Source organism: Geobacillus sp., assembly GCF_017515625.1.
Taxonomy (GTDB): domain Bacteria; phylum Bacillota; class Bacilli; order Bacillales; family Anoxybacillaceae; genus Geobacillus; species Geobacillus stearothermophilus.
The window spans coordinates 1-41,218 of the sequence record NZ_JAFWFM010000016.1; the positions used below are offsets into that span (position 1 = coordinate 1).

At 54.6% G+C, this 41,218-nt stretch carries 40 protein-coding genes, 1 other RNA gene, 1 pseudogene and 2 other annotated features; of the genes and pseudogenes, 3 read left to right on the forward strand and 39 right to left on the reverse strand.

Annotated features, from left to right (window positions below; genetic code table 11):
- Positions 1-226: 226 nt before the first annotated feature.
- From IKE44_RS01030 to IKE44_RS13705, 17 genes and pseudogenes are all read right to left on the reverse strand, one after another.
- On the reverse strand, positions 227-526 hold the full coding sequence (locus tag IKE44_RS01030) for a DUF1292 domain-containing protein (RefSeq protein WP_033014756.1): 300 nt from the start codon (positions 524-526) through the stop codon (positions 227-229).
- Positions 527-541: 15 nt separating this feature from the next.
- Positions 542-958: a Holliday junction resolvase RuvX gene (ruvX, locus tag IKE44_RS01035; RefSeq protein WP_033014757.1), complete on the reverse strand. Its 417-nt coding sequence runs from the start codon at positions 956-958 to the stop codon at positions 542-544.
- A 3-nt stretch (positions 959-961) separates the two neighbouring features.
- Positions 962-1,228, reverse strand: coding sequence for an IreB family regulatory phosphoprotein (locus IKE44_RS01040; protein ID WP_015375467.1), 267 nt, complete (start codon positions 1,226-1,228; stop codon positions 962-964).
- A 97-nt stretch (positions 1,229-1,325) separates the two neighbouring features.
- Positions 1,326-3,932, reverse strand: a complete 2,607-nt coding sequence (alaS, locus tag IKE44_RS01045; protein WP_287464756.1) for an alanine--tRNA ligase — start codon at positions 3,930-3,932, stop codon at positions 1,326-1,328.
- Positions 3,933-3,978: 46 nt separating this feature from the next.
- Positions 3,979-4,202: a binding site (T-box leader), on the reverse strand.
- A gap of 47 nt (positions 4,203-4,249) precedes the next feature.
- The gene (locus tag IKE44_RS01050) at positions 4,250-5,311 is read right to left on the reverse strand and encodes an AI-2E family transporter (RefSeq protein WP_033014760.1); all 1,062 of its coding nucleotides are present in this window, start codon (positions 5,309-5,311) and stop codon (positions 4,250-4,252) included.
- A gap of 118 nt (positions 5,312-5,429) precedes the next feature.
- A complete protein-coding gene (locus tag IKE44_RS01055; RefSeq protein WP_013144658.1) occupies positions 5,430-5,564 on the reverse strand; it encodes a YrzQ family protein in 135 nt (44 codons plus the stop codon).
- An 11-nt stretch (positions 5,565-5,575) separates the two neighbouring features.
- Positions 5,576-5,767 carry a hypothetical protein gene (locus IKE44_RS01060; protein WP_008881018.1) on the reverse strand — a complete coding sequence of 64 codons (192 nt, stop codon included), beginning with the start codon at positions 5,765-5,767 and terminating at the stop codon, positions 5,576-5,578.
- A 15-nt stretch (positions 5,768-5,782) separates the two neighbouring features.
- Positions 5,783-6,256, reverse strand: a complete 474-nt coding sequence (locus IKE44_RS01065) for a PRC-barrel domain-containing protein (RefSeq protein ID WP_049625196.1) — start codon at positions 6,254-6,256, stop codon at positions 5,783-5,785.
- 25 nt (positions 6,257-6,281) lie between these two features.
- Positions 6,282-8,642, reverse strand: a complete 2,361-nt coding sequence (gene recD2 / locus IKE44_RS01070; RefSeq protein ID WP_287464759.1) for an SF1B family DNA helicase RecD2 — start codon at positions 8,640-8,642, stop codon at positions 6,282-6,284.
- A gap of 19 nt (positions 8,643-8,661) precedes the next feature.
- Positions 8,662-9,324 (reverse strand): tetratricopeptide repeat protein, encoded by a 663-nt coding sequence (locus tag IKE44_RS01075; RefSeq protein WP_080986193.1) that lies wholly within the window; start codon positions 9,322-9,324, stop codon positions 8,662-8,664.
- 90 nt (positions 9,325-9,414) lie between these two features.
- Positions 9,415-10,530: a tRNA 2-thiouridine(34) synthase MnmA gene (mnmA, locus tag IKE44_RS01080; RefSeq protein WP_033014767.1), complete on the reverse strand. Its 1,116-nt coding sequence runs from the start codon at positions 10,528-10,530 to the stop codon at positions 9,415-9,417.
- A 99-nt stretch (positions 10,531-10,629) separates the two neighbouring features.
- Entirely contained in the window at positions 10,630-11,772 is a 1,143-nt protein-coding gene (locus IKE44_RS01085; RefSeq protein WP_049626599.1) for a cysteine desulfurase family protein, read from the reverse strand.
- 27 nt (positions 11,773-11,799) lie between these two features.
- Positions 11,800-12,216 carry a cysteine metabolism transcriptional regulator CymR gene (gene cymR, locus IKE44_RS01090; protein WP_287464761.1) on the reverse strand — a complete coding sequence of 139 codons (417 nt, stop codon included), beginning with the start codon at positions 12,214-12,216 and terminating at the stop codon, positions 11,800-11,802.
- Positions 12,217-12,235: 19 nt separating this feature from the next.
- Positions 12,236-12,460, reverse strand: a complete 225-nt coding sequence (locus IKE44_RS01095) for a hypothetical protein (protein WP_055357953.1) — start codon at positions 12,458-12,460, stop codon at positions 12,236-12,238.
- 40 nt (positions 12,461-12,500) lie between these two features.
- Positions 12,501-13,796: a replication-associated recombination protein A gene (locus tag IKE44_RS01100; RefSeq protein WP_033014774.1), complete on the reverse strand. Its 1,296-nt coding sequence runs from the start codon at positions 13,794-13,796 to the stop codon at positions 12,501-12,503.
- Between the two features lie 107 nt (positions 13,797-13,903).
- On the reverse strand, positions 13,904-14,764 hold the full coding sequence (locus IKE44_RS01105; protein ID WP_049625199.1) for a TetR/AcrR family transcriptional regulator: 861 nt from the start codon (positions 14,762-14,764) through the stop codon (positions 13,904-13,906).
- A 1-nt stretch (position 14,765) separates the two neighbouring features.
- Positions 14,766-15,112 (reverse strand): annotated as a pseudogene (locus IKE44_RS13705) (efflux RND transporter permease subunit); the annotation flags it as partial.
- Positions 15,113-15,376: 264 nt separating this feature from the next.
- Here IKE44_RS13705 and IKE44_RS01115 point away from each other — a divergent pair.
- The gene (locus IKE44_RS01115; RefSeq protein WP_049625200.1) at positions 15,377-16,027 is read left to right on the forward strand and encodes an RsfA family transcriptional regulator; all 651 of its coding nucleotides are present in this window, start codon (positions 15,377-15,379) and stop codon (positions 16,025-16,027) included.
- Between the two features lie 48 nt (positions 16,028-16,075).
- Here IKE44_RS01115 and IKE44_RS01120 read toward each other — a convergent pair whose 3' ends face one another.
- The 14 genes from IKE44_RS01120 to IKE44_RS01185 form a co-directional block, all read right to left on the reverse strand.
- The gene (locus IKE44_RS01120) at positions 16,076-16,837 is read right to left on the reverse strand and encodes a tRNA threonylcarbamoyladenosine dehydratase (protein WP_049625201.1); all 762 of its coding nucleotides are present in this window, start codon (positions 16,835-16,837) and stop codon (positions 16,076-16,078) included.
- Positions 16,838-16,988: 151 nt separating this feature from the next.
- Positions 16,989-17,175: non-coding RNA, 6S RNA (gene ssrS / locus IKE44_RS01125), on the reverse strand.
- A 76-nt stretch (positions 17,176-17,251) separates the two neighbouring features.
- Complete coding sequence (gene aspS / locus IKE44_RS01130) at positions 17,252-19,024, reverse strand: aspartate--tRNA ligase (RefSeq protein ID WP_287464763.1); 1,773 nt, start codon at positions 19,022-19,024, stop codon at positions 17,252-17,254.
- 4 nt (positions 19,025-19,028) lie between these two features.
- Positions 19,029-20,309, reverse strand: coding sequence for a histidine--tRNA ligase (gene hisS / locus IKE44_RS01135; RefSeq protein ID WP_033014784.1), 1,281 nt, complete (start codon positions 20,307-20,309; stop codon positions 19,029-19,031).
- Between the two features lie 45 nt (positions 20,310-20,354).
- Positions 20,355-20,586 (reverse strand) — a binding site (T-box leader).
- A gap of 201 nt (positions 20,587-20,787) precedes the next feature.
- A complete protein-coding gene (gene ahpF, locus IKE44_RS01140) occupies positions 20,788-22,317 on the reverse strand; it encodes an alkyl hydroperoxide reductase subunit F (RefSeq protein WP_232854504.1) in 1,530 nt (509 codons plus the stop codon).
- Positions 22,318-22,330: 13 nt separating this feature from the next.
- Positions 22,331-22,894, reverse strand: a complete 564-nt coding sequence (gene ahpC / locus IKE44_RS01145; RefSeq protein ID WP_013144645.1) for an alkyl hydroperoxide reductase subunit C — start codon at positions 22,892-22,894, stop codon at positions 22,331-22,333.
- A gap of 230 nt (positions 22,895-23,124) precedes the next feature.
- Positions 23,125-23,298 carry a hypothetical protein gene (locus IKE44_RS01150; protein ID WP_015375481.1) on the reverse strand — a complete coding sequence of 58 codons (174 nt, stop codon included), beginning with the start codon at positions 23,296-23,298 and terminating at the stop codon, positions 23,125-23,127.
- Between the two features lie 80 nt (positions 23,299-23,378).
- Entirely contained in the window at positions 23,379-23,837 is a 459-nt protein-coding gene (dtd, locus tag IKE44_RS01155) for a D-aminoacyl-tRNA deacylase (protein ID WP_013144643.1), read from the reverse strand.
- 23 nt (positions 23,838-23,860) lie between these two features.
- Positions 23,861-26,059 (reverse strand): RelA/SpoT family protein, encoded by a 2,199-nt coding sequence (locus IKE44_RS01160; protein WP_049626409.1) that lies wholly within the window; start codon positions 26,057-26,059, stop codon positions 23,861-23,863.
- A gap of 148 nt (positions 26,060-26,207) precedes the next feature.
- Positions 26,208-26,720, reverse strand: a complete 513-nt coding sequence (locus IKE44_RS01165; protein WP_033014788.1) for an adenine phosphoribosyltransferase — start codon at positions 26,718-26,720, stop codon at positions 26,208-26,210.
- Positions 26,711-29,077, reverse strand: coding sequence for a single-stranded-DNA-specific exonuclease RecJ (gene recJ, locus IKE44_RS01170; protein ID WP_287464772.1), 2,367 nt, complete (start codon positions 29,075-29,077; stop codon positions 26,711-26,713). Before recJ ends, IKE44_RS01165 begins: the two co-directional genes overlap by 10 nt.
- Positions 29,078-29,134: 57 nt before the next feature.
- Complete coding sequence (locus IKE44_RS01175; protein WP_080985658.1) at positions 29,135-30,043, reverse strand: cation diffusion facilitator family transporter; 909 nt, start codon at positions 30,041-30,043, stop codon at positions 29,135-29,137.
- A 137-nt stretch (positions 30,044-30,180) separates the two neighbouring features.
- Positions 30,181-32,433: a protein translocase subunit SecDF gene (secDF, locus tag IKE44_RS01180; protein WP_049624740.1), complete on the reverse strand. Its 2,253-nt coding sequence runs from the start codon at positions 32,431-32,433 to the stop codon at positions 30,181-30,183.
- 112 nt (positions 32,434-32,545) lie between these two features.
- Positions 32,546-32,833 (reverse strand): post-transcriptional regulator, encoded by a 288-nt coding sequence (locus IKE44_RS01185; protein ID WP_033014790.1) that lies wholly within the window; start codon positions 32,831-32,833, stop codon positions 32,546-32,548.
- Positions 32,834-32,944: 111 nt separating this feature from the next.
- Here IKE44_RS01185 and spoVB point away from each other — a divergent pair, with 111 nt between their 5' ends.
- Positions 32,945-34,507 (forward strand): stage V sporulation protein B, encoded by a 1,563-nt coding sequence (spoVB, locus tag IKE44_RS01190; RefSeq protein WP_049624741.1) that lies wholly within the window; start codon positions 32,945-32,947, stop codon positions 34,505-34,507.
- Positions 34,508-34,573: 66 nt separating this feature from the next.
- Positions 34,574-34,957 carry a TIGR04086 family membrane protein gene (locus IKE44_RS01195; RefSeq protein WP_033006360.1) on the forward strand — a complete coding sequence of 128 codons (384 nt, stop codon included), beginning with the start codon at positions 34,574-34,576 and terminating at the stop codon, positions 34,955-34,957.
- Positions 34,958-35,120: 163 nt separating this feature from the next.
- Here IKE44_RS01195 and yajC read toward each other — a convergent pair whose 3' ends face one another.
- The 8 genes from yajC to IKE44_RS01235 form a co-directional block, all read right to left on the reverse strand.
- On the reverse strand, positions 35,121-35,393 hold the full coding sequence (gene yajC / locus IKE44_RS01200; RefSeq protein WP_033014793.1) for a preprotein translocase subunit YajC: 273 nt from the start codon (positions 35,391-35,393) through the stop codon (positions 35,121-35,123).
- Positions 35,394-35,416: 23 nt separating this feature from the next.
- Positions 35,417-36,556, reverse strand: a complete 1,140-nt coding sequence (gene tgt, locus IKE44_RS01205; RefSeq protein WP_287464774.1) for a tRNA guanosine(34) transglycosylase Tgt — start codon at positions 36,554-36,556, stop codon at positions 35,417-35,419.
- A gap of 20 nt (positions 36,557-36,576) precedes the next feature.
- The gene (gene queA, locus IKE44_RS01210) at positions 36,577-37,605 is read right to left on the reverse strand and encodes a tRNA preQ1(34) S-adenosylmethionine ribosyltransferase-isomerase QueA (RefSeq protein WP_033014798.1); all 1,029 of its coding nucleotides are present in this window, start codon (positions 37,603-37,605) and stop codon (positions 36,577-36,579) included.
- 15 nt (positions 37,606-37,620) lie between these two features.
- Entirely contained in the window at positions 37,621-37,827 is a 207-nt protein-coding gene (locus IKE44_RS01215) for a DUF2905 domain-containing protein (protein ID WP_013524224.1), read from the reverse strand.
- Entirely contained in the window at positions 37,824-38,825 is a 1,002-nt protein-coding gene (gene ruvB / locus IKE44_RS01220) for a Holliday junction branch migration DNA helicase RuvB (protein WP_033014842.1), read from the reverse strand. The genes IKE44_RS01215 and ruvB overlap by 4 nt, the downstream gene beginning before the upstream one ends.
- Positions 38,826-38,858: 33 nt before the next feature.
- Positions 38,859-39,443: a Holliday junction branch migration protein RuvA gene (gene ruvA, locus IKE44_RS01225; RefSeq protein WP_232854505.1), complete on the reverse strand. Its 585-nt coding sequence runs from the start codon at positions 39,441-39,443 to the stop codon at positions 38,859-38,861.
- 103 nt (positions 39,444-39,546) lie between these two features.
- Entirely contained in the window at positions 39,547-40,023 is a 477-nt protein-coding gene (locus tag IKE44_RS01230; RefSeq protein ID WP_049626408.1) for an intercompartmental signaling factor BofC, read from the reverse strand.
- A gap of 227 nt (positions 40,024-40,250) precedes the next feature.
- Positions 40,251-40,991: a YebC/PmpR family DNA-binding transcriptional regulator gene (locus IKE44_RS01235; RefSeq protein WP_014196414.1), complete on the reverse strand. Its 741-nt coding sequence runs from the start codon at positions 40,989-40,991 to the stop codon at positions 40,251-40,253.
- Between the last annotated feature and the right edge of the window lie 227 nt (positions 40,992-41,218).

Genomic DNA, 41,218 nt, shown 5'->3' on the forward strand with positions numbered 1-41,218 from the left:
GATCAATTTTATAGTTTTGTGTACAATTCATCTGAAGTCCTCCTTGGTATGGTGAGTGATGTGGTTGACACCCCTGCATCATACCAAGAGGGCTTTTTTTGATCAAGTCCCCGGAAAAGCTCCTAACGGGAATGCTCCTTTCATCGGCCATATTATACTACAACTTTCGGCATTTTTCGCCTTTGGACGCTAAAAAACGGCCGCCCGCAGGCAGCCGTTTTGTCCGTTACGCCTCGTCTTCTCCTTCTTGCTCGGCGCAAAACGTATTCCACACTTCTTCAATCATATCCCATTCTTCTTCCGTTTCGATCGGGAGCAGCTCGCCCTCTTCGTTTTCATTGCCTGGGACAAAGGCTGAGACGTGCACCTCTGTCTCGCCGTCCTCATCTTCGGCTTCGGCGCCGACCGGATAGTAAAACACGTACGATTTGCCAAAATCGTCCGATTCAAACGTAAACAAAATTTCGCACAGCTGCTCGTTGCCTTGTTCGTCGACAACGGTAATATGACGGTCTCCGTGTTCCATGTTTTCTCCTCCAATTTATCGTTTACTGTCCAAATATGACTGCAAAATGACGGCCGCCGCCATTTTGTCGATCACTTTCCGCCGCTTTTTCCGGCTGACGTCGGCAGCGATCAACATCCGTTCGGCGGCCATCGTCGACAGCCGTTCATCCCAAAGCACAACGGGCAAAGAAAACTCCTCGCGCAGTTTGGCGGCGAACCGCTCACTTGCCTCAGCGCGCGGTCCGAGCGTGCCGTTCATGTTTTTCGGCCATCCGACGACGATCGCATCGACGCCGTACTCATCGATAAGGGCGCGCAGCCGCTCTAAACCATAATCGCCGCGCTCCGTATCAATGGCGATCGTCTCGAGTCCTTGCGCCGTCCAGCCAAGCTCATCGCTCACCGCGACGCCGAGCGTTTTCGTTCCGAGATCAAGCCCCAATATCCGCATCGGTCAATCCTTTCGTTGCCCCTGTAAATAGAATTTCACCAATTCCTCGATTAATTCGTCGCGTTCAATTTTGCGGATGAGCGCGCGCGCATCTTTATGGCGCGGGATGTAAGCCGGGTCGCCGGACAGCAGGTAGCCGACAATTTGGTTGATCGGGTTGTAGCCTTTTTCTTGCAAGGCGTCATACACCGTCAACAACACTTCGCGGACATTCGTTTCCGCCGGCTCTTCGGAAAAATGAAACTGCATCGTTTGGTCAAACGAGCTCACCGTTTCCACCTCGCTCCTTATTCAGGCACCCCGTCCTTTTACATCCATTGTACACGATCCGCGCCAATTAGGAAACGGATTTCACCCATGTTTCGACTTAACCGAGCGCTTCGCCGACCTTGCTTGGGTCCTTGCCGCCAGCTTGCGCCAAATCCGGGCGCCCGCCGCCGCCCCCACCGCAACGCGACGCTACTTCTTTCACCAGCTTGCCGGCATGGAATCCTTTTTTCACCAAATCGTCCGTTACTGCGGCAATCAGTTGCACTTTTCCGCCCTGGGCGGACGCCAACACGATGACCGCCGTGCCGAGCTTTTGTTTCAAATCATCAGCCATGGCCCGCAGTTGATTCATGTCATTGGCCTGCACTTTTGCCGCCAACACCGGCACGCCGTTTACATCTTTCACTTGACGGGTGAGGTGCTCAGCTTCCATATGGGCGAGGCGGGCAGCAAGCGATTCATTTTCGCGTTCGAGCTCTTTCAGCTCGGCAAACAGTCCGTCAAGACGCGCATTCAATTCTTTCGGGCTTGTTTTCAGTTTTTGCGCCGCCTCTTGCAAAATAGCCAGCTGTTCACTCATAAAGCGGTATGCCGCTTCTCCGGTCACCGCTTCAATCCGACGCGTGCCGGCGCCGATGCCGGACTCGGAGACGATTTTAAACAACCCGATGGCTGATGTGTTGGGCACATGGCAGCCTCCGCACAGCTCGAGGCTGTAGTCGCCGACTTTGACGACGCGGACGATGTCGCCGTATTTTTCGCCAAACAGCGCCATCGCGCCCATCGCTTTCGCTTCCTCGAGCGGTTTATAAAAAATGTCAACCGGGAGGCTTTTCCAAATTTGTTCGTTGACGATGGCTTCGATGCGCTCGAGCTCCTCTGGCTTCACTTGCCCAAAATGGGTGAAGTCAAAACGAAGCCGGTCCGGGGTGACAAGCGACCCCGCTTGGTTGACATGGCGGCCGAGCACGTCTTTTAGCGCTTGATGGAGCAAATGGGTTGCCGTATGGTTTTTGATAATGCGGGCCCGTTTCGCTTCATCAACGCGCGCCGTATACACCGCACCTTTTTTCACCGTACCACTCTCGACGATGATCGCATGAAGATGTTGGCCGTTCGGCGCTTTTTGCACATCTTTGACGACCGCTGTTCCTGTTTCGCTTTCAAACACGCCTTGGTCAGCGATTTGTCCGCCGCTTTCGGCGTAAAATGGCGTCACATCGACGATGATTTGCGCCTCTTCACCGGCGCGGACTTCCTCGACAAGCTGTCCGTCTTTGACGATGGCGAGAACGGTGGAAGAAGCGACGAGCTCATCGTAACCGACGAAGCGGCTTTCGTCTTTAATGTCGCCAAGGACGCCGCCTTGCACCTGCATCGAATCCACGTCTTGGCGGGCGGCGCGTGCCCGTTCGCGCTGCCATTCCATTTCTCGTTCAAACCCGTCATGGTCGACTTTCATTCCCGCTTCTGCCGCGTATTCCTCCGTCAGCTCGATCGGGAAGCCGTACGTATCGTACAGACGGAACACGTCCTCGCCGGGGATGACGTCGCTTCCTTCGGATTTGGCCTTCTCGATCACGTTGCTTAAAATGGCGAGCCCTTCGTGAAGCGTCTCATGGAACCGCTCCTCCTCACTGCGGATGACGCGGGCGATAAAATCGGCTTTTTCTTTCACTTCCGGATAATAGTCATGCATAATTTCGCCGACAACCGGGACGAGCTCGTACATAAACGGACGCTCAATGCCGATGTGTTTCGCGTAGCGCACGGCGCGGCGGAGCAGGCGGCGCAGCACATAACCGCGGCCCTCGTTGGACGGCAGCGCCCCATCGCCGATCGCAAACGTCACCGCGCGAATATGGTCGGCGATCACTTTAAACGCGACGTCTTTCTCCGGATCTTCGCCATACCGTTCGCCGGAAATTTGCTCGGTGGCGCGGATGATCGGCATAAACAAGTCGGTTTCAAAGTTTGTCGGCACATCTTGCAAAATCGAGCACATCCGCTCCAAGCCCATGCCGGTGTCGATGTTTTTCTTCGGCAGCGGCGTGTACGTGCCGTCCGGGTTATGGTTGAACTGCGAAAAGACAAGGTTCCATACTTCCAAGTAGCGCTCGTTTTCCCCGCCTGGGTACAGCTCCGGGTCGTTCGGGTCGTTGCCGAACGCTTCACCGCGGTCATAAAAAATTTCCGTATTCGGGCCGCTCGGGCCTTCGCCGATGTCCCAGAAGTTGCCTTCAAGGCGAATGATCCGCTCTTTTGGCAAGCCGATTTCGTTGCGCCAAATGTTGTACGCTTCCTCGTCTTCCGGATGGATCGTGACGGACAACCGTTCCGGATCAAAACCGAGCCATTTGTCGCTCGTTAAAAACTCCCATGCCCAATGGATCGCTTCACGCTTGAAATAATCGCCGATCGAAAAGTTGCCGAGCATTTCAAAAAACGTATGGTGGCGCGCCGTTTTCCCGACATTTTCGATATCGTTCGTGCGAATCGATTTTTGCGCATTGCAAATGCGCGGATTTTCGGGAATGATGCGGCCGTCAAAATACTTTTTCAACGTCGCGACGCCGCTGTTGATCCACAGCAGCGACGGGTCGTCAACCGGAATGAGCGATGCGCTCGGCTCCACCATATGGCCTTTTTCCTGGAAAAACTCTAAAAACATGCGCCGCACTTCGGCAGATGTCAGTTTCTTCATGATGATCCTCTCCTTTGTTTTTTCTATAAAAAAACTCCCATCCCTTGGCAGGGACGAGAGTTGCGCTCGCGGTACCACCCTGTTTATGGGCAGAAAATGCCCATCACCTCTTCGGCCGTAACGCAGCCTTGCGTCAGGTTTTGCCTGCGCTCCGGATTAGCCTTCTGTTGCCCTTCATCTGGAATTTCTTTCAGCCGCGGAAATTCCTCTCTGTGCGCCGGTTGCGCGTTAAGATGGACTGCAACATACTCGATCCATCATCGCGTTATGTATTCGCTTTGTTCATTGAAAGATTATAGACAAGCAGCAAGCGTTTGTCAATGCGGGGCGTAATGTTCTTTCCAGTGCGATACAGCCACTTTCAGCACTGCTGCAGTCGGGACGGCGAGGATGAGGCCGAGCACGCCGGCCAGCTCGCCGCCGGCAAACAGCGCGAACATAATGACAAGCGGATGCATATGCACGCTTTTGCCGACAATGAACGGTGATAAAACGTTCCCTTCAAGAAACTGCAAGGCAAAAATGATGATCAGCACGATGATCACCATTTTGAGCGAGATGGTCGCCGCCAAAATCACAGCCGGAATCGCGCCGAGCAACGGGCCGAAGTACGGAATGATGTTCGTCAGCCCGATGATAAATCCAAGCAAAAGCGGATAGTCCATGCCGGCGAGCCAAAGGCCGAGCGACGCCGCAAGACCGATCGCTGCACAGACGAACAGCTGGCCGCGAATGTAGCCGCCAAGCGATTCATCGACATCCTTCAAAAACGTCATCCCCGGCCCACGCCACCGCTTCGGTGTCATGTACCAAATCGCTTTTTTCAACACATCGATGTCTTTTAACATATAGAAGACGATAAACGGAATGATCAACAGCGTCGCCGCCGAACCGATGAACGATTTGGCGGCGTTGATCGCCATCGCGACGGCGGCCGCCGCTGCCTGCTCGATCTCGCCAAACATCGCCTCGATGCGTGTGTGCACCTCAAGCGGCCAATTCGACGTCTCGTCGTGGATGTGGCGCACCCATTGGCGGTATGTATTCATCAAAGACGGCAGCTGTTCATCCAGTTCACGCAACTGGGCGATGAATAGCGGCACGCCGCGGTACAAGCCGTAACCGACCAAACCGAAAAACAACAAATAAATCAACAAAATGGCAAGGGCGCGCGGCATTCCCTTGCGATGGATGGATTCCACAAGCGGGTAGAGCAAATACGTAATAAACGACGCCAGCAAAAACGGCGTCAACACCGTTGCGATAAAATCAATGACCGGCCGCCAAACGTCTTTCATCCGAACGATCAAATAGATGATTGCCGTCATGAGCAGCCATTTTCCGATGCGAAAGAACGACAGCCATTGTTGCTCGCCCATCGCCACACCTCCTACCGTTTAGTGTAGGAGATGCGGCGGGAAATATGCCTTCACCGCTTTTAGCACTATTTGACAGCCACAAGGCGACGCCCCCGCGCAAAGGCGAGGGCGAGCGCCGTCAGCGGATCGCTTGCATCAAGCGGCGGCGCATCCTCCGCATCGTGCGACCGTTCATCCAATCGTTTCGTTGGGCGAGCTGATAAGCGGCGACGCCTAATCCGACTGCTAACAGCGACGTCATCATCCGGTTCATGCGTGTCCCCCCTAAAATTGGATCGTGCGTTCGTGGTCGTCAAACAAGTCGTCAAGAGAACTCAACGTTCCGTCTTCTTCCACTTGATGGGCGTGGATCATCCCTTTCGAGACGGACAGCTCAATGAAGCAATCCCAGCAATAATACTGGTTGACACCAATTTTCCCCAGATTTTTTCGCTTGCAATTGGGGCAAATGAGCATCGACAGCCACTCTCCTTACATCATAGTTTCCACGGTGATCACGCCTTCCCTGGCGGTGAACGGAACTGCCTTCATCCGTTTCTTTCCTTCGGTCAAATCGGAAAAAAATCCCTCGCTGATCTCGTATCCGTCAATTTTGCCCAATTGCCCGTCAAAATATACGTCATCCAACAGTCCGATCGTTGTTCCGTCCGCGGCGACAACCATGCTGCCGGCGAGGCCGCGTTCGCCGTAAAGAGAGTGGCCGCTGTCAGAAGAAGGAAACAACTGGAAGCTATCGGCATCACAGATGATGACTCGGTCGTTTTCGAACGACTGCACGGCGGAAAGCGGCAAGTAGCGGCGGCGGCCAAACAAACCGTCCCGTTCCGCTACCAACCCTTTGACCGTGCCGTGGCTGGTAAACCAAATGTCCGCGATCGTCCCGACCGCTTTCCCTGTCGTTTGCTCATAAATGGGAAGCCCTTTGACGTCGGAAAACGTCCGCATCGTTCTCCCACCTTTCCAGCCACCTTTAGCTTGGCTCATCGCCCATAAAGTCATACGGCGTAACGTTTTCCATCCCCATGTTCGCCTCTTCAAACGGCAGTTCGACCTCGACAAACGGCGCCGCCGCCCCCGCCAGCTTCTCAGCGAGCGCCGTCTGGCGCGCTCCGTCGCTTTGTTTTGCGACGCCGAATCGAAACGCTTCCTCTTCCCCGCATAAAACGAGAAACTGCTTGCTTCTTGTCACCGCAGTATACAACAAATTCCGTTTCAACATCCGGTAATAGCTTTTGACGACGGGCAAAATGACGATTGGAAACTCGCTTCCTTGCGCCTTATGAACCGAACAGCAGTACGCATGGGTGATTTGTCCTAAATCTTGCCGTGTGTACGTCACTTCAATGCCATCAAACGAGACGACGAGCAAGTCTTGCTTTTCGATATTTTCTTTGGCGTAAAAAATGGCAACGATTTCGCCGATGTCGCCGTTAAACACATTGTCTTCCGGTTGATTGACGAGCTGCAGCACCTTATCGCCGACGCGGTAGACGATCTCACCGACCGACAGCTCCCGCTTCCCCTCAGCCGGCGGGTTGAACAGCTCTTGAAGCGCTTTGTTCAATTGGTCAATGCCCGCTGGACCACGGTACATCGGGGCGAGCACTTGAATATCTTTGACGGAAAACCCTTTTTTGCGCGCGTTGTCCGCGATTTGCCGCACGACATCGACGACCTGGCCCGCACGGCAGCGGATGAATGAACGGTCTGCCTTCGGAGCGGTCAAATCGTCCGGCACGACGCCGCGCTTCATCTCATGAGCGAGCTCGATGATCGATGATCCTTCCGCCTGGCGATACACCTCGGTCAACCGAGCGAACGGAATGACGCCTGAAGAGAGCAAGTCTTTCAGCACTTGCCCTGGCCCGACGGATGGCAATTGATCCTCATCGCCGACAAAAATGACTTGCATGCCGTTTGGCACGGCTTTTAACAGCTGGTTGGCGAGCCACGTGTCGACCATCGACATCTCATCGATGACAAGCAGCTTGCCGGAAATCGGTTCGTTCTCGTCGCGGCTGAACCCTTCCGCCCCATTCCAGCCAAGCAAGCGGTGGATCGTCGCCGCCGGCAGCCCGGTCGCCTCGCTCATCCGCTTCGCCGCTCGGCCGGTCGGTGCGGCCAGCAGCACCGGAAACGGCTCGCCTTGTTTGTAGTCAGCCGGGTCAAGAGACAGGCCGTTTAGGGCGGCAAACAGCTCGACGATGCCTTTGATGACCGTCGTTTTCCCCGTTCCCGGACCGCCGGTCAAAATAAACAGCGGCGAAGAAAGCGCTTGTTGGATCGCTTCCCTTTGCTGGGGGGCATATTGCATGCCAAGCTGTTCCTCAAGCGCCCCAAGCGCCAGCAAAAACTCCGACTCGGCAAACGCCGACGGCGGCGTCTGCCCGAGCAGCCGCTTAATGTTGGAGACGATCCCTTTCTCGGCGAAGTAAAGGGAAGGGAGATAATAACGCCCTTGCTCGGCGATCAGCTTCCCTTCTTCGCTTAACATCAGAAGCGTTTGGCTGATCGCTCGTCCATCCACCGCACCGCTTTGCCTTCCGTCAAGCAGCTCCCCGATGCGCTCCATCAGCTCTTTTTCGCGCAAATAAACGTGCCCTTCCTGCAAGCACGCCTGTTCAAGAACAAACAACGAGGCGGCGCGCAGCCGGGCCGGATGGCTACCGGAAATGCCGAGCTGGCGCCCGATTTCATCAGCGCGGCCAAAGCCGATCCCTTCGATATCCTCAACGAGCTGGTACGGGTTCTCGTGGATGATGTCAACCGCTTCTTCGCCATACGCTTGGTAAATTTTCATGGCCAGCTGCGGGCCAAAACCGAGCTGGGCGAGGGCGATCATCGTTTGCTCAAGCCCTTCGTGGGCGCGAAGCGCATCGTACAGCTGCTTCGCCTTTTTTTTCGTCAGCTTCGGCACACGCTCTAGCGCCCTGGGGTCGCGCAAAATCGCGGCGATCGCGTTTTCGCCGAGCGTCTCGACAATCGCCGCAGCCGTTTTTTTGCCGATTCCTTTAAACAAACCGCTCGATAAATAATGAATGACTCCTTCTTTCGTGTTCGGAAGCTGTTTGCGGAACTGACTAGCCGCATATTGGCGGCCAAAACGCGGATGTTGGCGGAATTGTCCGTAAAAGATGTAGACGTCCCCTTCGTTTAAACGCGGAAAATAGCCGGTGACGACGACTTCCTCCTCAACGGGCGCTTCGTTCGTTTCCTCAACGCGCACGCGGACGACCGTGTACAATGTTTCCTCATTATGAAAAATGACCGCCAAGCACACTCCTTTAATGAACGTGCGTCCGTCAAGGGCGAGGATTTGTTGCTCTTGCAACAGCCATCCCCCTGCCTTTTTACGGCGCAAGCCGCTTTTCCATCAGTTTCTTTCCGTATCCGGCAAGCACGTGATCGGGCTTGGCTTCCAAGGCAGCGGCAAACATATTGCGGGCGGCATCGAGCTCATCTTTGTACGCATAAATGACGCCTAAATTGTAGTACGCATCAGCGTGGCGCGGATCGAGTTCCAACGTTTTTTCGAAATAACGCTTCGCCTCATCGACGTAATCGAGTGTGGCGAGGCAAAGGCCAAGCTGAAACAGCGCTTCGGCATCCGTCTCGTTCAGATCAGTCGCGCGCTGCAAATACGGCAGCGCCAGCCGCGGCATCTCGAGCCGCCATAAGGACATGCCGAGCATAAAATGCGTATCGGCATCGTCAAGACCAAGCCCTAGCGCGCGCTCAAACATATCTTTCGCTTTCGCGAACTGCTCACGCTTATAATGCACTGTACCCATGCCGTAATACGCGGCCGCCGCCTTCTTGTCAATTTTCAACGCCTGCCGGAAACAGTCAAGCGCCTTCTCTTCTTCACCGGCAGCAACGAGAACCGTGCCAATGTTAATGTACCCGGCTGGATCGTCCGGATGCTGTTCGACCGCAGCGGAAAAACAGCGGATGGCTTCCTCATACTTCCCCTCGCGCATATACCTCAAGCCTTGTTCGTTGAAATTGGCCACCGCCCATCCCCTCCCTGATTCAACGTGATTTTCAAGCAATGGCCTCCAGCCTAATAGCCTGGTTGAAGATCGTGCGCACCGGCACATCCGTCAACCAACATACCAAAGCTTTTCGCCGTTGCGGAACACTTCATCGATGATGCCGCCGCCAAGACACTCCTCGCCGTTGTAGAACACAACCGCCTGCCCCGGCGTCACCGCCCGCGCCGGCTCATCGAACACGACTTCGGCTTTGCCGTCTGGAAGCGGTCGAACTTCGACGCCGACATCCGGCTGGCGATAGCGGAATTTCGCCGTACAGCGGAACGGCGCTTCCGGTTTGCGGTCAGACACCCAGTTGACATCGATCGCTTTTAATGATGTGGAGTACAAATAATCGTTTTCAAACCCTTGGGCAACATACAACACGTTTTCGCGCACATCCTTGCCGACGACAAACCACGGCTCGCCGCCGCCGCCGATGCCAAGGCCGTGGCGCTGGCCGATCGTGTAATACATGACGCCGTCATGCCGCCCTTTCACTTCGCCATCGAGCGTTTTCATCACTCCCGGCTGAGCCGGCAAATAATGGCTCAAAAATTCTTTGAAATCGCGTTCGCCGATAAAGCAAATGCCCGTGCTGTCTTTTTTTCCAGCGGTGGCGAGTCCAGCCTCTTTGGCGATCCGGCGCACGTCCGCTTTCTGCAAATGGCCGATCGGAAACATCACTTTCGACAGCTGAGCTTGGCCGAGCTGGTTTAAAAAGTACGTTTGGTCTTTGTTCGGGTCGGCTCCACGCAGCATTTTATATTCGCCATCGCGAAACTCGACGCGGGCGTAATGGCCAGTTGCGATGTAATCGGCGCCGATCGACATGGCGTGCTCTAAAAACGCCTTGAACTTAATTTCCTTATTGCACATCACGTCCGGGTTCGGCGTGCGCCCGGCTTTGTATTCATTCAAAAAGTACGTAAACACTTTGTCCCAATACTGTTTTTCAAAATTGACCGCATAATACGGGATGCCGATTTGATTGCAAACGCGCACGACGTCTTCGTAGTCCTCAGTCGCCGTGCAAACGCCGTTTTCATCGGTGTCATCCCAGTTTTTCATAAAAATGCCGATCACATCATATCCTTGTTCTTTCAATAGCAGCGCAGCGACCGACGAGTCGACCCCGCCGGACATGCCGACGACGACGCGCGTTTCGTGCGGCGCTTTGTTCATGCTGTTTCCCTCCCTCTAGAAATGTTGATTTATCAAGGCTTTTCGGCCCCTCAGGGGTGTCCAAAAAATATTTTTCGACAAAATCCCTTACATCCTCCTTTAGCGGTTTGTGAGCCGCTTTATGATCTTCACTGTTTCCTCGGCCGCCCGCTCAATTTGTTCCATCGTATTGCCGAGCCCGAAGCTGAAGCGCACAGACGAACGGATGCGCTCCGACTCTTTTCCGCACATCGCGACAAGCACGTGCGACGGGTCGATTGATCCGGCGGTGCATGCTGACCCGCTCGAGGCGGCAATGCCGGCTAAATCCAAGTTCACGAGCAGCGATTCGACATTCGTTCCCGGGAAGGCGACATTCAAAATATGCGGCAGGCCATCCGGGCGGCCGTTGACCGCATAATCGATCCCTGAGGAGCGGAAAATCGCAAGCATCGCCTCGCGCCACGCCGCATATTGCCGACGTTTCTCTTCCCTTGTTCGCTCAGCGATTTCCGCCGCCTGCGCCAAGCCGATGATGCCGGGGACGTTTTCCGTGCCGGCGCGCCGCTTCCGCTCCTGTTCGCCGCCGAAAAAGAGCGGAGTGATGCGGACCGTTTCCCGGACATACAAAGCTCCGCTTCCTTTCGGGCCGTTGATTTTATGAGCAGAAATCGACAGCAAATCGATCCCGTATTCATTCACATCGATCGGAAGAAGCCCGTACGCCTGGACGGCGTCCGTATGGAAATAAGCCGGATGATCGCGAAGCAGCGCCCCGATTTCTCGAATCGGCTGGATCGTGCCGACTTCGTTGTTGGCAAACATGACCGACACCAAAACGGTCTCATCGCGCAGCGCGGCCTTGACATCCTCGACCGATACGGTCCCTTGTTCGTCAACGGGCAAATACGTGACCTTAAACCCTTGCGTCTCTAAATATTCACAAGCGCGCAGCACCGCATGATGCTCGATGGCGGTTGTAATGATATGATTGCCGCGGCCACGGTTCGCTATGGCCGTTCCGATGACCGCAAAGTTATCCGCTTCCGTGCCGCCGCTTGTAAACACAATCTCCGTCTCTTTCGCCCCAATCGAGCGGGCGACAACAGCCCTCGCTTCATCGACCGCGCGGCGGCTCTGCCGTCCAAAATGATGGATGCTTGACGGGTTGCCGAACTGTTCCGTCATCCACTGAACCATACCGGCAGCTACGTCTGGATGGACAGGGGAAGTTGCCGCATGGTCCAAATAAATCCGTTCCAACGGTCATTCTCCTTTCCTTTCTGTTGCTTAAATATAAAACATATATGCCCCTTCATCCCCGTCGCTATACTTCGCCAAATCTTCGAGCGTTGTGCTGTCGAGCACTTCCTCGACCGCATCGCGGATGCGAATCCATAGCTCGCGCTTCGCCGGCTCTTCCTCCTCGAGCTCCTCGACCGGGGTCAGCGGCCCCTCCAACACGCGCAAAATGTCGCCGGCGGTGATTTTCGCCGGATGCTCAGCGAGCACATAGCCGCCATACGCTCCACGAATGCTTTTGACGAGCCCGGCGTTGCGCAACGGCGTGACGAGCTGCTCTAAATAATGTTCAGATAAATTGTTCGCCTTGGCGATCGAACGAAGCGAGATCGGACGATCGCCATATTTTGTGGCCAATTCAATCATAATCGTCAAGCCATATCGGCCTTTCGTCGAAATCTTCATTCATATCCCTCCTAACCGCTTAACCCTTGCGGCCGAGTGCCGGCGGCCGGTCCAAGCAGGCGGCTTGCGACCTTTTGGCATTACGGCAGCACCAAGCCGGCATCGAACCGATCGTCACACAAAAAAGGAACGTGCCAAACGACACCGGGCCGCCGAGCAACCAGCCGGCCAACAGCACGAACGCTTCGATCCCGATGCGAATGTACGCCACGTTCCATCCGGTCAGCTCGGTCAAAGCGAGCATGAAACGCCTATGTTATTATATCATAAAAATCCCTTTCCCTTCACGGCTGAACCTTGACCTCTTGTTTCAACTGCTCAAGCCGCCGGTACACCTTGGCGTAATGTTTTTCCTCGCCATGCTCTTTCGGTTCATAATAGCGGACGCCTTCCAGAGCGGAGGGCAAATACGCTTGCGCCACCCAGCCGTTCGGATAATCGTGCGGATACAAGTAGCCTTGTCCACGCCCGAGTGCAGCCGCCCCTTTGTAATGAGCGTCTTTTAAATGATCCGGAATATCGCCAAGCTTGCCGGAACGGACATCGGCAATGGCAGCGTCCAGCGCCTTGTAAGCACTGTTGGATTTCGGGCTTAAACAGAGTTCAATCGTCACAACCGCGAGCGGAATGCGCGCTTCCGGCAGTCCGAGGCGTTCCGCCGCTTCGACCGCTGCCTGTACTTTCACTCCCATCATCGGATTGGCAAGTCCGATGTCCTCATAAGCCATCACAAGCAATCTCCGGCAAACGGACGCCAAGTCTCCGCCTTCAAGCAGACGGGCCAAATAATGAAGCGCGGCATCGGCATCGCTGCCGCGCACGCTTTTTTGAAACGCGGACAACAACGAATAATAATGATCGCCATATTTGTCATGGGTAAAACCGCGGTTTGCGGTGCATGAAGCCACGATATCCTCATCAATATACAAGCGGCCGTGGCGCTCATCGGCAGCCGCAACCGCCGCCTCCAGAAGCGAAAGCGCGACGCGCGCATCCCCACCGGCTGCCTCGGCGATGCGCCATAACAACGACTCGTCAATGACAACCGGCGGCTCGCCGACCCCTCGTTCCGGATCAGCGAGCGCCCGCTTCAGAATGATCATGAGGTCATCCGGCTTGAGCGGTTTCAGTTGTTGGATTTGCCCGCAGCGGCTGCGAATGGCGGGATTGACCTCGTGAAACGGGTTTTCCGTTGTGGCGCCAATCAAGGTCACGAGCCCGGATTCGAGATGCGGCAACAAAACGTCTTGCTGCGCTTTATTCAGCCGATGGATTTCGTCGATAAACAACACGACGTTCCCTGACCAGCGCGCCGCTTCGACTGCCTCTTCGATTTCCTTTTTGCCGGCGGCCGTCGCATTGATAGCGACCCATTCGCGCCTGGCGGTGCGGGCAATGGCGTAAGCGAGCGACGTCTTCCCTGTCCCCGGCTCTCCGTAAAGCAAAAGCGATGGAACATGACCTTTTTTGACCATTTTATAAAGCGGCGTACTAGGGCCAATGATGTGCTGTTGCCCAACGATCTCATCGATCGTCCGCGGCCGCATCCGCCAAGCAAGCGGCTCCGTCGTTTTGGGCATGCCGACCCCCTCCTTGAGATTGATGACGCTATGTTCACAGACATCCTCCGATGCCGCCTATTCATTTTCGGCGAATGGGGCGTCTCCCCGTGGGAAAATCGGTGGTTTTAATAAAAATAGCGTTCAATGGCCTCCTTCAACTCATTGTACAGCGGAAGCGAGTATTTCGCCAAATAGAGCAGAAGCGCCTCCACCATAAACCGCCTAGCTGTCTCCCCTTTCTCGAGTTCTTCCTTCAATAAGCGCAGCGAGCGAAGAATATCGTCTTCAACCGGACGCAGCGCCGCCATGCGCTCTAAACAGCTGATGGCCCGTTCTTTCCATTGACTCCGCTCTTGGGTCGCCGCAGCAATGTAATCCGCCATCACCGTTTCATCGAGCAATCCCGTCTTGCCGTCAAGCAGGCTGGCAACGATGGCATCAAGCCGATCGAGCAAGAAGGGGGCAAGCTTCTCAGGAAGCAGCGGTTTTCGGTCTACCGCCAAGTAAATCAGATATTCTTTCAGCATTCCGTTGAGCATCGTCGCGCAATCAAACGAAACTGGACGCACTTGTTCGCCGTATATGTCTTCAATCGCCCGGCGATACCAGTGGAGCGTATGGGCGCGGATGCGAAACACCAGATGCTGCACCTCATGGCTCACCTTCACAGCTTGTTCGCCCAACTGCATTTGCGCCAGCTCTTTATGTTCGTCAAACAGCTGGATTTGTACAGTCAACTGACGCCTTAACCGCTCGCGCGCGGTTAAGGCGGGATCAGCCTCGATTTGTTTAAGCTGGCGAAACAAAACTTCATAATGGTAGCGGAAAATCGATACAGCCAACTCTTCCTTCGATTTGAAATAATTGTAAATCGAACCTTTGGCTACTCCGCTCCGCTCGGCTATTTCCTGCATAGAGGTAGCGTGATAGCCTTTTTCGGCGAATAATTTCATCGCCGTTTCAATGATGTCCTCTTTCCGTCCCAATGTTTTCTCCTTCCTTACTCCTTCTTGTGACATCGGATGGGATCTTCAAATCATTTACATGTTTCGAAATATCATTCGTTACTTTCTGAATGTTGTCGCCGACAATCTGGGCGGATACGCGGGCAAACACTTTTCCGTCCAGCTTTTGAATGGACGTATACACGTCCGCCTCTTTCACTTCGGCGACAGCTGAAAGTGGAATCACTCCGTTTCTCGTCACGATCGGAAGCTCTTTCAACTCATCGATCCCAACGTTTCATCATACGAAAGTTCGACTTGCTCATCCTTGCCGCCGAGTTTCAGCGTCCCCACATCGACCGGTTTGGTCGCATCGGCCACCGCCCCCAGCCAGTCCTAGAAACATGAGCAAAAACGAACATACAAACACAGCTGCCGCATTTTTCAAACTGAACCTGGTCAAAAACGTCATCATGCCACCTCTCATCCTACGATTTTGACCAATAATTCTAATTGTTTTGGACTGACCGGTCATACAAAACTATTTCTATGATACATGAAAATGGGAAAAAATGAAAAGGGCGAAGTTTAAAGTGGAAATCAAACGGAAAAACTATGACCATATCAACATTACCATTTGATGGGGTGGACAACATGAAAACAAGACAGGATGCTTGGTCACATGAAGAAGATGTACTGTTGGCTGAAACGGTGCTGCAATATATACGCGAAGGAAAAACGCAACTTGCCGCTTTTGAAGTCGTTGGGAGACAACTGCACCGCACAGCGGCGGCATGCGGGTTCCGCTGGAACGCCGAGGTGCGGAAACGACACCTTGAAGCCATTGAACAGGCAAAAAAACAGCGAAAAGAACGGAAACGGGCATTGGAAATGATGAAAAAATGGCAAAAGGAGGCGGCCGCCGTATCGTTCGGCGCCCCTGACGATCCGAAACTTGCCGAGGGATCGTCCCCGTTTCTCCCGGCTGCCCCGTTGACGCTTGACGAGTGCATTTCCTTTTTGCAAAGGCTGCGGAACGACGTTGAGCAGCTGGAAGCCGCCCGCCGGGAAAACGAGCGACTGAAACGGGAACGGGCGGAGTGGCAGGCTCGCAATGAACAGTTGGCCAAAAAGGCCGAACGCTTGGAAGCGCGCCAGACGACGGTGCACGAAGATTACGAGGCGCTCGTCAAAATTATGGCCCGCGCCCGTCAGCTTGCCTCCGAAGAAGGCGACCGCTTTTCCCTCGCCCAGCTTCTTCTCTCCGAAACGGGCGGACAAGTCGAACCGATGGCCCATTCATAACAAAACAAGAGGCAATCATGCATCGCTCCTTGTCTGCCCATCGTTTCCTCATTCGCCGACGCGGGCGATGGGGATGTCTTTTAACAATTCATTGATGACGTAAGACGCCATAATAAGCCCGGCAACCGACGGAACAAACGCGTTCGATGATGGCGGCATTTTCGCTTTGCGGATCGGCGAAGCATCGTTGCCGACGACTTGGCGAACGTCTTCGCGGATTTTCACCGGCTTCTCATCGGAAAAGACGACCGGAATGCCGCGGCGAATCCCTTCTTTGCGCAGCTTGGCGCGGATGACTTTCGCAATCGGATCGGTGTGCGTTTTTGAAATGTCGACAATACGAAAGCGGGTCGGATCCATTTTGTTCGCCGCACCCATGCTGGAAATGATCGGAATGCCGCGCTTGAGGCATTGTTTCATCAAATGCACTTTGTACACAATCGTGTCGGACGCATCGATGACAAAATCCAGATCATAGGCGAAAAATTGCTCATACGTCTCTTCTGTATAAAACATTTGCAAAGCGATCACCTCGCACGCCGGGTTGATGTCGGCGATGCGCTCTTTCATGAGCTCCACTTTCGGACGCCCGATGGTCGAGAGCAACGCATGGATTTGCCGGTTGATGTTGGTGATATCGACGTTATCGCGATCAACAAGCACCAACCGGCCGACGCCGGAGCGGGCGAGCGCCTCGACGGCGAACGACCCGACACCGCCGACGCCAAGGACGGCGACGGTGGCGTTTTTTAAGCGTTCCAACCCTTCAGGGCCAATCGCGAGTTCATTGCGGGAAAATTGGTGCAGCATCGTTCTCCTCTCCGTTTGCTTCAAAATTGATGTTTATGCCGCTTTTTATCCTACCATCAAGACAGCAAAAGAGGCAACGGCATTTTGCTGGCAAAACAAAACCCCTATGCGGCCATCCGCATAGGGGAAATGCTGTTGATTCCTTAATGTCGCCAGTCCCAATCGTGCCGTCGATACCTTCGTTTTGAACCCGCTCTCCCATAGGTGGGTGCCCTGTTCCAAGGTTTGCGCTTCCCCTGTGACGAAGGGGCGTGCACGCCGCTTGGAAACCCCGGGCTCCCGGATCATCTACTGTTCGGTCAAAACGATGGGTGACTCGACGAACACATTAGGACGGTGTGTTGCTTTGATTGTATCATATTTTTTCGCGTTTGTGAACCTCTGCCGTCAATGTTTCTCCTTCCAACGGCGCCATTATTCCTCACGAGGAAGCACAACGGCCAAATGCAGCTCCTCGAGCTGCTTGTCGCTGACCGGCCCCGGCGCTTCCGTCAATAAGCAGCTCGCACTCGCCGTTTTCGGGAAGGCGATCGTATCGCGCAAGTTCGTGCGCCCAGCGAGCAACATCACCAGCCGGTCAAGGCCAAGCGCAATGCCGCCGTGCGGCGGAGTGCCGTATTCAAACGCCTCAAGCAAGAATCCGAATTGGCGGCGCGCTTCTTCTTCGCTGAACCCTAAGGCGCGGAACATTTTTTCTTGCACGTCGCGCTCGAAAATGCGGAGCGAACCGCCGCCGAGCTCGTACCCGTTTAACACTAAATCGTACGCCTGTGCGCGAACGGCGCCCGGGTTTGTCTCCAACAGCGGAATGTCGTCGCGCACCGGCATCGTAAACGGATGGTGGGCGGCGTAATAGCGCCCTTCTTCTTCGTCATACTCCAAAAGCGGCCAATCCGTCACCCACAAAAACGCGAGCTTCGCTTCGTCGATCAAGCCGAGCTCTTTGCCAAGCTTCAGCCGGAGCGCCCCAAGCGCCGCTGCGACGATCGCTTTTTCGTCGGCGACAAACAAAAGCAAATCTCCGTCTTCGACAGCAAGCGCTCGACGCAGCGCCGCCTGTTCCTCATCGGTGAAAAACTTGGCGATCGGCCCTTTCAGCTCATCTCCTTCCGCTTTCAGCCAGGCGAGCCCTTTCGCCCCGTAGCGGGCCGCAAATTCGCCTAACGCGTCGATGTCTTTGCGCGAATAGCGGCTTGCTGCGCCTTTCGCGTTGATCGCCTTTACTTGCCCGCCTTCCTTGACCGTGCGGGCGAACACTTGAAATGCTGAATTACGGACGATTTCCGATACGTCGACGAGCTCAAGACCAAAGCGTATATCCGGCTTGTCCGAGCCGTAGCGGCTCATCGCCTCGTCATACGTGATGCGCGGAAACGGGCGCGGGATGTCGATCCCTTTTGCTGCTTTCACGACGGCAGCCATCATCCGTTCGGTTAAATCCATAATATCCTTTTGTTCGATAAACGACATTTCGATGTCGATTTGCGTAAATTCCGGCTGGCGGTCAGCGCGCAAATCCTCGTCACGGAAGCAACGGGCGATTTGGTAGTACCGTTCCACGCCGCCGACCATGAGCAGCTGCTTAAAAATTTGCGGCGACTGCGGCAAGGCGTAAAATTCGCCCGGATGAACGCGGCTTGGCACCAAATAGTCACGCGCCCCTTCCGGCGTGCTTTTCGTCAACATCGGCGTTTCAATTTCCAAAAAGCGTTCGCTATCCAAAAAGTCGCGCACCGTCTTTGTGATTTTGTGGCGAAGCGCCAGTGTTTGAAACATGACTGGGCGGCGCAAATCCAAATACCGATATTTTAAGCGCACGTCTTCCGCCGCATCCGTGTCATCGGAAATCGAAAACGGCGGCGTTTTTGCCTCGTTGATGATCTCGATTCGTTCCGCTTGAATTTCAATGCGGCCGGTCACGATGTTCGGATTGACCGTCTCGGGCGCGCGGGCGACGACCGTTCCTTCGACGCTTAAAACGTATTCGCTCCGCACGCGTTCCGCTGCCGCCAGCGCCTCGGCCGAGACATCGGGGCTGGCGACAACTTGGACGATGCCCGTTCGGTCGCGCAAGTCAATGAAAATGAGGCCGCCTAAGTCGCGGCGCTTTTGCACCCAGCCTTTGAGCACGACGCGCTCGCCGACGGCCGTTTCCGGCACTTCTCCGCAATGATATGTGCGTTCCATTCGCTCACTCCTCCTTCCCGATCCGTTCATGCAAAAAGTGCGCCAACTCGCCGAGCGGTACATTCGTTTGCTCGCCGCTCGCCATATGCTTTACCGCCACTTCCTGTCTCTCGAGTTCTTCATCGCCGATAATGGCGACAAACGATGCCCCAAGCCGGTCGGCGGCCTTCAGCTGCGCCTTCAATTTTCGGCCCAAATAATCTTGATCGACCCTCAATCCGGAGCGGCGCAATGCATAAACGAGGCGGACCGCCTCGTCTTTCGCCCGCTCACCGACAGCGACGACATAGCAGTCAAGCCCACTCTCCACCGGCAATTCCACTCCTTCGGCGTCAAGGGCGGCCAACAGCCGCTCGATGCTCAAGGCAAAGCCGATGCCCGGCGTCTCCGGACCGCCGATTTCTTGGACAAGCCCGTTGTAACGCCCACCGCCGCACAGCGTCGCCGCCGCGCCAAATCCTTCCGCTTCGCTCATAATTTCAAACGTCGTGTGGTTGTAATAGTCAAGCCCGCGCACGAGCCGCGCATCGATGACAAACGGGATGCCGAGCGCTGTCAAGTATTGTTTCACTTTCTCAAAATAGGCACGCGATTCGTCATTTAAATAGTCTAAAATCGACGGCGCCGTCGCCATCAGCTCATGATCGCGGTCTTTTTTGCAGTCGAGAATGCGGAGCGGATTCGTATGAAGCCTCGTCTGGCAGTCCGGGCACAGCTCGTGGATGCGGTTTGAAAAATGGCGAACAAGCGCCTCTCGGTGCGCCCGGCGGCTGTCAAGGTCGCCCAAGCTGTTCATGACAAGCCGGATCCGTTTTAAGCCAAGCGCTTCGTAAATATGCATCGCTAGCGCCATCACCTCGGCGTCAATCGCCGGATCGCTGCTGCCGAGCGCCTCGACGCCGAACTGGACGAACTGGCGGAACCGTCCCGCTTCCGGACGCTCGTAGCGAAACATCGGCCCGCTGTAATACAATTTCAGCGGCTGGTTCGGACTGCCGTACAGCTTATGCTCGACAAACGCTCTGACAACCGGCGCCGTTCCTTCCGGGCGGAGCGTCAGCGCGCGCCCCCCTTTGTCTTCGAACGTGTACATTTCTTTTTGCACAATGTCCGTTGTATCCCCCACGCCGCGCAAAAAAAGCTCCGTATGTTCAAAAATCGGCGTCCGGATTTCCTGATACCCATACCGGCTGCAGAGGCTGCGGGCAATGTGCTCGACATATTGCCATTTTTCCGAGTCACCCGGCAGCACATCTTGTGTCCCTCTTGGAATTTGAAAAGCCATGCTCATCCTCCTTTGCCCAAAATAAAACGCCCTTGTCCCCATGATCATAGGGACGAGAGCGTCATTCCCGCGGTGCCACCCTAATTGAAGCCGATCCGGCTTCCGCTTGTCGCCATTAACGCATGGCACACGTTCCCCTTTACTGGCGCAAAGCGCGTTCAAAGGGAAACCTACGGAGTGTCTTTCGTTAAGCCATCATGGAGAAGCGCTCGCAGCCTTGGGCGCTTCCTCTCTGGCCATGTGGACCTTAACTACTTTTCTCCATCATCGGTTGTTCCGTATGAGAAAGATGTAATTTTATATTACGGACAATCTCGCCCGTTTGTCAAGTTGTCCTAGCAGCTGTGATCCATGGTTGTTCGCAAAGAGAAAAACCTTGATGTCTCATCGCATTTTTCTCCTTGTTGTAAAAAAAGAGAGCCGATTCATTGAACCGCCCCTCCATGGGATCGAAGAGGCGGTCCACCTTCGGCTCTCTTTAATGGCGAATCAAGTAATCAAACGCGCTTAACGCCGCGGTTGCACCCGAGCCCATCGAGATAATGATTTGCTTATAGGCGCTGTCCGTGCAGTCGCCCGCGGCAAAGACGCCTTCAATGTTCGTCGCGCCGCGTTTATCGACGATAATTTCACCGAAGCGATTCCGTTCCACCGTTTCTCCCAACCATTCGGTGTTCGGAACAAGGCCGATTTGCACGAACACGCCTTGCAATTCGATATGATGTTCTTCTCCTGTTTCCCGGTCAATGTACGTCAAGCCGTTGACTTTGTCCGTGCCGGTGATTTCCGTCGTTTGCGCGTTTTTTATCACCGTTACGTTCGGCAGGCTGTACAACCGGTTTTGCAGCACAGCATCCGCCTTGAGTTCAGGGGCGAACTCCAGCAGCGTCACATGGCTGGCGATGCCAGCGAGGTCAATCGCCGCTTCGACTCCAGAGTTCCCGCCGCCGATGACCGCCACGTGCTTCCCTTCGAACAGCGGGCCGTCGCAGTGCGGGCAATAGGCGACCCCTTTGTTTTTGAACTCTTCCTCGCCCGGCACGCCAAGGTTGCGCCAACGGGCGCCCGTTGCGATGACAACGGTTTTGCTTTTCAACACAGCGCCGTTTTCCAGCTCGACTTCAATCAAGTCTTTTTTCTCGAGCCGTTTTGCCCGCTGCGAGCTCATGATGTCGACGTTGTATTGCTTTACATGTTCTTCAATGCTGGCCGCAAGCTTCGGTCCTTCCGTATATTTGACGCTGATAAAGTTTTCAATGCCGAGCGTATCTAAAATTTGTCCGCCGAAGCGCTCCGCGACAATGCCAGTGCGAATGCCTTTGCGCGCTGCGTAAATGGCTGCTGTCGCACCTGCAGGGCCGCCGCCGATCACCAGCACATCAAACGGCTCTTTGTTGGCGAAGGAAGAAGCGTCCGGAGCACTCCCTAATTTGGCGAGGATATCTTCAAGCGACATGCGGCCGCTCGCGAACAGTTTGCCGTTTAAAAACACCGTCGGTACGGCCATAATCCCTTTTTGCTCCGCTTCTTCTTTAAACGCCGCCCCGTCGATCATCGTATGCGAAATATCTGGGTTCAACACGCTCATAATGTTGAGCGCTTGCACGACGTCCGGGCAGTTGTGGCAGGTCAGGCTGACGTACGTTTCAAAATGATGTTTGCCTCTGATTTGTTGAATGCGGTCCACGACGTCTTGGCTGACTTTCGGCGGCCGCCCGCTCACTTGAAGCAGCGCCAAAACGAGGGACGTAAATTCATGGCCGAGCGGCACGCCGGCGAAGGTGATGCCGGTGTTTTCGCCGACCCGGTTGACGCTGAAGCTTGGCGTTCGTTCCAGCTTCGCTTTTTCCACTTTGATTTTCGGCGACATCGCCGTTAATTCATCGATTAAAGCAAGCATATCGCGGGAAACGTTGTCGTCTCCCGCGCTTACCGTCAAGACAATATCATTTTCAAGCAATTGCAAATACTGAGCTAGTTGCGCCTTGATGTCAGCATCCAACAGCATCTCCTAAGCCCCCTTAAATTTTGCCGACAAGGTCAAGGCTCGGCTTCAGCGTTTCCGCTCCTTCTTTCCATTTCGCCGGGCAGACTTCACCTGGATGGTTGCGCACGTATTGGGCCGCTTTAATTTTATCAATCAGCGTGCTGGCGTTGCGGCCGATGCCGTCCGCATTGATTTCCACCGCTTGAATGACGCCGTCTGGGTCAATGATGAACGTGCCGCGTTGCGCCAATCCTTGTTCTTCATCGAGCACATCAAACATGCGCGACAGTTGATGCGACGGGTCGCCGATCATCACGTATTCGATTTTGCCGATAGCTGGCGATGTATCGTGCCATGCTTTATGAGTAAAGTGGGTGTCGGTCGAAACCGAGTACACTTCCACGCCAAGTTCTTTGAACGTCGCGTAGTGGTCTTGCAAGTCTTCGAGCTCCGTCGGGCAGACGAACGTAAAGTCCGCCGGATAGAAGCAGACGATGCTCCATTTTCCCATGAAGTCTTGCTCTGTCACTTCGATGAATTCGCCGTTGTGATACGCTTGGGCACGGAATGGTTGCACTTTTTTCCCTACGAGTGACATTCTTCATCTACCTCCTGTGACTATTTTATAATAATTTTAAACCAATACTTATTATCATATAGGGGCATGTGTTTGTCAATACATATGCAATGGATTTTTTCCTCTACCGATCCGGATCAGTGTTGAGCGGATGCGCAGCGCTCATTCGCAGCTGTTTCGTCTGAACGGCCACACCGCCTCGGCCCACGAAACATCCACACGCCGCGTGCGCTCCTTCCAACTCGCCATGCTTACGGACGAGGCTGCTGTTTTTTCAACATTTGTACGTCTTTCGGCGCCACACCGAATTCGGATGCCAACTCAAACGCTCTATATTGAGCCTCGAGCCGCACCCATTCGTGAAAGTCGGCGGACAACACATCGTCCGCCCGATGCGCCTGCTCGCCTCTTTTGGTTTGCCGCATCGCACTCCTCCTTTCTTATTGCCACACTTGTTTTCATCTTTCCCATTTTTCGCCGAAAATAAAAAAGAAACCGGGAAACTTCATCGGTTTCCCGGTTTCTCGCTGCTGTCGATGATCAAGGTGACCGGCCCGTCGTTTGTGAGCGATACGTCCATCATCGCACCGAATACGCCGGTTTCTACATGAACGCCTCTTTCGCGCAAAGCGGCGTTGAACGCTTCATACAGCGGCAAGGCATGGTCGGGCTTTGCCGCCGCCATAAAGTTCGGGCGCCGGCCTTTTCGGCAGTCGCCGTAAAGGGTGAACTGCGACACCGACAGCACCGCCCCGCCGACGTCAAGCAAGGAGCGGTTCATTTTTCCGTCTTCATCTTCAAAAATGCGCAAATGAGCGATTTTCTCAGCCAAATAGGCAGCATCGTCCTCCGTGTCCTCGTGTGTAACGCCAAGAAGGACGACAAGCCCGGCATCGATCGCTCCGACCGTCTCGCCATCGACGGTGACTTTGGCCTCTTTCGCCCGCTGGATGACCGCTCTCACTCGCCTTCCTCCTTTCGCCGCCCTTAGTTGTTCATCAAACGCTGGACGGAATAAATGTCGGGAATTTGCTTGATTCGATCGACCACTTTTTGCAAGTGGCTCAAATTATGAATGGCGATCGTCATATGGATCGTCGCGATTTTATGGCGATAATCGGAGCGTCCCGAGACGGCGGAAATGTCTGTTCGCGTTTCATTGACCGCCTGCAGCACCTCATTCAGCAAACCGCGGCGGTCAAATCCGGTGATCTCAATGTCCACGTTATATTCGCACTTTCCGTTTGCCCCGCTTTCCCATTCTACGGCAATCAACCGATCGGCCGCTTCTTCGGTCTTGACGTTCGGGCAATCGGCGCGGTGGACGGAAATGCCGCGGCCGCGGGTAATAAAGCCGATGATTTCATCCCCCGGCACCGGGTTGCAGCAGCGCGACAGACGGATGAGCAAGTTGTCCATTCCTTGGACGCGGATGCCGCAGTCGCGTTTTTTTCCAGCCGGCAGCTTGGCTTCGAAGACCGCTTCGGCCAGTTTGCGCTGCTGTTCCTCGAGATCGCGCTGCTTCCGCCATTTTTCCGTCAACCGATGGGCGATTTGCGCCGCTGTGATGCCATGATAGCCGACTGCCGCATACATATCGTCTTCATTCGAAAAATTAAATTTTTCCGCAACGCGCTTGACGTTGTCCGCCGTCATCACTTCTTTCGGTTCAAAACCGAGGCTGCGCACTTCTTTTTCGACCATTTCTTTTCCTTTTTCGATATTTTCTTCACGCCGTTGTTTTTTGAAAAACTGGCGGATTTTGTTGCGCGCCTGCGACGTCTTGGCGAGCTTCAGCCAGTCCTGGCTTGGACCGTACGAATGTTTCGACGTCAAAATTTCCACGATGTCGCCCGTCTGAAGCTTATAGTCAAGCGGCACCATTTTGCCGTTCACTTTGGCGCCGATCGTTTTATTGCCGATTTCCGAATGGATGCGATAGGCGAAATCGATCGGCACCGACCCGGCTGGCAGCTCGATGACGTCGCCCTTTGGCGTGAAAACGAACACCATATCGGAAAACAAGTCCATCTTGAGCGATTCCATGAACTCTTCGGCATTGCTCGCGTCGTTTTGCCACTCCAAAATTTCCCGAAACCAAGACAGCTTTTCTTCAAATGAATTAGGTTTGATCGTCTTTCCTTCTTTGTACGCCCAATGGGCGGCAATTCCGAACTCGGCGATTTGATGCATTTCGAATGTGCGGATTTGCACCTCAAGCGGCTCGCCCTTGGGGCCGATCACCGTCGTGTGGAGCGACTGGTACATGTTCGGCTTCGGCATGGCGATGTAGTCTTTGAAGCGCCCTGGCATCGGCTTCCAGCATGTATGAATAATGCCGAGCACAGCATAGCAGTCTTTAATGCTGTTGACAATGATGCGGACGGCAAGCAAATCGTAAATTTCATTAAACTGTTTGTTTTGCATCACCATTTTTCGGTAAATGCTGTAAATATGTTTCGGACGCCCGGAAATTTCGCAAGGAATATGCACTTCGTTGAGCCGTTCGCGCACTTCTTGAATGACTTCCTCCAAATATTGCTCGCGCTCAGCCCGCTTTTTCTTCATTAAATTGACGATGCGGTAATATTGCTGCGGGTTTAAATAGCGAAGCGCCGTATCCTCAAGCTCCCATTTGATTTTCGAAATGCCGAGCCGATGCGCGAGCGGAGCGAAAATTTCGAGCGTCTCATTGGCAATGCGCCGCTGTTTTTCGGCCGGCAAATGTTTCAATGTCCGCATATTGTGCAGCCGGTCGGCGAGCTTGATCAAAATGACCCGGATATCTTGCGCCATGGCCAAAAACATTTTCCGGTGGTTTTCCGCCTGCTGTTCTTCCTGCGATTTATATTTAATTTTCCCAAGCTTCGTCACCCCGTCGACAAGCATCGCCACTTCCGCGCCGAACTCGCGCTCGAGGTCTTCTTTTGTCGCCTCAGTGTCTTCGATGACATCATGCAAAAACCCGGCGGCGATCGTTGTCGCGTCCATCTTTAAGTCCACCAAAATGCCCGCGACTTGAATCGGATGGATGATGTATGGTTCGCCCGATTTCCGAAATTGGTCGCGATGGGCGTGCTTGGCAAACTCATACGCCTTTTTCAAAAAGGCGACGTCTTGTTCCGACAAATAACAGCTCGCTCGTTCAAACACTTGCTCCGCTGTCAGCACTTGTTCATTGGCCATAGGGTTGAATCACCTTTTTAATCGATTAAAATTGAAGCTGCAAAGCACAGAGGTCCGTTGCGTTCATACGGTTAATAAGAAAGAGCACTCATGTGTGAGTGCCCCTTTTTTCTTTATTGTATCCGAAGATGCGAACAATGTCGACTGTTTAAAACTGCATCAGCGTCAAAATGTCGTAGCCTTCCAATTTTTTGCGGCCGCCAAGCTCGGTGAGCTCAATCAAAAACGCCAATCCGGCCACCACTCCGCCGAGCTGTTCCACCAAATCGATCGTCGCCCGCATCGTCCCACCCGTCGCGAGCAAATCGTCGGTGATCAACACACGCTGCCCTGGCTTAATGGCATCTTTATGCATCGTCAAGACATCTGTTCCATATTCCAGGCCATACTCCACACGGACGACTTCGCGCGGCAGCTTCCCTTCCTTGCGCACCGGCGCAAACCCGACGCCAAGCGCATAGGCGACCGGGCATCCGATGATAAAGCCGCGCGCTTCCGGACCAACGACGATATCGATTTGTTTTTCGCGCGCATATTGAACAATTTGGTCGATCGCGTATTTGTACGCCAGACCGTTGTCCATCAGCGTTGTAATATCTTTAAACATGATGCCCGGCTTCGGGAAATCGGGCACAATCGTAATGTATTGTTTTAAGTCCATGATACGTTTGCCTCCTCGTGCGTTTGCGAACGTGTCATTTCCGCCAAACAGCGGTTAAGCTGCTCATAAGTAGAATATAATAACTGTTGCTCCACCTCAAGCTCGTCCCGCCAGCGGCGGTACGTCGGCGATTCGTGCAAATCGCGCTTCGCCGGCGCACGGACGAGCGAAATGACGCCGTTTTGCTCCGTAATAAACTCCAACTCCAAAAACACTTTCGCCATAAAATGAACCGTCTCTTCCGTCCAACCGCGGGCGCGCGCCAATTGCCCGCCCCGCTCGGCAAGCGGGAACGAACGGTATTTGTGCAACAGCGCATAAAACCATTTAAAATGATCGCGCGTCGGGAACGTACGGAAAAATCGGGCTTCCGGCTGGGCGAACAGCGCATAAATGCGCGCCGGCTCCTTGCCCCCAAGCAAGGCGGCAAGCCGCCCGAGCGTCGGCGGCAAATCAAGCAGCACAACGTAACGGCCGCTAATCTCCAGCGCACCCGCCTCTTCGTCCGTCAGCACGCAGCGAAGTTCCCCGCGAAACGAGGCTAAATCAGGGCGCGCGCCCGTTCCTTGGCGAAACATGACAAGCAGCCGCTTTTCTTTTGGCAACCGCTCAAGAAAGGGACGGACGTCGCGGCAGCCGCGGATGTCAAACAGCTGGCAGTGGCTGACCGCCAGATCACACAGCGACAGCTGCGCCTTCGCCAGCCCGTTCCATTCATTCACGGAAAGCTCCCCGACTGCCGAAACGCGCGCCCCCGGGGCGATTTCCTCACACAGCGGTCCGAGGCCAAAACCAATGGCGTCGACTGAGGCGCCCTCCTGCGCAAACACCGCCTTCATATGGGCGCCGTTCGCTCCGACGCGCCGCATCGTTTCAACGGACGCCCCTTCAATGAGAACAAGCGGCCGCGGATTGCCGACGCCAAACGGAGCGAGCCGTTCGAGCCCGCGGGCGGCGTCGAGCGTCAGCTCAGCGACCGAACAAGAGGCGTCAATAAACGTCAGCGGCGTCAAGTCGTCATCGGACAGCGTTTCCGCGGCGATGGCGTTCAGCCGTTGCCGCAATTCTTCGACATCATCAAGCGCCAATGTCATCCCCGCCGCCATCGGGTGGCCGCCAAAGTGCGGCAACAGGTCGCGGCATTGCGACAGGCTGGCGAATAAGTCAAACCCATGAATGCTACGGGCTGACCCTTTGGCGATCCCTTTTTCCCGGTCGATTGAAAGCACGACCGCCGGGCGGTAAAACTGCTCAACAAGCTTAGAAGCGACAATGCCCACCACTCCGGCATTCCATCCTTCGCCTGCCACAACCAAGACGCGATGTTCCTCAGGAGGAAATTGGCGGCGCACCATGTCCGCCGCTTCTTCAGCGATTTGTGCCACAAGCTGCTGACGTTCGCGGTTTAACTCGTCCATCTCCGCCGCCAGCTGCACCGCTTCGTTCTCATCGTCCGTCATTAAGAGCGCCACTGCCGGATCGGCGCCGCCGAGGCGCCCCGCCGCGTTCAAGCGCGGAGCGATGACAAATCCGACCGTCTGTTCGTTGATGGCCGCCGCATCAATGCGGCATTGCCGAAAAAGAGCGCGCAGCCCGATGCGCTCCGTCGCTCGCAACGCTTCAAGCCCGTGTGCAACAAAGAGGCGGTTTTCCCCAACAAGCGGAACCAAATCAGCGATCGTGCCGATCGCGACCAAATCAAGCAAATGGCGCGGCACCCGCCCAAGCAAGGCATGGGCTACCTTAAACGCAACGCCGACGCCGGCTAAATCGCGAAACGGATATGTACTTCCCGGCTGCTTCGGATGGATGATCGCATGCGCCTCCGGCAACACCGGACCTGGCTCGTGGTGATCCGTTACGATGACATCCATCCCCCACTCGTTGGCGGCCGCAATTTCCTTGACCGCCGCAATCCCATTGTCGACGGTCACAATGACGGAAACGCCGCGCTCTTTTGCGGAGCGAAACGCCGCCATGTTCGGCCCGTATCCTTCCGTAAATCGGTTCGGAATGTAGAACTCGACCGACGCCCCCGCCTCCTTGAGAGCACTCACCATCACCGACGTGCTGCAATCGCCATCGGCATCGTAATCGCCGTATACCAACACGCGTTCACCCGCGTCGATCGCCCGCTTTAGACGCTGAATCGCGCGCTCCATCCCGTCAAGCAAAAACGGATCATGAAACGATTGCTCAAGCGGATTGAGAAACGACGCCGCCTCCGAGGCCGTCCGCACCCCGCGGCGGACGAGAAGCCTCGCCAATAAGGGCGTGACGCCGGCTTCCTCAGCCAGCCGCCTCACCGTCTGCTCATCGAGGCGCTCCACCTCCCAACGCGTTTTCGCTTTCAACATGTCTCCCACCTCAACTCTCCTTATTATACAAAAAGGAGAAAAGGGCAGGCAACGACATTACGGTTTTTTTTCCGGGTTGTACGGGTTGATGTGAACCATGACATTGCGGACGCGCGGCAGCGTCAGTAGTTTTTCTTTCACTTTCTTTCCGATCCGGTGCCCCTCTTCGACCGTCAAGCGCGGATCGACGGCGATTTTCAAATCGACGATGACGTAATGGCCGTGCTCGCGTGCATGCAGCTCATTGATTTGCCGCACATCGGGAATGGACAAGACCGCCTCGCGCAAATAGCCAGCCTCTTCCTTGTGAAGCACATGGTCGATCGCCGTATGGACCGACTGTCGGCCAAGGTCCCATGCCATTTTCAGAACAAGCAGCGAGACGAACAATCCGGCGAGCGGGTCGGCATATACAAGCCAGTCAATCTCCCATTTTCCACCGACAATGGCGGCGCCGACGCCGATGAGCGCAGCAAACGACGAAAACACATCCGATCGGTGCTCATAGGCGTTGATGATCAGCGCATCGCTGTTTAGCTTTTTCCCGAGCCGGTATTTATAGTGAAACATCGCTTCTTTGACAGCAATCGACAACAACAAGATGTAAATGGCGGCCGCCCCGGGCGGCGACAGTGGGGCGAAAAATGACAGAAACGCCGAGCGCCCGATCTCGATCCCAACGAGAAATAGAAGAACCGCCACAATAATGGCGGCGATTGATTCCGCTTTCCCATGCCCGTACGGATGATCCTCATCCGGCGGGCGCGCAGCGGCCCGCAGTCCAACCCAAACGGCGAACGAGCCGGCAACATCGGACGCTGAATGGGCGGCATCAGCGATCAACGCTTGGCTTTGGCTCCACACACCGACCGCCGCCTTGACAGCAGCAAGCGCCATGTTGCCGGCGATGCCGACGACCGCTGCTGTTTTCGCCTGCTTGAATCGCTGTTCGTGTTCCATGGCCATCTCCCCCACCTTTGCATTCAGCAGCCTCACACGCTGCCTATGTTGCATCTGATGGTTAGTATATCCATTTTCCGCCCCGAGCATTGCACCGAACAAAAAAGGCGCCGGAAAAGCACATTCACTTTTCCGGCGCGCTGTTACACCTGCGGTTCGGCCTCGGCCGCCGCTTTTTTGGCTCCTTTCCCTTTTTTGAGCTCCTGTCCTTTCCAAACGACCCAAAGCTGAGACGCGATGCAAAGCGACGAATAGACGCCGCACACAAGTCCAACGAGCAAGGCGAGGTTGAAATTGCGGATCGCTTCGCTGCCAAAGATGAGCAACGCGATGACCGTAAACAAGACGGTCAATACGGTATTGACCGAGCGCGTAAATGTTTGCTGCAACGCCCGGTTGACGATATACTTCAAGTCGTCAACCGTTTTCACTTTCCGCTTTTTCATCAAATCCCGGATGCGGTCAAACGTGACGATCGTATCGTTGATCGAGTACCCGATGATCGTCAGCACCGCGGCGATGAATGTCAAATCGACTTCAAGACGCGTCAAGCTGAACACAGTGACAATGAAAAAGGCGTCATGCAACAGGGCAACGATCGCCGCCAACGCCATCCGCCACTCAAAACGGATCGTCACGTAAAGAATGATGCCGATCGAGGAAATCAGCACAGCAATGAGCGCATTGCGGGCCAGCTGCTTGCCGACGACCGGAGAGACGGTGCTGATGTTTGGTTCGTTGCCATACGCTTGCTTCAATTCATTTTTCAGCTTGGCAATTTCTTGCTTATCGAGCACGCCAATCAAGCGGACGACGCCTGTTTTCCCATCCGTGCCGGACAGGACGACATCCTCCGGCTTGTAGCCGAGCCGCTCGAAATAGTCGCTCAACTCTTTCGCATCGATCGGCTGGCTGCTCTTCACCTCAACGCGCGTTCCGCTCGTGAAGTCAATGCCAAGATTCAGCCCCAGGGCAAACAACGAGATGACGCCGGCGATCGCCAATGCGCCAGAGAAAATGAAAAACTTTTTGCTATGTTTGACAAAATCCCAGCGGTCAAACTTCGTCGGCACTTCCGTTTCCTCGGTCGTTTCGGCAATGTTTAAGATTTGCGACTTTTTGACGCCAAACCACTCCGGCTTTTTATCGAGCCAGCGGCTTGACACAAGCAGTCCGAGCAACAGCCGCGTGCCATAAACAGCGGTGAGAAAGCTGACGACGATGCTGATGATGAGCGTCGTCGCAAACCCTTTCACCGAGCTTGTCCCGTAAATAAAAAGAACAGCGCCGGCGATGATCGTCGTAAGGTTGGCGTCAAAAATCGTCGCAAACGACCCGCGGTTGCCAGCACGGAACGCCGACAGCATCGACTTGCCGAGCTTCAGCTCCTCTTTGATCCGTTCGTACGTAATAATGTTGGCATCGACCGCCATCCCAACCCCTAAAATCAGGGCGGCAATGCCCGGCAGCGTCATCACGACGTTCATCCAATCAAACAAAAGCAAAATCAAATAAATGTATACCGACAGCGTAATGACGGCGATGATCCCGGGAAGCCGGTAAAACCAAATCATGAACAAGAAGATCGCCGCCACACCGATGATGCCGGCCAACACCGTTTTTTGCAGGGCGTTTTTCCCAAACTGAGCGCCGACGGACGTGGAGTAAATTTCATGCAGCTCGACCGGCAGCGCGCCGGCATTGAGCAAATCGGCCAGCTGTTGCGCTTCTTTGACCGTAAAATTGCCGACGATCGACACATCCGTCTGATTGAACACTTGGTTGACTGAAGCGGCGGAAATAAATTTCGGATCCGTTTTGCCCGCTTCTTTCCGGTAGGAGTCCACCCCTTCTTTAAAATCGAGCCAAATGACTAAAATGTTGTTTGGCGGCCCCATTTTATATACTTTTTCCGTCACCTGGCGGAACTTGTCGGCGTCTTTCAATTTCAGAGCGACGCTCGGCCGGCCGTTTTCATCAAACGACAGCTTCGCTCCGCCTTGGACGAGGTCGCTTCCATCCATAAGCACGTTGTCATTGACATCGCGGAACGTCAATTTCGCCTGCGTGGACAAAATTTCGCGCGCCTCATTTTGATCTTTCACCCCGGCGAGCTGGACGCGGATGCGGTTTCCTCCCTCGATGTCAACGCGCGGCTCGCTGACGCCAAGGACGTTGATCCGTTTATTCAGCGCACTGACGGTGCTTTGCAGCGTCTCTTGGTCAATCTTATCGCCTTTTTTGGCCGGCTTCACTTCATACAGCACTTCAAAACCGCCTTGCAAGTCAAGGCCCAGTTTGATGTTATGTACAATTCCTTGAATCGTCGGCCCCATCACTCCGGCGAACAAAAGCAGGAGCAGAAAAAAGGCGACGATGCGGTTTCGTTTTACCATTCTCCTTAAGATCCTCCTTCAACTTGCTTCAGAGCCGTCCGGTGTCGCGCCAAGCAAAACATTGGCCTCGCCTTCCATTATGAAACAGCAGCCGGCAAGTGTCAATTTTCCACTATAACAACTCCTTTAAAACCCGCTCCAACTCATCATCGCCGGCCGCCTGCTGCTTATACGAACGCATCGTCAAAAATATCATATACTCGCTCGGCGAAAGAGAGAAAATGTCGCTGACCAACTCATGCAGTTTTTTTTCCGCCGGCCGATGCTTCCACTTTCGGGAACATAAACATTCCCACAGCCCGTCCATCGTCACTTGCGTATAGCCGAGAAGACGAAACTCATCGCACTTCGACTCGAGCGCCGGCATGAGCTGTTCGCGCAGCTTCCGGTTTTCATCCATCCCCCATACCCCCTTGTATCCATTGCCGCCTGCCAATCTTGTCATGCTTGGCCATGGGCCTTGCATATATTGTATAAAAGATGGAGGCATTTGAGAAGGCAGGGGGAGAAAATGTCTAAATTTTTACAAGGTACGGTCATTTTAATCGTCGCTGGCTTTATTACGAAAATTCTCGGCTTCATCAACCGAATTGTCGTCGCCCGCATGATCGGCGATGAAGGAGTCGGGCTGTACATGATGGCCGTGCCGACGCTCGTTTTAGCGATTACCGCGACGCAGATCGGGCTTCCGGTCGCCATTTCCAAACTCGTCGCCGAAGCAGAGGCGGCCGGCGACCGGCAACGGGTGAAACAAATTCTCGTCGTGTCGCTGGCCACCACCGGCGCGCTAAGCATCGTGCTTCTGCCGGCGTTGATCGCTGTTGCGCCATGGCTCTCCCGGACGATGTTCACCGACCCGCGTACGTACTATCCGCTTCTTGCCATCGCTCCAATTGTGCCGATCGTCGCCATCTCTTCGGTGCTGCGCGGCTACTTTCAAGGACGCCAGCAAATGAAACCGTACGCCTACTCGCTCTTGCTGGAACAAATCGTCCGCATCAGCTTGATCGCCTTATGCACACAGCCGCTTTTGCCGTACGGCGTCGAGTATGCCGCCGCCGGCGCCATGGCGTCTTCCGTTCTCGGCGAGCTGGCAGCATTATTGTATTTACTGTTTTTATTTAAGGTTAAAAAATCGATTCGCCTGCGGACAAAGTTTTTTCACTACGTCCAAGCCGGCAAAGAGACGTTCGTCCGCCTCATGCGCATTGCCTTGCCAACGACCGGCGGCCGTTTGATCGGCTCGCTTTCTTGGTTTTTTGAGCCAATCGTCGTCGCCAACAGCTTGGCATTGGCCGGCATCGCCGCCTCCACTGCCACAAGGCAATACGGACAGCTTGTCGGCTACGCGCTGCCGTTGTTGACGTTGCCGTCGTTTATTACGTACGCGCTTTCGACCACCCTGGTGCCGGCCATCAGCGAAGCCATGGCGCAACGCAAGCTGCTTTTGGTCGAATACCGGATCACCCAGGCGATGCGCTTGTCGCTTATCACCGGCGGCCTTTCCACCGTCATTCTTTACTTGTTCGCCGATCCGCTCATGCGCTGGATGTACGGCACAAGTGAAGCCGCGATCTTTATTCAAGTGATGGCGCCGTTTTTCTTATTGTATTATTTCCAAGGCCCGCTGCAGGCGGTCTTGCAAGGACTGGACTTGGCGAAAGCCGCCATGACGAACAGCTTGATCGGAGCAGTGGTGAAGCTCGTGTGCATCTTCGTCCTTGCTTCCCGTCCAAGTTTGGGCATTATGGGCGCGGCGCTGGCGACTGCAGTCAGCACCGTTCTTGTGACGTTGCTTCACTTTGCCACGGTCGTCAAGATGGTGTCTTTTTCCATCGATGCACGCGAGTACATCAAAGCGCTTGGCGCCATCATCGCTGCGGGCGCAATCGGCTATGCGCTCTCCCGCCATCCGCTTTTGGCGGTGCCCGCACCGCTTTGGACGCTGCTTGCCATGGCCGCGACAGCCGCCCTATATGCCGCCTGCCTCATTCTGTTCCGGCTCATCCGGCGCGAAGAGCTCGTCTACCTTCCGGGGCTGCACTGGCTGGCCGGAAAAAACAAGCGAAAATAAACGTCTAAACCTGTCCGGCGGTGAATATATTGTGGTAAAAAGCGTTTGGGCCAAGGAGGGATTGCGGTGTCACGGCTTGGCAGCGCACTGGTGTATGGAATCGCCACAGTTTTTGTGTTGGCGGCGCTCGTCAGCTTCATTTTTTCGTTGTTGCTCAAATGGACGGACATTCACGAATCGTCGCTCACCTGGATCGTGTTTGCCGCCTCGGTTGTCTCGCTGTTTATCGGCGGCGTTGTCGCCGGCGGAAAAAGCCAAGAAAAAGGATGGCTCGCCGGCGGGCTGACCGGCCTCTTATTTACGGCGATCATCTTTTTGTTTCAATTTCTTGGCATGGAAAAATCGTTTACCGTCGAACAATGGCTGTACCACCTTGCCTTTTTCGCCGCTGCTTCCTTAGGTGGCATCGTCGGAGTCAATTTGTCATCGTCGCGCTATGAACGGACGTAAAAACGACAAACCATCGCAAAAGCAAAAGGTGTCCTCAAGGCAAACGGGACACCTTTTGTGATGGAGAGCGCGATGGTAAGAAACGAGATTGCGTCTCGCTCGCGCTTTTCACACCGCCGTTCAAATCGGCGCTCAAGCTTAGATGCCGATGGCCGCGCTTTCGCTACGCCTTACTTTCCGCCACCACTTCTCTCACCGCGGAGCGGTCGAACGTCAGTCGCGTGCCGTCGCCGGCGCGAACGATGATTTTGTCCTCATCGACCGAGTCGATGATGCCGTGCAATCCACCGATCGTGATGATTTTATCGCCTTTTTTCAAATTCGCCTGCATTTGCTGGATGGCGCGTTGCCGTTTTTGTTGCGGGCGAATGAGCAAAAAGTAGAAAAACACAAAAAACAGCACAATCGGCAACAAATTGGCGATCACTGCGTTCATGCAATCCCCCTCCTTTCCGGTCGTCAAAAGTTTTTTGCATTCGGCTTGTTGAAGCCGTAGCGTTCGAAAAATTCCTCACGGAAATCGGCGAGTCGATCTTCGCGGATCGCTTGTCTCACCTGCTCCATCAATTTTATCAAAAAATAGACGTTATGATAAGACGTGAGGCGGATGCCAAATGTTTCATCACATTTGATGAGATGGCGGATGTACGCACGCGTATAGTTCCGGCACGTGTAGCAGTCGCAGTTCGGATCGAGCGGCGAGAAGTCGCGAGCGTACTGGGCATTTTTGATCACCACCCGTCCTTCGCTCGTCATCACGGTGCCGTTGCGGCCGATGCGCGTCGGCAATACGCAGTCGAACATGTCGATGCCGCGGATCGCCCCGTCGATGAGCGAATCCGGCGAACCGACGCCCATTAAATAGCGGGGCTTGTCCGCCGGCAGAAGCGGCGTCGTAAACTCAAGCACCCGATTCATGACCTCCTTCGGCTCGCCGACCGACAACCCGCCGACCGCATAGCCCGGGAAATCGAGCGACACTAAATCGCGGGCGCTTTGCCGGCGCAAATCTTCATATTCACCGCCTTGGACGATGCCAAACAGCCCTTGCTCATTCGGGCGGCGGTGCGCCTTCAAGCAGCGCTCCGCCCAACGGCTCGTCCGCTCGATGGACTGTTTCATGTATTCATATGTCGCTGGATACGGCGGGCACTCATCAAACGCCATGATGATGTCGGCGCCAAGCGCATTTTGAATCTCGACTGCTTTTTCCGGCGATAAAAACAGCTTATCGCCGTTTAAATGGTTGCGGAAATAGACGCCTTCTTCCTCGATGCGGCGGAATTCACTGAGGCTGAACACTTGGAAGCCGCCGGAATCCGTCAAAATGCCGCGATCCCAATTCATAAACGCATGCAATCCGCCCGCTTCCGCGACAATGTCATGCCCCGGGCGCAGCCAAAGATGATAGGTGTTGCTTAAAATGACGCCGGCCCCCATTGTCTTCAGCTCTTCCGGCGACAGCGTCTTGACCGTGGCGAGCGTCCCAACCGGCATAAACATCGGCGTTTCAAACGAGCCGTGCGGCGTATGGAGGATGCCAAGGCGCGCGCCCGTCTGCCGGCACGTTTTGATCAGTTCAAAGCGAATCGGTGTCATCAACGTGCTCTTCTCCTTTCTCAAATGATGAGCATCGCATCACCGAAGCTGAAAAAGCGGTATCGCTCTTTGACCGCTACTTGATACGCGTGCAAAATATTTTCGCGCCCGGCGAGCGCACTCACGAGCATGATGAGCGTCGATTTCGGCAGGTGGAAGTTCGTCACCAGCCCATCAATCCCTTTGAACTCATAGCCCGGATAGATGAAAATGTCGGTCCAGCCACTTTCTGCAACAAATCGGCCGTTATGTTTGCCGGCGACCGTCTCGAGCGTCCGTGTCGACGTCGTGCCGACGGCGATGATGCGGCCGCCCTGCTCCCGGACGCGGTTTAACGTCTCAGCCGTTTCCTCGCTCATTTGATAAAATTCGGCGTGCATATCGTGCTTCTCGACTTCGTCCACTTGCACTGGCCGAAACGTGCCAAGCCCGACATGAAGGGTGATGAAGACGATATGCACCCCTTTTTCGCGAATGGCGTCAAGCAGCTCTTCGGTGAAATGCAAACCGGCGGTTGGCGCCGCTGCCGAACCAATTTCACGGGCGTACACCGTCTGATACCGCTCCGGGTCGTCGAGCTTTTCTTTAATGTACGGCGGCAGCGGCATCTCGCCAAGCTCGGCCAATACTTCATAAAACAGGCCGTCATACGAAAACTCAAGCACTCGCCCGCCGTGTTCCAGCGTATCGAGGCAGACGGCTTGAAGCTTCCCACCGCCAAAGGTGAGCTTCGTCCCCGGCTTGACCCGTTTGCCCGGCTTAACGAGCGTCTCCCAACGGTCGCCGTCAAGGTGCTTTAAAAGCAGCACTTCCACCGTCCCGCCCGTTTCCTCTTTTTCGCCGTAAAGACGCGCCGGCATGACGCGCGTATCGTTTAACACGAGGCAATCGCCCGGATTCAAGTACGAAATAATGTTTCGAAACGTTTCATGGCGAATGGCGCCCGTTCGTTTATCGAGCACCATGAGCCTTGATGCCGCCCGGTCTGGAAGCGGCGTTTGCGCAATCAACTCTTCCGGCAAATGAAAATCAAACAAATCGACTTTCATGCAGTTCTCCTTCCTTCAGCGAAATCGTCCGAGTACGTAAAAAATCAACGATAACACAACGCTCAGCAAGATGGATGTCACAACGGGAAAATAAAACGTCATATTCCCTTTGCGGATGACGATATCCCCCGGCAAGCGGCCGAGTTTGACAAACTGCATGACAAACCCGACAATGATGAGCACAACGCCGATCGTCATGATCAACTTTGGCAAGCTGTTCACCGCTTCGGAACCTCCATTTCGAAATGGGCATACGCAGCCGGCGTGACGACGCGCCCGCGCGGCGTCCGCTGCAGCAAACCGATTTGCAGCAAATACGGCTCATACACTTCTTCAATCGTCTGCGCCTCTTCCCCGATCACCGCCGCCATCGTTTCAAGCCCGACCGGGCCGCCGGCGAACTTCTCAATGATCGCTAAAAGCAGCTTATGGTCAATGTGATCAAGCCCGAGCCGGTCGACCTGCAGCCGCTCGAGCGCCTCGACAGCGAGCGGCAGGGTAATTTCACCGTCCCCGCGCACTTGCGCAAAATCGCGGACGCGCCGCAGCAAACGGTTGGCGATGCGCGGCGTGCCGCGCGCCCGACGGGCAAGCTCAAGCGCCGCTTCGCGCTCGATGCCGATTTGCAAGATGGCCGCCGCCCGCTCAATGATTTGGGCGAGTTGGTCGACGTGATAGTATTCGAGCCGGCTGATGACACCAAACCGGTCGCGAAGCGGCGCCGACAGCGCCCCGGCTCTCGTCGTCGCCCCGACGAGCGTAAACGGCGGCAAGTCGAGGCGAAGCGTGCGCGCATCCGGCCCTTTGCCAATCGAGATATCTAAGCAATAATCTTCCATCGCCGGATAGAGCACCTCTTCCACCGCCCGCGGCAGCCGGTGGATCTCATCAATAAAGAGCACATCCCCCGGCTCAAGCGAAGTGAGAAGCGCCGCCAAATCTCCCGGCCGCTCGAGCGCCGGTCCAGATGTCGCTCGCAGCTTGACGCCCATTTCATTGGCGATGATCACGGCCAGCGTCGTTTTCCCAAGCCCCGGCGGCCCATACAGCAGCACATGGTCAAGCGTCTCCTCGCGCAGCTTGGCCGCTTCAATGAACACCCGCAAGTTTTCTTTCACTTTATCTTGCCCGATATACTCATGCAAATATTGCGGACGCAAACTCGGTTCCAATGCCGCCTCGCCGCCTAGGGCAGCGCTGGATACGATCCGGTCATCCATCGCCATCCCTCCCTTCTTGGTTTCCTCCTTTCCTTACTTGAGCAAGAGTGCCAACGCCCGCTTCACATATTGCTCCGTCGACATCGCTTCACTGCGGAGCGCCGGAATGATTTTTTCAATTTCCCGCTCGGCGTAACCGAGCGCCTTGAGCGCATCGACCGCCTCAGCCAGCTCTCCGGAAAGCGGGGCGGCCGAACGTGCAGCCGCCGGCGCCGCAAGCGCTCCGAGCTTCCCTTTTAAATCCAAAATCATTTGCCGAGCCGTCTTTTTGCCTACGCCTGGAAACTTGCATAAAAACGCCTCGTTTTCTTCCTCGATGGCCCGCGCCAGTTCATCCGGACGCCCGGCCGCCAAAATGGCAAGACCCCCTTTCGGACCGATGCCAGACACTTGAAGCAGCTTAGTGAACAAGTTGCGCTCTTCGCGCGTGGAAAACCCGTATAAAGCGTGCACATCTTCGCGCACATATTCGTATGTATACACCGTCACCACCGCCTCGCGGCTCTCGCGAAAGGCAAACGGATTCGGCGTAAAAATTTCGTAGCCGATGCCATGATGGTCAATGACGATATATTCCGGGCAGACGTAGTCGACGTACCCGCGGATAAACTCGATCAATGGATGCTCCTCTCCTTTTCTCGTCCTTTCATTGTATCATATGATTTCATTATAGCAAAAAGAAATCCCGTGATGCGCATCGCACCACGGGATTGTTGCCGCTTTACTGGACAACCGCAAAATGGCGGTACATTTCAATCACTTGTTCGTATTGTTCTTTCGAGAGGACGCGAATTCCTTTCTTCAGCTTTTCTTGCTGACGGCTTTCGAGCTTTTGCACGTCGATTTGGAAAAACGACTGGATGATTTCGCTCGACTGGCCCGGTTTGCCGTTGAAGATAGACAACGTGCCATCGTCCGTAATTCCGAAGTAGCCGTTTGTTTTTAACAACGGCGAAATGTCGTTGATTGTTTTGAGAAACACGATCGTCTGATCATCGAGCGTCACGAGTTGCCAACCGCGATATTTTTTCCATATTTCTGTCATCGAATCGACGGTTTCGGTGACTTTCTCTTCGCTCATCTCTCCGTCCAAGTATTGCCGCTCGAGCACAATCGTCATCTTAACCGGTGCGGCGGAGGCCGAATGAACCGGTAACACGATGGCGGCGATCCACATTATGAGGGAAAGAATTCGCATCGTTTGTTCCTCTCTTCTCGGATGATGGTTCCTTTACGCCACTAGTTTTACCAGCGGACGCCATTTTATTCCTTGATCCATCAGCTTTTTTGCCAAGCAAGCTGCCGCCGATCCAAAAAGTGGGGTGGGGATTCGAGCCAACGGCGCTCGATCATCATATTCCATTATGTTCCACGACCTTCGAACGTATGTACAAAAAAATCCGCCGGCTTCGCCGACGGACGTCGCTACTCCTCAAGCACCGATTCGTCCAAATTATGGTACACTTCTTGGACGTCATCATCATCTTCAAGCGTATCGATCAACTTCAGCATTTTTTTCAAATCGTCGCCCTCAAGCGTCGTATACGTTTGCGGAATCATCGTAATTTCCGCGCTGGCAAACGTGAATCCTTGCTGTTCCAGCTCGTCTTTCACCGTTTCAAACGATTCGGGCGCTGTATAAATTTCGAACGATTCGTCCGTTGTTTCCATCTCCTCGGCGCCCGCTTCAATGGCCAACAGCAGCAATTCATCCTCATCAACGTTATGCTGTTCGCGGTCAATCACGAGCAGCCCTTTGCGCTCGAACAAATAGGAGACGCAACCCGTTTCCCCTAAATTGCCGCCGTTTTTCGAAAAAGCGGCGCGTACGTTTGCGGCAGTGCGGTTTTTATTGTCGGTCAGGCAAACGACCATGACGGCAACGCCGCCTGGTCCATATCCTTCGTAGCGAATTTCCTCATAGTTGGTATGTTCTTGGGTTCCAGTTGCTTTTTTAATCGCCCGTTCGATGTTTTCGCTTGGCATGTTGGCCGCTTTCGCCTTCTCAATGACAAGGCGCAGGCTCGGATTGGACGCTGGATCGCCTCCGCCGCTTTTGGCGGCCACATAAATTTCCTTCGCCAGTTTCATGAACAGTTTGCCGCGTTTGGCATCTTGAGCATTTTTCCGCCGTTGGATATTTTTCCACTTCGAATGTCCAGCCATCGACAGTTCTCCTCTCATCGCAACGGAATGTTCCGATTATTACTATAGCAAAAAACGCGGAAATTGTCAGCCAGCTCCAGCGAAGGGAGTCAGTCAAGACTTTGTGGAGAACATTTTTTCGGTTCACTACGGGTGTTGTCAATCACTAGTTAGCGAACCATTTTCAGGAATTCATATCGTAAGCGCTTTCGGACTCTCATCCCTCATCTTGAGGCGATGATACGATA

Bases quoted from the DNA above. Each gene is read 5' to 3' on its own strand.
- IKE44_RS01030 (WP_033014756.1), bottom strand. From the start codon at position 526: ATGGAACACGGAGACCGTCATATTACCGTTGTCGACGAACAAGGCAAC.
- ruvX (WP_033014757.1), bottom strand. From the start codon at position 958: ATGCGGATATTGGGGCTTGATCTCGGAACGAAAACGCTCGGCGTCGCG.
- alaS (WP_287464756.1), bottom strand. From the start codon at position 3,932: ATGAAGAAACTGACATCTGCCGAAGTGCGGCGCATGTTTTTAGAGTTT.
- IKE44_RS01050 (WP_033014760.1), bottom strand. From the start codon at position 5,311: ATGGGCGAGCAACAATGGCTGTCGTTCTTTCGCATCGGAAAATGGCTG.
- IKE44_RS01055 (WP_013144658.1), bottom strand. From the start codon at position 5,564: ATGAACCGGATGATGACGTCGCTGTTAGCAGTCGGATTAGGCGTCGCC.
- IKE44_RS01060 (WP_008881018.1), bottom strand. From the start codon at position 5,767: ATGCTCATTTGCCCCAATTGCAAGCGAAAAAATCTGGGGAAAATTGGT.
- IKE44_RS01065 (WP_049625196.1), bottom strand. From the start codon at position 6,256: ATGCGGACGTTTTCCGACGTCAAAGGGCTTCCCATTTATGAGCAAACG.
- mnmA (WP_033014767.1), bottom strand. From the start codon at position 10,530: ATGAACAAAGCGCCGCACGAAACGCGCGTCGTCGTCGGCATGTCCGGC.
- cymR (WP_287464761.1), bottom strand. From the start codon at position 12,216: ATGAAGATTTCGACGAAAGGCCGATATGGCTTGACGATTATGATTGAA.
- IKE44_RS01095 (WP_055357953.1), bottom strand. From the start codon at position 12,460: ATGCTCGCTTTGACCGAGCTGACCGGATGGAACGTGGCGTACATTCGC.
- IKE44_RS01100 (WP_033014774.1), bottom strand. From the start codon at position 13,796: ATGCCCAAAACGACGGAGCCGCTTGCTTGGCGGATGCGGCCGCGGACG.
- IKE44_RS01115 (WP_049625200.1), top strand. From the start codon at position 15,377: ATGAAAACAAGACAGGATGCTTGGTCACATGAAGAAGATGTACTGTTG.
- IKE44_RS01120 (WP_049625201.1), bottom strand. From the start codon at position 16,837: ATGCTGCACCAATTTTCCCGCAATGAACTCGCGATTGGCCCTGAAGGG.
- aspS (WP_287464763.1), bottom strand. From the start codon at position 19,024: ATGGAACGCACATATCATTGCGGAGAAGTGCCGGAAACGGCCGTCGGC.
- hisS (WP_033014784.1), bottom strand. From the start codon at position 20,309: ATGGCTTTTCAAATTCCAAGAGGGACACAAGATGTGCTGCCGGGTGAC.
- ahpF (WP_232854504.1), bottom strand. From the start codon at position 22,317: ATGCTGTTGGATGCTGACATCAAGGCGCAACTAGCTCAGTATTTGCAA.
- ahpC (WP_013144645.1), bottom strand. From the start codon at position 22,894: ATGTCACTCGTAGGGAAAAAAGTGCAACCATTCCGTGCCCAAGCGTAT.
- IKE44_RS01150 (WP_015375481.1), bottom strand. From the start codon at position 23,298: ATGCGGCAAACCAAAAGAGGCGAGCAGGCGCATCGGGCGGACGATGTG.
- IKE44_RS01160 (WP_049626409.1), bottom strand. From the start codon at position 26,059: ATGGCCAATGAACAAGTGCTGACAGCGGAGCAAGTGTTTGAACGAGCG.
- IKE44_RS01165 (WP_033014788.1), bottom strand. From the start codon at position 26,720: ATGGACTTAAAACAATACATTACGATTGTGCCCGATTTCCCGAAGCCG.
- recJ (WP_287464772.1), bottom strand. From the start codon at position 29,077: ATGTTGAAAGCGAAAACGCGTTGGGAGGTGGAGCGCCTCGATGAGCAG.
- IKE44_RS01175 (WP_080985658.1), bottom strand. From the start codon at position 30,043: ATGGCCATGGAACACGAACAGCGATTCAAGCAGGCGAAAACAGCAGCG.
- secDF (WP_049624740.1), bottom strand. From the start codon at position 32,433: ATGGTAAAACGAAACCGCATCGTCGCCTTTTTTCTGCTCCTGCTTTTG.
- IKE44_RS01185 (WP_033014790.1), bottom strand. From the start codon at position 32,833: ATGGATGAAAACCGGAAGCTGCGCGAACAGCTCATGCCGGCGCTCGAG.
- spoVB (WP_049624741.1), top strand. From the start codon at position 32,945: ATGTCTAAATTTTTACAAGGTACGGTCATTTTAATCGTCGCTGGCTTT.
- yajC (WP_033014793.1), bottom strand. From the start codon at position 35,393: ATGAACGCAGTGATCGCCAATTTGTTGCCGATTGTGCTGTTTTTTGTG.
- tgt (WP_287464774.1), bottom strand. From the start codon at position 36,556: ATGACACCGATTCGCTTTGAACTGATCAAAACGTGCCGGCAGACGGGC.
- queA (WP_033014798.1), bottom strand. From the start codon at position 37,605: ATGAAAGTCGATTTGTTTGATTTTCATTTGCCGGAAGAGTTGATTGCG.
- ruvB (WP_033014842.1), bottom strand. From the start codon at position 38,825: ATGGATGACCGGATCGTATCCAGCGCTGCCCTAGGCGGCGAGGCGGCA.
- IKE44_RS01230 (WP_049626408.1), bottom strand. From the start codon at position 40,023: ATGCGAATTCTTTCCCTCATAATGTGGATCGCCGCCATCGTGTTACCG.
- IKE44_RS01235 (WP_014196414.1), bottom strand. From the start codon at position 40,991: ATGGCTGGACATTCGAAGTGGAAAAATATCCAACGGCGGAAAAATGCT.